Raw genomic sequence first — 57671 nt, 5'->3', positions numbered from 1 at the left:
AGGATGTCCCGGAGCCTAGTATTTGTCGCCTGAGAAGGAGCGGCCGTCTTGGCCGCGGTTCGTGTCGCCTGCATTGCCGGTCGTATCCTTGCGCCGATATTCAAAATAGAGAGCGACGACTTCCGTTCTATTATGCACGCCGAGCTTGGTGATGATGTTGTGGATGTGAATCTTGACCGTATGTTCGGAGAGGCCGAGGGTGGCCGCGATGATCTTGTTCTGGTTGCCCATGGCCATCCGCGCGAGAATTTCATTCTCGCGTTTCGTCAGCTTTTCGATCGCCTGCCTGCCGGCGGCGTACAAGGCAGGCTTCGGGTCGGCCGAATCCTCGCTTGCTTCCGCAGGTTCATTTCTCTGGGCCCGGTAACTCGTTGAAGGGAAATACGTCCCCCCCTTCAATATGATCCGTAGGCCGGACAGGAAGACGTCCAGATTGACGTTGAACGGAAGAATTCCCTGGACGACTTCGAGCTCTTTCGCCCTTCGATGGTCGGAGGCGATTTCGCCGTCATCGGTTCCCATCAGCGCAAGCGCGGCCGCGGAATGATGCCGAGCAAGCTGCGGCCAGTATTCGGCGAGGGCGGACGCAAGGCGGACATCGGCCAGCACGAGCTGGACCGGATTGTCGAATTCCGCCGAGGCGAGCTTCAGGTCGGGAACCGTCTTGACGCAGAGCCACGGAAACTCGCTTTCGATGGCCGCCGTCATTGCGGTGGAGATTGTTCCCGGCGAGCAGATGAAGAGGAGTGTTCGGATCGCATTCATTCTCTTCAAGGCGTTTGTTGCCAGATCAAGGCCGACATGTTGTGAAACACCATGCGGAATCTGCATGGATAGGCCCCCCTCAAGTCGTTGATCGAAAGTACACGCAAAGTCGTGCTCCGAAGATCTTATTCTGGAACGGTAAACCAAGACCCGAATGGTGGGAATAGACCGAACGATTTACAGAATAGATCGAATCGACGACGCAACGCAGTTCCCAAGGTCGTTTTGACGCGAACGAAACATGATCATGCAACGTTTCCTCTCAAGGCGAGCGAGTTGCTGCATACATAAGGGGAAAATCATTATCTAGATGCCTACGTCTTCTTGATTAGACCATTTAACCCATCTGACTATGCTGATGTAGTATTCATCAGGTCGCGCTAGATCGAAATATTACCTTATTTCTTCTGCTCAATGGGGACACAGTGCCTCCATCCCGAAGTACTTGAGAATGAGCGTTAAGAACGTTCGTTGGCGCATGATGTAGCGCATAAGCGATCTACAGCGCCGCCCTTTCAAAGCCTCTCGGGAAACTAGGGGAGAGCTTAAAAATCAGACATCACGAGAGAAAGACCGGCGAACGGTCGCGTTGACGCGCGCCCTGTCGCCAGAGGCCAATGATTCACTTCAACAGCGACGAGCAAAGACCCCAAGAAGATGAATGGCGGTCACGCTGTCGCAGTCATAAGAGGATACTGTGATGGTAGACAAACGCAACGCGTTCAACACTGTTGTCGACGATCCGTCGGACAGCCAGGAACAGCAGCAGCAACAGCAGCAGCAGGAACAACAGCAGCAGCAGCAGTCCAGCGATCAAAGCCAGAACCAGACCAGCGATTCCACGAACGACAACGACAACTGGAATGGCAACGGCAACGGTAATTTGAACCTGAACGGCAACGGCAACCTGAACCTCAACGGTAACGGCAACTTCAACGAAAACGTCAATGAGACCACCGTCGGCGTTACCGTCGATGTCGGTGTCGATCTTGATCACTACATGCCGACGGACGATGATTTTGCCGATGTCGACATGAACCACAGCTCCATCGACGGGATGTTCAACATCCGTATCGATAATGTGCTCAACAACGCCCTGACCGGTGAAGGCAACGATGTCGGCAACGTCTTCAGCCAGGTCGCCAACATTCAGGACAATGACAAGCTTGAAAACGCCAGCGTCAGCAATGACGGCTCGTTCGAGCTGAACGGCACTGCCGAGGGCGGCATTGCGCTTGCCTCCGACGGTATCAATGCCGGCGGCGGCGGCGGCAATGGCGGAAGCCACGCAGATGCCGATGGCGGTGACGGCGGCAACGGCGGTACGGCGCTTGGCGGCTTCGCGGTTGGCGGTGACGGCCTGGGCGGCTTGGCCGCAAGCGTCGCAGCCGGCGGTAAAGGCGAAGGCGGCGATGCCGACGGCGGCGACGGCGACAGCGGCGATGCCGAAAGCGATGCCGATGGCGGCAAGGGTATCGGTGGCCGTGGCGGCAATGGTGGCGACGGTCTCGGTCTCGGCCTGGGTCTTGGCCTCGGCCTTGGCGCCGGGCTCGCCTTTGCCGGCGACGGCGATCAGGGCGGCAGCAATACGGCTGGCAACGGCGCTGCAGGCGGCAATTCCGGCAACTCCACCGGCGGCAATGCTTCCGACGCCGGAGACGGCGGCGATTCGACCGGCGGAGCATCGGCAACCACGATCGGCAGCAGTCTCGGCCTGATCAATCCGATCTTCGCGGACGGCGATGGCGGCGCGGGCGGCCCTGCCGGTGACGGTGGTGGAAACGCTGGTGGTGCCGGCGGCGATCCGACCGGCGGTGACGGCGGCGATGGTGGCGACACCGCGGATGCCGGTGATGGCGGCGCTGGCGGCGGTGCCCTCGGGGCCGGTCTCGGAGCTGGTTTCGGCGCCGGGCTTGGTGCCGGGCTTGGTGGCGACGGCGCAGCAGGTGCCGCTGGTACCGGTGGCGCAGCAACATCCGACGCGGCAACCAGCGGCGATGCTACCGGCGGTGACGCAACATCGGGTGCCGGCGAAGGCGGTGCGGCACTGAGTGGCGCATGGGCCGATGGTACCGGCGGTGGCGCGGTAGGCGGCTGGGCATTCGGCGGTGCCGGTGCTGCCGGCGGCGATGGCGGCCTGGCCTATACCGGCGCCGGCGGAGCTGGCGGCGACGGCGGTGTCTGGGGCTCGCACAACGGTGACGACGGTTTCGTGACCGGCACGAGCTCCGCTTCGGCCGATGCGTCGATCGACACCCACGCCTTCAACCAGGACATCGTGATGGGTGCGAACCTGCAGCAGAACGCAATCGACATGACCATCGTCGGCGGTGACCTCCACAGCACGGTGGCGGGCGACGACACCCACGACGGCGGCAGCGTCTAAGCCGACAGTCGTCCTCCACTCCAGCGGGGACCTTCACATCGTGGACTGCGCAGACCCCTGCGCAGTCCCTCATTCCGAACGACCTGTGATGCAGGCATGCCCATACAAAGGCAGCGGCTATGACGACGATGGACACGATCACCCAGGAAATCGCTCATTTCATCGGCCTCTTCCACACGAATGTCGAGGATGCGCGGTTGCGGGAGGCCTATAGTGACTTCTCGCTCTACGCGCCCGAGCAAGCCGTCCCGCAATCGACCGCGCCGCAGTCCCACTTCGAGGCGCCTTATGACCTGATCGATTTCGATCCGTCCCTGGTCTACAAGGCTCCAGCGAGTTTCACGCCCATCTGGCATCCCCACTTTGTCGGCCGATACGATCATCCGATCATTCCGCAGGTGGAAATCAGGATGCATCACGGCCCGCACGAGATGCCGCACCACGTGCATCCGTTCTATTTCGGCGGCAATTCCCTCACGTGGCAGATCGAGCCTCCGGGCTCGGTCGCGAATTTCATCGTTCAGGCTGCCTCTCTTTCAGACAACGACAGTTTCGGGGTAGGGGGCCATGGCCTCAGGTTCGACCCCACGCCGATCGATAACCGCGAGCTCCTGAATACGGCGGAACAGGTTATCTCGGATTCGCCGATCGGGCATCTCGACATGCCGACGTCCACGGCGGACCTGATCGACATCATCAAGACCGTCGCGGACCAGCTGGAAGCCCTTTCGGCAGACCCCGCACCCGCGGGAGCCTTCGTCCATCAGTCCACGACAATCGACGGCATCTATGTTAACGGCCTTCTGGTCGACGAGGCGCCGAAGCTGGAAGATCACCATTCCTTCAAGGAGGATGATGGCGCGGGATCCGACGACGACGCTGCGGACGGCGGACCAGGCGTCAAGGTATTTGCGGAAGGTCCGGTCCAGGTAGAGGCTTCGGTGGAACTGATTGGCGGCAACAATACCGTCGTCAACGATGCCGTCCTCAAGAATATCTGGACCGCCGCGACCGTGACGGCGGTCGTTGGCGACCATTTCGAGATCAATGCGGTCATCCAGGTCAACGTCCTCCAGGATACGGACGCCGTCACCTCGGCAATCAGCCACTGGACCGGCGGTGACGCGCCGGACGAAATGTTCAACATCGCGAATTTCCACCGGGTCGATCCGCTGCAGGACGGCGGCGCTTCGGAACACGCCGGCAGCGGTTATCCCGGAAGCTGGGCGGTCACGGAAATCCATGGGGATCTGCTGATCGCCAACTGGCTGGAACAGTATATCTTCATGTCCGACAATGACGTCGGCATCCTGTCCTCTTCCGGCGCCACGACCAGGGTGATCGGCGGCGACAATACAAGCGTGAACCAGACCTCGATCTACGAGCTCGGCCACTCCTATGATCTGATCATCATCGGCGGCAGCCTGTACGACGCCAATATCATCCACCAGACGAACATCCTGTTCGACAACGACGTGGTGGGCGCGGTTACGGGTTTCGGAACGACCGGCGAGGGATCGATTTCCACCGCCGGCAACCTGCTCTGGAACCAGGCCCATATCTACAATATCGGCGGCGCCGACCGTTTCAGCGCACTGCCTTCGGCCTATCTGGATGCAGCGAACGATTTTGCCGGCGGCGGAAGGGATCTGCCGCATGGCGTTCTGACAGACTCGGCGTTTGCGGGAATGGCCGGATTGCGCGTTCTCTATATCAGCGGCGACCTGCTGAATATCCAGTATATCAGCCAGACCAACATCGTCGGCGACAGCGACCAGATCGCCCTGGCGATGAATGCCATCAATCCCCACGCGGATGCGACATGGTCGATTTCGACCGGGGGAAATGCGCTCATCAACAATGCGGCGATCGCCGATCTTGATTCTCTCGGCCATACCTATGTGGGCGGCGAGCAATATTCCCAGGAAACGCTCTACCAGTCGGGGCTGATCTCGAGCCATCCGGAACTCGCCGCGCAGGATCCCAACGCGCTGGTCAACGAGGCGGTGGCTTTCCTCGACGATTCAACCTCGCACACCAATCCGGACGAGCCCGGCTACGGCGTACCCGTAGACCACGACGGCCACTATCAGAACGATGGATTGCAACATGTACTCGGATGATGGGGAAAAACATGTCGGACGCCCAAAGAAGGGCCGACCTCGAACAGGCCCAAGATCACGATGAAGCTCAACAACCTGCCGGTGAGGATGTCTATGCAAAATTGGAGCGCGCTGTGGACGAATGCCTGAAACTGTCATCGGATGGCGCAGCCTCTTCAGCAACCGTATCCCGGCTGGAACCGAGAAATTCACCGCCGAGCCAATCCCGGGCGAATGGCAGCTCCTCGGGAGCCGATATCCTGCCCATGCCGGCCAATGACCGCATCATCGAACCGGAAATCGAGCCGAAGCCGACGGTACGCGAAGCGACGGAGGCAAAGGCGCCGGAAGGCATGATCACCATCGATGCCGATACCGGGCCGTTGCGGAGCGAGACGAAAACCTTCGGAAAGCAGCCGTCGACCGGTGGCGGCGGCGACGGAACGTTTCACAAGCGTCTCCCGCCGGTCGACTTTTCGGCCAGCCTGAAGGCCGGCGTCACGGCCGTGCGGCGGAACCTGGCGATCGTCATGATTTTCACGATCGCCAGCAACATCCTCGTGCTGGCGATCCCGACCTACCTGTTCCAGATATCCGACCGGGTGCTGACCAGCCGCTCGCTCGACACTCTGGTGATGCTGACGATCGTGATCATCGGCGCCGTCATCCTGCAGGCGGCCTTCGACGCGCTTCGGCGTTTCATCCTGATGCGGACGGCGGTGGAAATCGCAGCCCAGCTGGGCGCTCCGATCCTAAGCGCGGCCGCCCGTGCCTCGCTCCAGAGCAACGGTCGCGAATATCAGGTGCTCGGCGATCTTCAGCAGGTTCGCTCGTTCCTTGTTTCCAGGACCCTGCTCTCGTTCCTCGATGCGCCGATCGCGCCTCTCTTCGTGGTGGCGGTCTTCCTCATCCACCCGCACCTCGGCTGCATCGTGGTCCTGACGGCGCTGATGCTGCTGGTCTTCACCCAGATCAACCAGCGCATGACCGCCGAGCCGTTTGCCGAAGCCAATACGGCGCAGGTGAAGGCCAACCTTCATCTGGAATCGATGTCCCGCAATTCACAGATCATCAATGCGCTCGCGATGATCCCCGAGACGGTGCAGATCTGGGGCAAGGATACGGCATCCTCGCTGAAATCGCAGGTCATCGCCCAGGACCGGAACATCACCATTGCGGCGATATCGAAGGCCTGCCGGCTTCTGACCCAGATCGCGATGCTCGGCTGGGGCGCCTTCCTGTCGATCGAAGGGCAGCTGACGGGCGGCATGGTGATCGCCGCCTCCATCATCGCCGGTCGCGCGCTGGCGCCGATCGAAGGTGCCATCGAAGGCTGGAACCAATACAGCCAATCCCGCGCGGCCTACGCCCGGATAACCGCACTCCTGAAATCCTCGCCCCTGAATTTCGATAGGCTGAACCTGCCGAAGCCGGAGGGGCGCCTCGACGTCGAGCGCCTCCTCTATGTGCCGCAGGGAACCAAGCGGGTGGTGCTCAACGGCATTTCGTTCGCCCTGCAGCCGGGCGATTCCCTGGCGATCATCGGAAATTCCGGCGCCGGCAAGACGACGCTTGGAAAAATGCTCGTCGGGTCGATCCTGCCGACCTCGGGCAGCGTGCGACTGGATCTGATGGATCTGAGAAACTGGGACCAGCGCCAGTTCGGCGAGAATATCGGCTATCTGCCGCAGGATGTGCAGCTCTTTCCCGGCACGATCAAGGCCAATATCGCCCGCATGCGGCTGGATGCGGATGACGAGCAGATCTACCGGGCCGCGATGCTGGCCGATGTTCATGAGATGATCGCCAGCCTGCCGCACGGATACGAAACCGTGGTCGCGGCCGACGGCGCTCCGCTTTCCGGCGGGCAGAAGCAGCGTATTGCGCTTGCGCGGGCATTCTTCGGTGATCCGAGGATGGTGGTGCTGGATGAGCCGAATTCCAATCTCGACAATGCCGGCGATACGGCGCTGCTCCAGGCACTGCGCCACGCCAAGGAACACAAGATAACCGTCGCCACGATCACGCAGCGCCCGTCTCTCCTCAGCAGCGTCGACAAGGTCCTGCTGTTGGCGAACGGCACCGTCGCGCTGTTCGGGATGCGCGCCGATGTGCTGAAGGCGATCGAAGCCCGCGGCATCGATATCAATACCGGTTCGTTCGGCCATCAGTTGCAATAGAGGTTGTGTCATGTCTGCCGTTGCGAAGGTTCACGATCTCGAATGGTATTCGGAAGTTCCCCGATCGGTCTGGAAACAGACGGTGGCCGGTCTGGCTTTAACGGCCATCGCCTTTGGCGGTTTCGGCACATGGGCCGCGACGGCGCCGCTTGCGGCAGCCGTCATCGCCCAGGGCAGTTTCGTCGCAACCGGGCGCAACAAGATCGTGCAGCATTTCGAGGGCGGGATCATCAAGGAATTGCTGGTCGACGAAGGCGACCAGGTGGTGGAAAACCAGCCATTGGTCAGGCTCGATGAAACGGCGTCGCAGGCCAAGAAGCGGGAGCTCTTCCTTCGGCGCATCCGGCTGGAGGCAACCGCCGCCCGTCTTGCCGCCCAGTCAGAGGGTGCCGAGACGATGACCGTCTCGGCCTATTTGAACCAATTCAAGGACGATCCGGATGTCTCCGCGATCATCCTCACCCAACAGCTGAACTTCAGGGCTCAGCGGATGAAGCTCGCCACCGAACTTTCGCTGCTGAAGCAGAACATGAAAGCCCTGGAGTTCCGCAGCGAAGGTTACCTTCGGCACAGCGAGGCGATGTCGCGGCAGCTCGTGCTGCTCAAGGACGAATACGATACCAAACGGGTTCTGCTGACCAAGGGATTGCTGCGCGCCACCGAAGTCAGGGCGCTTCAGCGGGCCATCGCCGACGCCGAAGGGCAGATCGGCCGTCTGGAATCGGAGGTCGCGGAGACCGGAGCCGAGCTCCTGAAGGGACAGCAGGAGATATCGCACGCCGAGGAGACCTATCGGGAAGAGGCGCTTGACCGCTTGCAGTCGATCCAGGGCGACCGCGATGCGGCACGCGAACAGTCACGTGAAGCCGATGACGTTTTGCGCCGGGCCACGATCCTTGCGCCGGTTTCCGGCACTGTCGTGCGAACCTATTACCATACGACCGGCGGCGTCATCGAAAGCGGCAAGGGGATCATGGAGATCCTGCCCGCCGGCGTTCCCCTGATCATCGAGGCAAAGGTGGCCCGCAACGAGATCGACAGCGTCAAGGTCGGCCAGAAGGCAACGGTCCGCCTCATCGCATTGAACCAGCGCACCACCCCGGTTCTGAGGGGCGAGGTATTTTACGTCTCGGCGGATGCGATGGAGGATAGCAAGGCGGGCCTTACCAACCATGATGTCTATATCACGCGCATCAATATTTCGCCCGACGAGATCGCTCGTATCAAGGGGTTTACCCCGCAGCCGGGCATGCCGGCGGAAATCATGATTCAGACGACGGTCAGGACGTTCTTCAGCTATCTGGCCAAGCCGATCATGGACAGCATGTCGAGGGCGTTCACCGAGCGCTGACACATGCCGTTTTGTCAGGGCGCGGCGCTGTCGAGGGCGGTAGCCGGTCGAAGATACCTCAAAAGGCGTAGGCTCGCTGTCGTCCGCCGCCATGTCGCTCGCCGTCGACGAGCGTCTCGAAGGTGGCTGGCATGCTTTTCCCGCCGTGCCCCATAAAAGAAACCCTCGCCGACGAAACAGCGAGGGCGCCCCCAAAGGGGGAGTAGATCGAGGCCGACAGGACGCCTCGGGATCACATAACACCACGAAGCCTGGCAAATGTCAGGTTCACCAAAAGGAGAAGGCCCGACCGTTTTTCCCGTTCGAGCCTTCAGCAGTCTGTTTGGCAAAAGTATTATTCCCTCATCTGCAAACCACATCAACTCAATCAAAAGGATTAGGTTCTCTCAATCGTTGTATCTATGTTTGAATTTAATAATCACTGGTTGATTTTCAATTTTTACCATCGGCTGCACTCCGAAGTACATCCTTTGGAACAAATATCCGCTCGGGAATCATCCTCTAAATTAGATATTGGAAAGTTACACTTGAGGTGTGGCTCAATTGCAATATCGCCGATCTGTGATTGTGGTATTTTGTAGTGCGGACTTGAGCAGAACGCCTCGGGTATCGGCGTGGTAGATTGACCGGCTGCCCGGGTTGGCAGCCGGTCAATAATTTGGCCGACAGCTTCCTCGTGATCCGCCCAGCCTCAAATGCGAACACCTGAGACCGGAAAATCCTCCGTGGATTCGCGTGCGTTAAGGATAGGCATAGGCCAGCCGTCCGGGCCGAAATTCGATCATCGGCCCGTCAGTGCCAAAGCATGGATGCCGGGAGACCCGCGCTCGGTCGTCACCTGGCGTTTCGCTCACAGCTCGAGGAAATCTAGAGGGCAGGTTTGCGCTTGAGCACCTGCTGGATGGCCTGCCACTTCGGCTGGGTGCCGCTCTCGTCTTCCAGCAGTCCCCAGCTACCCCATTTGCTGGGTTCGCTCATCGATGAAAACGCCGCATAGAGGTCTCCACCCGATGTCCGCCAGTTGCTGAGATGGCGAAGATAGAGTTCGCCCATCCGGCGGTCGCGATTGGCTGCAACAAAGAGATTTGTCAGTCTTTCGTTGTTTTCCGCCCCGCTGTGACCAACAAGATGCTGGCCGCCCTCATAGGCGTAGAGCTTGACGCCGTATTGCCTGGCGAGTGCCGCCTGTTCCTGCATGGTCTTTTTGTTGTCGGTCTCTACTTCCTTCTCCAGCGTCGAGAAGAGGCGGTTGAGCGACCATTTCGATACATCTTCCGCCCGATCCGGCGAGCCGAGACCGCCGCCGAAATAGGGGGCGATCGCCAGCGCATCCGCGTGCTCCTTCACGCCTTTCCACGTCATGATCGTCTCGGTGCTCCATCCGTTGACGGATTGCGCCGAGTAGATGCCGCTGATCCGCTGTTTGGCGGTGCCAAAGACATCTTCCCAGATGGCCAGTATTTCGGTTGTCCTGTGTGCGTAATAGCGAAGCTGCGCCTCGTAGTCATTGGTCGAAAGGCCGAGAGCAAGGCCGCGGCTGCGCGCGTGGTCGGCCTGGTCGAACGAGGTGTTCCAGACCTCGTTCGAATATTCCACATGGACCTTGAGATCCGGATCGAGGTCTTTTCTGACCTGTTCGGCGAACCGGCGAACATAGTCGTCGTCTGCAAGATGCGGCATGTTGAACCACGGATCCGATTTCACGAGGTTGCAGAGCTCGATCATGTATTCGAGCGGCACGCCTAGGTCGGATTTGCCGAACTGGCCCAGTTTCGGCCTATCGTTCCAGCTCGCGACCTTGGAATTGTTGGTTCCCATCCAGTCCATGAAACGCAACGCCGACATGCCGTTCAGGCGCTCCAGAAACGGCGCACGGAATGTCTGCTTTGGTATCGGGCCGCGCTCATAGAGGCGGATATTGCGGATCGGGTCGGAGGCATCGGTCTGCATCACCATCGAGGTGAAGGGCGCATTGTTACGAAGATTGCGGACATCGTCGCGCCCCGGTGCCCGCGCTTCGAGCTCGGCGCCGGAGATATAGCCGAGTTTGCCCTTGCCATCGTAATGGACGGAAAGCTGGACTGGCAGGTTCTTCCGATGCGTCGTGAAGATCAGGCAGGTTTCGACGACCGCTCCCGCCGGGACCTGCGTGGGATATCCGTCCGGCGTCATCGGTGGCAGCGGCTCATCCCATGTGAAGGGCGCGTTCTCGACCTGCACCCGCCAGGGCGAGGCATTGTAGGCGAGGTTGGAAAAGGGCTGCTCTGTGGCCCAATAGCTCATGCCGGTGATGTTGAGCCCTATCTGCTCGGGGAAGAGGTGCTCCGTCGCGCTGACGCGGGAGGTCATGCCGTTCGCGATCGGGAAGAGGGCAACACCTGACAGCATTTGAAGAAACGTTCGGCGGTTCATGGCAGATCCTTTCCTGATGCTGACGCCGGCCCGTCGATTTCGGCAGGCGCGAACTGCACGACGGTCGCCTTGAATCGAAGGCATAGCGGGACCGCAGACAAGCAAGGCAAATGGCGGCCGGGGGTGTACGATCGGCGTAGGCGTTAGCTCTTTTGGATATGTGTGGGCGGGCGGGCCGGGCGTGTAGACTAAATCGACGCGCGGCCCGGCTGCGCACGGGCAAAGGGCAGCCATATGGGGAAAAATCGCAGCGTGAAATGTCTGTGCAGGGCGCGGTTTCCCGGCGCGAGACTTTAATGCCAGAATATCTCCGCGCACTAATCTACGTTCTGATCATCAGCGCTCCCGCGCTTTATATCGCCGGCAAAGTTGCCGTTCCGCTCATCGGTGAAACCGAATTCAGGCTCTGGCGCAATTGTTGGGTTGTTGCGACGTTCGCCACCTTCCTGTCCCGAAGCTTTTTCGAGTTTGCCGTCGCGCTCGCGATCATGAGCATATACATCCATCGTAACGCCAGGCAGCCGTTCCTGCTCTATATAATCCTGATGTTCGTGGCGCCCTGCGTGCCGGTCGGGGTGGGCATTCCGGGCGTATTCAACCGGATCATCGATCTTGATCCGCCGCGGCTGCTGGAGATCACCATCCTGCTGCCGATTGCGCTCAAGCTCTGGAGAGAGCACGAAAACCGAGAGCTCCACGGGCCGGATGTCGTGGTCACGCTCTTCTTCGTCTACATATGCCTCCTTGCCCTGCGTCTCGGGGATATAAATTCCATTCTGCGCGTCGTCCCCGGCTACTTTCTCGATATTTTGCTTCCTTACTTCGTCTTCAGCCGCTCCCTGCGCTCGGCACTGGCGGTAAACCAGGTATTGCTTGCGTTCGTCGTCTCGGTCCTGCCGCTCGCCGCGATCGGGTTTTTCGAGATCTGGAGAAACTGGCGGATCTATTATGTGGTCGTGCTGCAGTGGGACGTGGTGCTGATCACCGTCTATCTTTTCCGCGACGGCCTTCTGCGTGCCGCCACCACATCGGTGGAGTCCATTGCCTTCGGATTCCTGTGCATGACCGCCGGCGGCTGCCTGCTGGCGCTGCGGACACCGAAGCCTTTGGGCATCTGGCGATACGCGGCGCTTGGGGTGCTGATGATCGGGCTTTTGTCCAGCGTCTCGCGGGGACCCTGGCTCGGCTTCGCACTCTGCGCGGTGGTGCTGATGATGACAAATCTGCGGGCCTCGATGAAGCTGCTCGTCGGCACCGTGCCAGGTATCGCCGCACTGATATTCGTGCACCCGCCGTTCATCGACCGCTTCACCAATCTGCTTCCGTTCGTCGGTTCGGCCGACAAGGGCAGCGAGACCTATCGCTCCAGACTTTTCGAAAACTCCATGATCGTCATAGAACGTTATCCGCTCTTCGGCTCGGACACGTTCGTGTCCGAGCCCGAAATGCAGACGATGATCCAGGGGCAAGGCATCGTGGATGTGGTGAACACCTATCTGCAGATATCGCTCCATTATGGATTGATCGGCCTGCTCCTGTTCGTGACGTTCTTCGGTGTGCTCAGCGTCAGGCTCGGAATTCTGTTCTGGAAGAACAAATCGGACATCGTCAGCTATGACGGGATCCTGGCGCTTCTCGCCTCGATGCTTTTCACCATCGCCACCAGCAGCAGCGTGTCCGTCATCCCCTATATCTATTGGCCTTTCTCCGGCCTCTGCGCGGCACTTCTGGCACGCGGCGCCGGCATCGAGTGGGAGTTTTCCGGAAACGCCAGAGCAAGGATGAAAAGCTCCGGCGCCGGTCCGGCTCAGCCGTCCATTCCCTCTCCCGGCGCGGTTCGGAAAATGCGTGTCCTGGGCGCGCGCCGATAGGGCCGACCAACGCGGCCTCGCTTTCCGTTACAGGGTTTATTTGTATTCGATGATCCGTTGCTGGCGGTTGATCAGCCGGTTCAGATGGAACTGGGCGATGCCCTGCATTTCGGGGAACTTGCCGAGCACGTCGAACGCGGCGAAGATCCATCTGTTGCCTGATTTGGGCGTCTTCCTGAGCGCCAGGCGCAGGATCTGAAGCGGATAAACCAGAAGAAGCGCGAAGGCCGCCGGATAAAAAGCCGTGCAGGCAAGTGCCGCGAACGGCAGCAAGCCACCCCAGAACACCGCGCGCCGCAGATTTCTCGTCCAGATCCTGGAGGGGGATGCCCGGTGGAGATGGAACACCTGAGCATAGGCATGCCCGCAGCGGACGCTTCTGCGCCACCATTGGCTCAATCGGCTGATATCCGCATCATGGCGCGTCATTTCGGACGGCAGGCGCCAGATCTTCCAGCCCCTTTCGCGCAGGCGGATGCAGAGTTCCGGCTCCTCTCCGGCGATCAGCCCGCAGGTATAGCCGCCGAAATCCTTGAGGACCGACGCCCGGATGAGGATGTCGCCGCCGCATGCCGGCACCTCGCCGGGCGGGCCGTCCCATTCGCGGTCGCATATCGCGTTGAACACCGTCCGATCCGGATGCCGCTCGCGCCGGCGACCGAAGACCAGCGCGACGTCCTTGCGCATGACCAGGAAGGTTGCGGCCGTTGCTATCCATTTCGCGTCCAGCTCGCAGTCTCCGTCCAGAAACTGTATGAAGGCCGTATCCGGCCAGCGCCGCATCACCGCGTCAAAACCTGCATTGCGCGCTCGTGCCGCCGTGAACGGGATCGTCATGTCCAGCGGCACGACCTGCGCGCACAGCTTGGCTGCCGCCTCAGCACTTCCGTCGGACGAGCCGGAATCCACGTAGATCGTGCGCTCGCGATGGCTCTTCAGCGAGTGCAGGCAGTCGATCAGGCGCTGTCCCTCGTTGCGTCCGATGACCACCACGCAGACATCGGCCCCGAGTCCCCCATAGCCTCGCTGCGACAGGATATCCGTGTCCATTGTGCGTATCCTCGGCCGTTGTTTTTTGGCGGTCGTTATCGGTCGCAATCCCAGCCCCACAACCTGGGTAAACCCGCTTGTTATCTGTAGGATTTCGGTCCGTTGCTGTAAATTTACCTCTTTGGTGGAAGCCGGTGCGGGCGCCTTAAGCTCTTTGTCGCACTGAGCCCGCCAAGCCCTTTTTGCTATACCGGATGCGGGTGGGGTGCCGGCGGCCGGCAAACATGAAGGGACGCTTGTGGAATGCGGATCGCGTATTTCACCAACCAGTATCCGGCGCCGAGCCATACGTTCATTCGGCGTGAAATCGTAGCACTGGAGGCAAGGGGACACCGGGTCGAAAGGTACGCGGTTCGTCCCTTTCGCGGCGTGTTGAAGGATCCCGACGATATCGGGGAAGCGGAGCGAACCCGCCATATCCTGCGGACCCCGATGACCAGGGCCGTGGCGAGCGTCCTGCGCCAATTGTTCGGCCATCCGAGACCATCATTGAAAGCGCTGAGAACCGCGTTCCGTTTCGCAAGGACGTCGGGAGGGCGCTACTTGCGGCACCTCGTGTATTTCTGGGAGGCGATGATCCTGGCGGATTGGTGCCGCAGAGACGGGATCGACCACCTGCATGTCCATTTCGGCACCAACCCGGCAACGGTCGCGACATTGGCGCATCAGATCGGCGGCATGAAATTCAGTTTCACCGTCCACGGTCCCGAAGAGTTCGATCGGCCCGAAACTCTCGGGCTTTGCGACAAGATCAGGGCTTCCTCATTCGTCGTCGCTGTCAGTTCCTACGGCCGCAGCCAGCTGCTGCGCTGGGCGGATCTTGGAGATTGGCGCAAGATCGCGGTCGTCCATTGCGGTATCGACCAGCGTTATCTCAGCGACGACGTGGAGCTGAACGGGACCGGTCCGCGCCTCGTCTGCATCGCGCGGCTGTCGGAGCAGAAGGGCCATCTCCTCCTGCTTCAGGCAGCTGCAAACCTGCGGGCCGAGGGGATGCGTTTCGAACTCGTGCTCGTCGGAGATGGCCCGTTGCGGGCCGAAATCGAGCAGGAGATCGAACGGCTCGAGCTCCGCGACACGGTCGTGCTGACCGGCACGATCTCGCAGGACGATGTGCGCAGCGAAATTCTCCGCGCCAAGGCCCTGGTTCTGCCCAGTTTCGCGGAAGGCCTGCCGGTGGTGCTGATGGAAAGCATGGCGCTGAAGCGCCCGGTGATCTCGACCTATATCGCCGGCATCCCGGAACTCGTTCAGGCCGACAATGGCTGGCTCGTTCCGGCCGGCGACCTGGAGGCGCTGACCGGCGCAATGCGGCAGGCACTGTTCGCAAGCGATCTCGAGCTGTTCCGCAAAGGCGAGGCCGGGCGGCGCCGGACCCTCGAACGTCACGACATCAACAGATCGGCGGCGGCGCTGGAGCTTTTGATGGCCCGGACGGGAATAGCCTGAGCCCGTTTCCCGTCTGGGAAAGCGGGTCAGACCCTGCGGAACGGCCCCGAGTGACGGATGAAATCCAGCAGCAGATGCGGCGGCCCGCTGGACGTCTTGCCTTCTGCAAAAAGGCGGATGCGCCAGGCGAGATGCCCGCAAAGCCAGGAAAGATCGGCGAGGGCCGAATAAAGAGCCCCGTGGTGCTTCAGATGGTAGCGCCGCCGGGACTCGAACCAGTAGGCCGGCCGCCGGGACGGTTTGACATGCCGCGTCACGCCGGTCGACTGGCCCACGAGGTGAATGATGCGGCTTTGCGGCACATGCCAGCAGGACCACCCTGCGCGCGCCGCGCGCATGCAGAAATCCACCTCTTCGTAATAGAGGAAATATCCTTCGTCGAGCATGCCGATCTGTTCGAGAACCTCGGTCCTGAACATCAAGCTCGCCCCGGATACCCAGTCGATCGTGCTCGGCTCCCTCGGCATGTCGGGGGCGACACGCCAGCGTCCGAGCAGCCGCGTGACCGGTCCGAGCTTGGCCTCGCTTTCGAATTCGTTCGCGAGCGAGGGAAACCGGAAGGCGCAGGCCTGGCCTTTGCCGTCAGGATGTTCCAGACGGCTGCCGGCGATGCCGGCGTCCGGCTTGCCGTCCATGAACTCCACCAGGCGCGCGATGCTGCCGGGGCGGGCGATGGTATCGGGATTGAGGAGGAGGACATAATCCGGCCGGCCGAAGTTTGCCATGGCATATTCGATGCCGCGATTGTTGCCGTAGGCAAAACCGCCATTCGTCTCAAGCGGGAGGCAGACGGCATTGGTCCAGCGGTTCTCTCGTATCGCGGCCGAGATGAGTTCGGCCGAACGATCGCCCGACCCGCCCTCGACGGCAATGATCCGCGTACCATCGGGGACCGTCCCGGGAACGCTCAGAGATGCAAGGCAATCGATGGTCAGATCGGCCGTCCGGTAGTTGACGATCACGACCACCAATTTCAGCCGGGAGGCGCCGTCCTGCGGCGTAGTCTCGATATCCATCAAAGGCCATGCCTCTTCGTCTTGTTGAGGACCACCTGCATGTCTTTCTCGGAGCCGAGATAGCTCTGGCAGATCTCCAGTTCCGGGAGCCTGGACTTGCCGATCGCGAGCACGATGACGGCGGTGTCGGACATGTCGACGAAGGGGATCACCTCGTCCGAACTCAACATCGGCGGCAGGTCGAAGAGAACGATCGTCGGTTTCAGCATCTGGCGGGCCAATTCGACCTGTGCCGTCATGCGCGCCAGGTCGGCAGGCAGCGGAATTTTTGCCGCTCCCCAGGCTGCGCGCAGCAGATGGGTGCGAAGGCCTCGGATGTCCACCGTCGTCAGCCATCCCCGGATCGGGTCTTCCACCGGCGGACGAGGCGACAGGCCAAGCACGTCGCCGATTGCAGGATCCCGGGAGTTCGCGTCCACCAGCAAGACATTTGCACCGGGCACACGGGCGAAGCTGAGTGCCAGATTGATGGCGGTTACGGTCGTGCCGCAACCGATCGTGGGCGCGGTCACGGCAATCACCCGCGTCTCGCGTTCCCTGTGCCCGTTCAGCAGCTGGTTTCGCAGGACGTCATAGGAATGGGCCATCGGACTGTCGCTGTCGAAGGCGATGACGCGATTGGAATACAGAAAGGTGGGAGAGACGGGGGAGACATCCAGCGGCGGCGGACACTCCTCATGAGAATGGTATCCGTTGAGGTAGCCTGTGTTCAGATCGGTGAGGCCGGCGCCATCCAACCGATCCGGCATCCTGCTCCGCGATGTAATGTTCTTGATGATTTCCATGAAATTCGTGCCCTGTGTCATCGATACGATTTGGAACTAGAGGCGGCTCGGTCGTACCCGAATGACGTCACCCTCCCGGAAGCGGACTTGGATTCGTGAACGTGGAATTCCGGAAGGCTCTGGCTATGCGCCGCTTCGGCTTCCATCGGGGAATGACGACCAGCGTTTCTCCCTCCAAGGCGTGGCTGAGATCAAACGCGCCGCGAATGGTCCGGTCGAACAGATGTGCGGCGTAAATTCCCGCAGCCGCCGCCATGGTCGCTGCGGCGGCGGCGGCCGCCGCCAGGTTGAGCCGCCTCGTTCCCGACGCCACTTTGGGAACTTCCGGCTCTTCGACTACCTCGATCTGCTGGGCGGCATCGCCTTCCTCCAGCCGCTCGCCAAGACGTGCGGCATCGAGTTTGGTCTGCATCTCGTCCATGTTTCGCTGCAGCGAGACTTTCTCGGCCTCGTTCGCCTCGATCTGCGCGCCAACTTCGGGAGCGTGAGAGATGATGTCCCGCAGCCGTGCGATGCGCTCCACGATGGCCTTCCTTTGCACGACATTCTGTTCCTGTCGCGGCTTTGCCATGGCGATACGTTCCGCGATCAGCATCAGCTCGGGCGGAAGCGCCTTGATCTCCTCGGGCGTCGGCATCTCTGCCGATACGATGCGCGGTGCGACGGCAACCTGAGCCCGCATTTCCTCGAGACGCTGCCTCATGGCCCGGATCTGCGGATGGGTATCCGAATAGATCACGGATTTGACTGCGAAATCGCGCTCAAGCTCGGCCAGCTGTGCGTGAAACCGCGTGCCCTCGGCCGTCTGCCCGGCGCCCATGCGCAGCTGAGCTTCGTAGATTCCGATTTCCTCATTCAGCGCAACGGTCGCCCGATCGAGTGTCGCGAGTTCCACTTCCTTTGCCTGAAGCTCGATCATCAAGGTCGGGATTCGCGTCGGATGGGATTCCTTGTTTTCTTCGAGATATTTCGTCCATACGCCTTCCCTCTCGCGAAAACGTTGAGTGACGTTGTTCGCTTCCTGGGTCAGGAACTTCGTGGCTTCCGAGGCGCGCGCGGTGCGGATGCGCCGGTTTTCCTCGATGATCTGCGACACGAGGTCGGAAACGACATTGGCCGCAACGACCGGATCGCCATACTTGAAGCCAATCCTGACGGAGGCGCTGCTGGCGGTGCGGTCGGCACCTTCGGTCACCGATACCTGAAGATTGATCTGGTTACGGATCAAACCGGCAAAATTGTTCTTGGGCAAAGTCTCCGTGAGATTCTGGAAAAGATGGTATTTCTCGGACAGTGCCAGCAGGTTGTTGCGCGACAGTACACGTTGGTCGATGAACTGCAGGCGGTCGTTCGTCACCGTGGGCGAGACGAGCGTCGTCGGGATCTGCTGGAACTCCATCAGCAGCAGCGCCTCGGAGTAATAGCTCCGGGGCATGGTGTATATGAAGTAGATCCCCATCGTAATGGTAATCAATCCGGGTATGATGGCATATAATGGCTTGGCAAGCGCGATTTCGATAAAATAGAGGATATTGCGTCCTAGCTCGTTGATCATGCTGTCGCCTCATTGCTTCGCGTACGAGATACTTGGGTCATCACGAAGTCTCCATCATCGAGCCGCTGCCGTCGTGGTTACTACAGAGGGTGAGCGGTTTTCGGCTTGAGCCAGCGGCTGAGCCTTTCCCGCATCACCCGTATTGGAAGGATCGCTGTAGACCACCCGCAGCAGGTCGCCCGGCTGGATCGGGGTCATCTCCGTCGCGGTGAATTCGCGCGTTTCGCCGTTGGTGGTCCGCACGATGTGATAGGCGAGCACCCGCCGCTCTTTCTGCTGGGTCGAGGCGGCACTCTCGCCATAGATCGTCATGATGCGGGTGCTGTCGGCAAGGCGCGCCGCGGCCTCTTCCCGCTCGCCGCGGGCTGCATTCAGTTCGACCAGCAATTGGGTCTTCTGCGCCTGGCGCGTGCTCTCATAGCGGGCAAGATCCGCCATCTTCAAGCGGTCCGCGACCGCGATCTCGGAGGTCATCCGGCTGATCTGTCCCTCGAGTTCGGCAATCGAGCCTTCCTGGACCATTTGCTGCGAGCCTTCGGTCACGCCCTTTGCGACGAGCCCGCTGATGCTCTGCAGCCGGCGCCTGGCCAGATCGAGCCGCTTCGTCATGGTCTCGGCCTGTTCCTGCATCGCGAGGCTGTTCCGCTCCGTGAGCTCGTTTGCCTGCGCCTGCGCCTTCTCCTCCATGGCGCGCGCTTCCATCCGGGCATTCAGCAAGGATTGCTCTTCGGCAAGGGCCGGATCGGCGGCAAGGGCCTCAGGCGTGCCGATCGATTTGTCTCCGCGCATTTCCGCCTCCAGACGGATGATGCGCGCCCGCAATTCCTGCAGCCGCTTTTGGGAATGTTCGACTTCGCGTTTTACCACGACGGACCGGTCCTGGTCGGCGGCCAGCAATGCGGTGCGATAGACGCCGCCGGCAACGCTTAGGCCGTGAAGGACGGTCATGTTGGCGCGATACGGGTACGCGCCGGGTGTGGCGACCTCGCCGAGCACATAGATCAGCTGCGGATTCTGGGTGTTGGGACGCAGCATGATCGTCAGATTGGGAGTGTCGTTGAAATAGGTCTTCAGGCGCTCGAGAAGCTGCGCCTCCAGTTCCGAAACGGAAAGTCCGGTACTCTGGATATGGCCGGCAAGCGGGAAGGACAGCCATCCGTCCGGAGGAATGACGACTTCGCGGGTAAGCTCAGGCTCCTGCGCAATCCATACCTGCAGGGTATCGCCGGGCTGCAGGCGATATGTCGTCTGAGCTGCCACGTCACCAAATGTCAGGCAGAGCAAAAGCCCCGCGAGACTCGTTATCCCACGCATCTGTAGACCCCCGAAGATTGGTAACCCCTTCCCATCCAACTGGGATAAGAAGGTTTATAGTACGGCGGCGTTCGGCACCTGCAAACAAGGCACAAAGAGGTAGGAATCCGACCCTTGATCCTAGACCGAACGGATGAGTTCCGGGCGACCCGTCCCCTTTAGGATAAGGCGATACGCCGCCAAGAAAGCTTGTGAAACGGCGACCGCCCCGTGACCATGATCCCTTGACGTTCACCCGATGAGCATCTGCGCTGCCGGCCCGCTCGCGGGCACCAACACGAGTTGTGCAGCGAGCGGACGGCACATCGGGGCAGTGTCGGAACAAGGGGGTGCGATGGGGCGTCGTATAGGTTTCTTCATACCGGAATTTCCGGGCCAGACCCACATATTCCTGTGGCGTGAGCACGAGGCCCTGTCCGAGCTCGGCATCGAGGCTCAATTCGTTTCGACGGCGCATCCCCCCAGGGCGATCGCGTCGCATGCCTGGGCCGAGGAGGCGCGCCGGCGGACCGAATACCTTCTGCCGCTCGGTTTCGGTGGAGCGCTGGCCGCGATTGTGGAGGTTGTTCGCGCCGGCCCGCGCCGGATCGGGCGCAGCCTTGCCGCCGTCTTCGCCGCTGAGACCAGATCGCCAGCCGGCCGGTTGCGGATGCTCGCCATCCTGCTTGTCGCCGGCAAGCTCGTCCGGCTCGCCCGCCGGGGAGAATGGTCCCATATCCATGTCCATTCCTGCGCCGATGCGGCCAATGTCGCTTCGCTTGCCTCGCTTCTGTCGGGCATACCCTACAGTCTGACGCTTCACGGCCCGACGCTTGAGGGTTACGGCCCCAACCAGCGGCAGAAATGGAAGAATGCCGCCTTTGCGACGGTGATATCGAAGCGCCTGTTCAACGACATCGATGTGAAACTCAACGGCACGAAGCCGTCCCGGATCGCGATTGCGCCGATGGGCGTCGATCTGGAGCAGATCCGCAGAAGCCGCCCCTATGCTCCGTGGAAACCGGGCGAGCCCTGCCGGATCTTCACCTGCGGCAGGCTCAATCCGGTGAAGGGACATGACCTTCTGCTGCAGACCGTCGAAATCCTGCGAAGACGGGATATCGACGTGCGCCTGCAGATTGCCGGCGAAGACGAGCAGGGTGGCAGCGGATATCGCAGGACGTTGGAAGCCCTGATCGCGGAGAAGAAGCTGACCGGCTGCGTCGAGCTTCTGGGAGCGGTCTCAGAAACCCGGGTGAGGCAGGGGCTGGAGGACGCGCATATCTTCGTGCTCGCCAGCCTCAATGAAGGGATTTCCGTTGCCATCATGGAGGCGATGGCGATGGAAATGCCGGTGATCGTCACCGATGTCGGGGGAAACAGCGAGCTCGTCGACCATGGCGTGGACGCCATGCTGGTGGAAGCCCGGCAGCCGCGGGAGATGGCCGTCGCCATCGAGAGCGTATTGCTGAACGACGATCTCTCGCGCCGGTTGAGGCAGGCGTCACGTGCCAAGATCGCCGCGAAGTTCCACCACCGCATCAGCGCACAGGCGATCGCCTCCCTTCTGGAGCACGAGGAAAACGAGGGTCGTCCGATACTCCGAAATGAGTAGGCCGATAGCCCAAAGACTACGGCGAAACCCTTGGCCGCTATGCGATTATCCTGTTCGGGGGCGATGGTTTAACGACAAGGGGCCTCCCCGTTTGAAGCGCCGATTGCAGGCCCCGCGAGGATGGTTGATTGATATCTTTCCTGCCGATCATGCATTCGTTGAGAAGAGCCGCCCGGATGCCCGTTCCGGATATCGAGGCGGTTGCATGCGAACGCTGGACGATCGCGCCGCAGGCCAGACGCTTCATCCGCCCGGCCAAGTTTCTTCCGCATCATCTCGATCGCATCAACGGCGCCGAATTCGGCTCCGTCGCCGAGATCCTGAAGGGCTTCAGGGGAAACTACGAGACCACACAGGAGGCAACGGTCGGTTACCGGGTCAAGAATATCGACCTGATCGACGGCGTTCTCTACGGGCAGAAATCGTCGAGGAGCCTCAGGCCGCGCAGCCGCCGGCTGCCGGTTTATGTGCCCCCTAAACAGTCGGCCAGCGGGGCGCTGTTCGAGAGCTGGGTCGGCAACCGCTGGTTCGGCAACTGGCTTTCGGATGACTGCCTGACATATTCGCTGGCGGACGAATATCAGACGCCGGTCTCGACGCGGCCGGTCAAGTGGGACCACGAGCCGCAATACGCCCAGAAACTGGGCTTCAGGCCGATCCAGGTCGGCGACGTCCATTTCGACGAGGTGGTGCTTTTCAGGGACAAGGGCCAGAACGCGAGCAAGAGGAAACGGGCCGATCAGGTGCGCGAAAAGCTGCTGGCGTCGGTGCCGCCTTTTCCCGTTCACCCCGGCGTCTTCATCCTGCGGGGAAACGGGGGAAGCAGCCGGCACCTCACAAACGAGACCGAGATTGCCGAACAGTTCGCGTCGAAACTCGGATTCCGGATCCTCGATCCGATGGCGTCGTCGGTTGACGACATTATTCTTGTCTGTGCCGGCGCCCGCATCGTCGCCGGTGTCGAGGGCAGCCATCTGGTGCACGGCCTCACCGTCATGCCGCCCGACGCGACCCTCTTAGTCATCCAGCCCCCGGACCGGGTGGTCTCGGCTCTCAAGATCATCACCGATCGCCAGGGACAGGGCTACGCTCTCGTCGTCGGCGAGGGAACCTGCGACAACTTCAGGGTGGATTGGGCTGATATCGAGCGCACGTTGGAGATGGTGTTCGCATGACCTCACGGCTTCGTTTTCTCCATCCGCAATCCAATGCGATGCAGGACCACGATGGCGCGACCTCGGCGCGAGCGCCTTCGGCCTCGTTTCGGGAACTGGTACGGAAGGATTACGAGCGCCACGGCCGGACGGTCCTCAACGCCGGCTTCATCTCGCTGCTGGTCTATCGCTTCGGCCGGTGGGCGGGCAGCCGGCGGACCCGGCCGGCCAGGCGGCTCGCGCAGAAGGTCTACGGGGCGATCAACATGGTCGTTGCGACGCTGACGCGCGTCTGGATCCCTGCGGAGGTGACGCTTGGCGAGGGCTTTCACATCATCCACGTGGAGGGATCGATCTCCATTCACCCGGCCACCGTGATCGGGAAACGATGCGGCATCATGCACAATGTCACGATCGGTACGAACATGAGCGCCGGAGCGCCCAAGATCGGCGACGACGTCTTTATCGGCGTCAATTCCACCATTCTCGGCGAGATCCGGATCGGCGACCGGGTGCGGATCGGCGCCAACACCGCCGTTTCCACCGACGTGCCGTCGGATTCCATCGTCTTCGGCTCGCCAGCCAAGATCTATCCCCGCCTCGGCCCGTTTTCGAGCGAGCACGCCAAGACCGATACCAGTCCCTGACCCGCTCACCTGTTGGAGGAGTTTGCCATGAACGCGTTGACCACCAACTTTTACCAGCTTCTGGCCGACAATCTCGGCGTCAGGCCAGGTAAGCCGGCGATCATCGACGGTCATCGCGCCGTGAGCTATGCCGCCGTGGCGGCCGACGTGGATCGACTGGCGGGTTATCTTCAGAGCCGGAACATCCGGCCTGGCGACCGGGTGATCGTGCATCTGCGCAAGAGCCTTGCGGAGGTTGTCGCGATGTTCGCGATCGCCAAGGTCGGCGGAGTGATCGTCAACGTCAACACGCAATGGACGGTCGAGCAGCTCGAATATGTGGCGAACGACTGCGGCGCGCGCCTGATGATCGTCGAGCCGCGGGTCGCCGAGGTTCTTGCCGCGCGCAAGCTTCCGGACACGGTCGACAATGTTCTGGTCAAAGGCAAGTTGCCGGCCGAGACCATATTCGATGTCTGGGATCATCTTCCGGAGGATCTTTCGGGCGACGAGATCGCGCGCCTCGATACGGAACTGGCGATGATCATCTATACGTCCGGTTCGACCGGCATGCCGAAGGGCGTGATGCTGACCCATCGCAACATCGTTGCCGGTGCTCGTTCGGTATCGCGCTATCTGGGCCTGAGGGAAGACGACAGGCTGCTCAGCGTCCTGCCCTACAGTTTCGATTACGGACTGAACCAGCTGACGACGATGATGCTGATGGGCGGCACCGTCGTGCATCAGGCGGTGCCGATGGCGACCGAAATCGTCCTGGCGATGCAGCGTCACCGGGTGACCGGTATCGCCGCCGTGCCGCCGCTCTGGAGCCAGATCGTGCGGCTGCTGAAGGAAAACCCCGTGGAATTTCCGGCGCTCAGGCGGATCACCAATTCCGGCGGCAAGATTTCGCTCAACATCCTGGAGCAGATACCGAGGGTCTTCCCGGATGCGGACGTCTACCTGATGTATGGGCTGACGGAGGCCTTCCGCTCGACCTATCTCTCGCCGCACAAGTTTACCCGCAAGATGGGCGCGATCGGCCAGGCGATCCCCGGCGCGGAAGTCTATGTCATCAAGCATGGCGAAGGCATCGCCCATCCCGGCGAGCAGGGCGAACTCGTTCATCGCGGCCCGCTCGTGAGCCTCGGATATTGGGGCAAGCCGGAGGTGACGGAGCAGAAGATCAGGCCGTGTCCGGAACTCTGGCACGTGATCGGCGACGAACCCGTCGTCTATAGCGGCGATATCGTCCGGATCGACGCGGATGGGGACCTCTGGTTCATCGGACGCAACGACGCGATGATCAAGACCAGCGGCTTCCGCGTCAGCCCGGACGAAATCGAGGATCTCGTCTGCCGCAGCGGCGCGGTGGCGGAGGCGGTCGCCTTCGGGGTCGACGACGAGGAACTGGGGCAGACCGTGCATGTGGCGATCACGCCGATCGGGGAGTTCGACGAAGAAGCCCTGTTGCGCTACTGCCGGCGCGCGATGCCCTCCTACATGGTGCCGCGCCAGTTCCATGTCTGGCCGGAAAACATGCCTCGAACATCGAGCGGTAAGCTGGCGCGGCCGGACGTGGTGCGCATCTGCCGCGAGTTGATGCAAGGCGGAGACCCTCCCTTGAGCGCGCCTCCGCCGCCGGCCCAGATCAAAGTGACCGAAACGAGGGAGAACTTGCAATGAGCCTTACCCATGGAAAGTTGATTGGTTACCTGCGGGACTCCCTGAACATCGTCCATGCCGACAGCGAGAGCGAACTCTTCTCCTCGGGCCTCCTCGATTCCGTGTCGATGGTGAACCTGCTGGCATTTGTGGAGCAGTCCACCGGACTTGCCATTCGCGCCGAGGATGTCACGCTGGAAAATTTCGATACCCCGGCCCGGATCATCCGTTTTGCCGAAGCCAGCGCGTGATGAACCATTGTTCGGCGCTCGATGTCTGGCTGCAGAGCGCGGCGGCATCCTTCGGAACCCCCTCCTATATCTATCTCGCACCGGCAATCGAGAGCCGCGCAGCGCTCCTGAGACAAACCTTCGGGAACCGTTTTGCGCTGAGCTATGCCGCGAAGAGCAATCCCAATCCGGCCCTGCTCTCGCTGATGACGGGGCAGGCGGACTATCTCGACGTTTCCTCCATCGGGGAATTCAGGACCGCGATTGCGGCGGGGTGGGAAGCTGAGCGCATCAGCTTCACAGGTCCGGGAAAGCGGCAGTTCGAAATTCGGGAGGCGATCGAAGGCGGCATCGGCGAACTGATCCTGGAATCGGTCCGCGAGGCGGTGTTTGCGAATGCGGTCGCCGTCGAGCTCGGGCGCGTACAGCATGTGCTGGTGCGGATAGCGCCGACCACGGTTCCCAAAGGCTTCGGCGATCAGATGGCCGGCCGGCCGTCGGCTTTCGGCATCGACTGGGAGGATGCCGGGAGAGACATGCCCGACATCGCTGCGCTGCCCAACCTCAAGATCGTCGGGCTGCACATCTATTCCGGCACGCAATGCCTGAAGCCCGAGGCGATCTGCGAGAATTATCGCAACTTCATCGGTATTTTCCGGGAGATTTGCGAGGCCTACATTCCGCAGCCGGAGAAGCTGGTGTTCGGATCCGGGCTCGGAATTCCCTATCACGACGGCGACCTGCCGCTCGACCTGTTCGCCGTCGCCGCGGGCATCGCGCCGGATCTCGACGGCCTCAAAGGGCTGCCGCAATTTGCCAAAACCCGGCTGGTGCTCGAGCTCGGGCGTTATCTCGTCGGCGAGGCCGGCTATTTTCTGACACGCGTCATTTCGGTCAAGCAATCGCGCGGCGTGCGGATCGGCATATGCGACGGCGGCATGAACGACCATCTGCCGGCTTCCGGACATTTCGGAATGGTGATGCATCGGAACTATACGATGCACAAGGTCGGCGGCCAGGGCGAGCCGGAGAAAGTCAACCTCGTCGGCCCGCTCTGCACCTCGATCGACCGGCTCGCCGTCGGGGTGATGCTCCCGCGGATCGAAGAGGGCGATCTCGTCGCCGTGCATAACAGCGGCGCTTATGGGCTGACGGCAAGCCCGATCCACTTCATCAGCCACGCGCCGCCCCGCGAAATCCTCATCGATGCAGCCGGAATGCGGGACGTCACCCACATTCCGCCGCTGCCATCGGCATAAAGCCGTCTCATCTGCCGTGAAATCAATAGGCCTTGCCGAAATCCAAGATCTCGATCGCAGTGCGGACGACGATCTTCATGTCGAGCCAGAACGACCAGTTGTTGATGTACCAGAGGTCGTGGAATATCCGCTCTTCCATCTTTTCGATGTTCGGCGTCTCGCCGCGGCAATTGTTGACCTGGGCCCAACCGGTGAGACCGGGTTTGACGTGCCGCCTGAAGGCGTATTTGGCGATCTGGGCATCATAGAGTTCGTCATGGGCGAGCGCATGCGGGCGGGGCCCGACGATCGACATCTCTCCCCGAAGGACGTTCCAGAATTGCGGCAGTTCGTCGATGCTCGCAGCGCGGATGATCGCACCGACTTTCGTGACGCGAGGATCGTTCCTGGTTGCCTGGCGCACATCGCCCGAATCTTCCATGACGGTCATGCTGCGGAATTTCAGGATGCGGAACGAGCGGCCGCCATACCCTTTGCGGACCTGCCTGAACAGAACGGGCCCTTTGGAATCCAGCTTGATGGCGATGGCAACGACGAGCAGCAACGGAAACAGCGAGAGGACGGCCGTCAGCGAGAAGATGATGTCGAAGGCGCGCTTGGTCCCGCGTTCATAGAGGCTCAAGGGCGGCCGCTGGGTCTGGAATGCCGTCATGCTGCCGATCTTGTGGGCGGGGGCGCTGGTAAGGCGGCCGACGACGCCGTCGAAGATGACGTTGACGGGCAGGGCGGAGCGCCGGAGCTCACCGAGGTAGAATTCGAGATTGGCGACGTTCGGATCCCGCCAGATGATGAAGACTTCATCTATGTTGCCGGTCTCGCTCTGCCTCAATCTCTGCATGGCATTTGCTGGCAGCAGATTTTCGTCCGTCAGACGGATGATCTGGGCGAGGGCCATGCCGCTCGCAGCGGCTTCGTGCTGCCAATGTTCGGTCGAGAATTCCTCGTGGCAGATCAATAGTATCCGCCTCATCTTGAAGGAAGCGGCGGCCGCCGCCGACGGCAGATACCAGTGCCAGAACAGGCGGATGCAGATCAGGCCGGACAGGGAGACGATAGCGGTCATCAAGATCGCGCCACGCGAGAAGGTCGTGCCGATCTTCAGGAAGAAGATCACCGTCAGCAGGAAGGCAAGGGCGCTGGGGATCAGAATGCAGATCAGCCGGATCTGCGGCCTCAGGAGCTGGACGCTCTCCGGGCTATAGGCCTGGGCGCTGTGCATGGCGAGCACGAAGATCGTCGACAGGACCAGGCCTATGCCGATAAACAGCGAGGGATCGGGTGCCGAGCCGAAAACGACGTATTGATATCCGGTGAAGCAGACGCCGGTTGTTCCGAGCAGAAAGACGAAATCCGTCGCGGCAGCCACATAGGCTATGACGTGATATTCCAGACCTCCGCGTTGAGGCTTCTGCTCATACGATATGGAGTCATTTTCTATTCTCGGCTCGAACGGTGTGAACATCGTTAAAATACCCCTACCAGCGCTACGAGTATAGCCGAGGAGAGGGTAGGCACAATGTATCCGGCCTACCTCCTAAGAGTGATCTCCCTATTACCTACTTTTGTTGCTGGGGTGATTGAATACAATCGTTTTGCCATAAGGTCGAACTTGCCTTCGCAATTTTGGAGGCGATACTATTTTTTCTTAAAATATAGTCTATACATCGATTTATATTTCGCATGGCGAGGTGGAACTACCTTGTTCTGCTGATAGAATGGACGTCAGCAACCGTTAAAATGCTGGGCTCGGCCGCCGAAGGGGTCTCGACGGCTGAAGGCTTGATCGCAACAGCCCTTGTTCGAGTTGGGGGTGTGGATGGAGTTTGAATGGGACGTTGCCATCGTCGGCGCCGGAATGGGCGGGGCGGCGATGGGATATGCGCTGGCGACGGCCGGGCATCGCGTAGTTTTCATCGAAAAGGGCCTGGCTCAGTTTTCGCAGGATGAAAAGGACGATCCCGATAGTTCGGACGAGGCGAAACGCCTGAGAAACGGCCGGTGGCCTCAGCAGATTTCCGGCACGGTGGATGCCCATCCGGTTCGCTTCTTTCCTGCACTCGGCTGCGGCGTCGGCGGCTCGACGCTCATCTACGCAGCCGCTCTCGAACGGTTTTCCCCAAGCGATTTCAAAATCGTCGACAAATCCGGCAAGCCGGCCTGGCCGATCGGCTATGAAAATCTGGAACCCTTTTATCGCAAGGCGGAACGCCTTCTGCACGTGCGTGGCAGCCAGGATCCCCTGCAGCCGCAATCGGATGTCATCGAGCCCCCTGCCATGACGCGATGCGACCAGCACTTTTTCGATTCGGCCCAGGCGAACGGCATGCATCCCTATCGGGTTCACACGGCTTGCCGGTATATCGACGGCTGCGATCAATGCGGCGGCTTCATCTGTCACAAATCCTGCAAGCAGGATGCGCGCAGAGCCTTCATCGAACCGGCGATCGCGACCGGCAACGCAATGATCATCGATCAATGCAACGTGGAAAAAGTCTCGGCCGACAAACAGGCCGTCACCCAGCTGTCCTGCCGGAAGAACGGAGCCGAGCTGGCGATCGTGGCAAAGCTCTATGTGCTTGCTGCCGGTGCGCTTTCAACGCCCCTGCTGCTGCTCAATTCCACCAACGAGTTCTGGCCGAATGGCCTTGCCAACACTTCGGATCTCGTCGGGCGCAACCTGATGTTCCACGCCTCCGACTTCTTTGCGGTCTGGCCGCGGGGTAGAACCCGTGTTTCGGAGCCGGGAAAGTCGATAGGTCTTCGTGATTTCTATGAATATCAGGGCCTCAAGCTCGGCGTCATCCAGTCCACGGGATTGACCGCGACCGCCAACAACGTCCTTCATTTCCTGAAATCCCTGATCGATCGGAATGGCTGGATCTGGCTGAAACCGCTAAAGCCGTTCATGCGCATCCCGGCGATGATCGGGGCTCTCATCTCAGGCAATGCAACGATATTCACCTCGATCCTCGAGGACCTGCCCTATCCTGAAAACCGGGTGAAGCCGGATCCGAAAGAACCCGGCGGCATCTATTTCGAGTACACGGTTCACAACGAGTTGCGGAATCGGATGCAGGCGTTCCGCGAACTGTATCGCAAGGCATTCAAGCGGCATCGGATGATGATGCTCGGCTCCGAGGTCAACCTCAACTACGGTCATGCCTGCGGGACGTGCCGTTTCGGTCCGGATCCCTCCACCGCCGTACTGGACGTCAACAACCGCGCGCACGATCTGGGTAATCTCTATGTGGTCGATGCGTCGTTCTTTCCGACCAGCGGAGGGGCCAATCCCAGCCTGACGGTTGCGGCAAACGCTCTGCGGGTCGCAGAACATCTCGCCCAGACGCTTTCCTCGAAAGAAGACGACGGGCCGGAGGCGGACATGGCTTCGGACCGCGCGTCCTGACCCATCTTTCCGGGGGCGCATGCGCCCATGCCGTCTGGTCGGTCAGCGGGTTCTGTTGCGGTCGGTTCTGATCCAGGCCGCTTCGCCGGCTTCGAGAATATGGCGCGGATAAAGCCTCAGCTTCCTGATCACGTATGCCGGGACGTTTGCCAGCGTGTGCAGGGGAAGCGTGTGTCTGCCGTGGCGCCACCACGCCATCGAAAGCGCGATATCGAACACGAGGATGCTGATGGCCGAGATTACCAGCGGCGAGATCGCAATTCCGGCGGTTGCCAGGAGGACTGCCGGACACAATGCGAGAAGTAGAAACGCCACCAGCAATGTCAGCGGCGGTATGAGCGCGTCGGCCACCAGGGCCAGATAGGCCCGATTCCGGAAGGTTCTGCTGTCGAGCAAAGCGGAGAGAAGAATGGCCGTCAGCGAGAAGCGGCCCGCCTCCCACCTGGAAGACTGGGTTTCGAGGCCTTTCTTCGAATAGGGAAACCTGCTGCTGACGGCTGCATCGTCGCAGAAAAGCGGGGCGTGGCCGGCCTGCGCAAGGTCCAGCCCCAGTTTCATGTCTTCGACCAGATTGCCGTTCGCAAGCGCGGCGTCCCGCAGGACGGTCCATGGAAATGCCATTCCCGATCCGGTCAGCTGTGCCGGAAGCCCGAGTTTCGCCAGTCCAAGAAGCCGGATCCGGTTCTTGAGAAGGAAGGCGAATTCCGACACCGCAAGGTTGATGCTTGCATCCGGCGGAGCGACCATCAGATAGCGGGATTGTACGGGTCTGCCGGTCGCCATGGCCATATCGGCGAGATTGTCGAGAGCCCCCGGCTCCAGCCAGCAATCGGCATCGACGATGACCACGACATCCGGCGGCAGCAGACCGAGATACCGGACGCCGGCATCGAGTGCGTATCCCTTGCCGCGACGGTCCGGATCGACCCGGACGATGACATCCGCGCCCGCGTCGCGCGCCAGCGAGGCGGTGAGGTCGTTGCAATTGTCCGCGACGACGACCAGCCTGTCGCCATCACGCATCTGGCCCTGGATGCTCCGCAGCGTATCGAGGATCTGCAGTTCTTCGTTATGTGCCGGGACCAGAACCGCGATTTGCGGCCGTCGTCTGTTTTGACGCGACGGTGCGCCCCGCCGGCTGGTGCTTCCGACAAGACATTCGATGGCGAAAAAGACGGTCGGAACAAAAACAACGACGGACAACAGCAATGCTGCGAAGCTCAGTATGTCGTGTTGCATGATTTCCCCCTTCGACATCATGTCTCAAGCGGTTCATCATACCGGCAGGGCCGAGCGTTCTAAGCTGACCCCGCTACACCGTTCGAGTGAGCGCGGGTTCATCCTATTTTGGGGCAGGTGGAACCGCCTCGAACGGGTCTACCCCCATTTGATGGCAGATGGGGCAATTGAAGCCGCTTTGGGCAGCCAATGCGACCATTTCCAATGCATTTATCGAGGGAATGCAGTTGCTTACGCGGAAGAATGCGGCGCCGATCGCTACTCGCTTGCCTCATGACGGGGCAGCCTGGAGGAGCTGGTTCACGGCTGTTCTGGGCCGCGCCGCGAGAGAGGTGTGGGCGGCAACCTGCGCTCATTTAGCGGTGAGGCCGCCGGACGGAGCTGCGACTTAGGTCCGGGCATATGCTTCAGCGGATGATCATGCCGGCGACGACATAACCATCGCGCAGCCTGATCTGGCCCAGCAGCCGGTCGCCCGTCCTGAAGGGCGGAACGTCGATCTCGAAATAGGCGGCGAAATGCCCGTCCGCCAGGTCCAGTTCGACGCGGATGGCCTCGAAACCGAACATCGTCCGGGTCAGGCCGTATTGGCATTTGTAGGTGCATTCCTTGGCGCTGAAGATCGCTTTCACCAGCCGGCCGCGACTACCCCATTGCTGCCGGTTGAGCCATTGCCGCTCGCGCGGCGTGCAAATCTCCTGCGCGTAGGTGTCGTCGAGCGGCGTCGCTTCCTCCAGATCGAGGCCCAGGGCCTTGATGCCGTCCGAATGGCGGCCGATGGCTGCGACGCAGCGGGTGGTGGAATGGCTGATGCTTCCGGTGATGCCGGCCGGCCAGATCGGCGCCCGGTCGGATCCCACGGGTATGGCCATTTCAGGCAGGCCCAGATGCCCCATGGCCCGCCTGGCGCAGGTGCGGCCGGCAGTGAATTCCTGCTGTCGGCTCCTCACCGCACTGGCGATCGCGGTCCGCTCCTCGGGATAGAGTTTGGAAACGTCGCCGAGGAGATCGGACTCGGCGACCGATACGGAAGGATCGAACATGCCTTCCAGCAGCATCGGCTAGACCTTCGTCTCCACCCGGACCAGTGTCGGCCGCCGCTCCATCGCGTTGCGGCGCAGTGCGGCACGCTCGGACGCCCGGCTGAGCTGGATATCGGCCTTGCCCTTGCCCGAGATATGGTCGGCCAGAAGGGCGACCGTCGGGAAGCGGAAGAGGTCGGTGATGGTCAGATCCGGCGCCAGTTTCGCCTTCATCTCGCGATGGACCTGGACCGCCAGAAGCGAGTGTCCGCCGAGCGCGAAGAAGTTGTCGAATATGCCGACCTTGTCGAGGCCGAGTGCACGGGCGAAGACCTCGCTGATGTCCCGCTGGAGATTGTTGGACGGCTCGATGAAGGTTGCGGGCGGGGCCTGGACCTTTTCCGTCGGGGCCGGCAGCCTGTTGCGATCCACCTTGGCGTTCGGCGTCAGCGGAAACGTCTCCATCGTCACGACATGCGAGGGTATCATCGCATCCGGCAGGGCTTCGGCGATATGGGCCCGCAGATCCTGTTCACAGACAGGCGTACCGTCGGTTCGGATATAGGCTACCAGCCGCACGTCGCCGGGGCTGTCCTTTCGGGCGACCACGACCGCCTCGCGGATACCGGCGAATGTGCCGATCCGCGCTTCGATCTCGCCGAGCTCGATGCGATGGCCGCGGATCTTCACCTGATGATCGGTGCGGCCGAGGAAATGCAGGACGCCATTGCGATCGAAGCGCGCCAAGTCGCCGGTCCGATAGATCCGGCCCTCCATGAACGGGTTGGGCAGGAAGCGTTCGTTGGTGAGCTGTTCGCGGTTGTGATATCCGCGGGCGACGCCGTCGCCGCCGATATAGAGCTCGCCGACATCGCCGGGGGGCACCGGATTATAATTGTTGTCGAGTACATAGAGCTGCGTATTGGCGATCGGATGGCCGATCGGCACGACACCCGTCGACGGACCGGCCGTGAATGTCGAGGACCAGATTGTCGTTTCGGTCGGTCCGTACATGTTCTCGATGGTCGCGTCGGTGACGGTTCGCAAGGCTGCGAGAAGAGAGCCCTGCAGTGCCTCGCCGCCGAGGAAGAGGTGCCGGACATCGCTCAGCGCCGCGCGATCCTCGTCGATCATCATGAACATGCGCGCCATCGAGGGCGTGCATTGCAGGTGGGTGATCCGATGCTTGCGGATCTCTTCCGCGAAACCGTCTCCGGCTTCCTCGCTGGCGGGGTTCTTGCTGGTCTTCACCACCTCGGCCAGCAGCGGCAGCCTTTCGAGGACGATATCGTCGGCGAGGCCGAAATCGATCAGGCAGGCAATGTCGTCGACGCCGGCCGCCTTGACCTGGTCCAGCCTTTCCAGCGCATCCTCGACCGTGCCGAACAGGCCGCTGTCCTCGAAATAGCGCAGGAAGGCGAATTCAAGGATGGCGTCCATTTCCTCCGGCGCGAGCGACTGGAGGTCGATATCCATCGGCTGGGCGATGCCCTGCGGTTTCTTGAAGGCCGGAAACGCCCAGGCATATTGCTTGATGAGGGCGGCGGCACTGCGCAGGTATTCCTTCATCGGTCCGCGCGCCAGATCCCGCACTTCATTGTGGTCCTCGCCGATCAGGGTATGCAGCATCAGCGTGACTTTGTAATCGGCCGGATTGCGGCCGGTTTCTGCAAGCGTCTGACGGTAGATGCGGATCTTTTCCGCAAGTTCGTCGACCGACTGGCCGAGCAGGTGGGTCAGCACGTTGGCGCCGAGGCGGGCTGCTTCGCGATAACTTTCCGGATTGCCGGCCGTGGTCAGCCAGACGGGAAGTTCCTTCTGGACCGGTCGCGGCTGGGTCACGACCGCGACCGTGCCGGCACCGAAGTCGAAATCGACGCTGTCGCCGCGCCACAGTTTGCGGACGACCTCGATATCGCGGGTCAGGGCCGCCTTGTTCTTCGGCGGTGCGTTTTCCGGCCGCAGCACGAAATCTTCCGGCATCCAGCCGGAGGCGAAGGCGAGTGCGACGCGCCCATTGCTGAGATTGTCGATGATCGCCCATTCCTCGGCGACGCGGGCGGGATGATGGAGCGGCAGAACGCAGCTGCCGGCGCGGATCGAAAGGTTCTTGGTGACGGCCGCGACGGCGGCACCGGTGACCGCCGGGTTCGGATAGGGACCGCCGAACGCGTGGAAGTGACGCTCCGGCGTCCAGACGGAATCGAAGCCGTTCGCATCGGCGAATTTCGCGCCCTCGATCAGCAGGCGATATTTGTCCGGTCCGGCACCGCCGTCATTGCCCCAGTAGAAGAGGCCGAAATCCAGATTGGTGCCTCTGCCGGCGGAAGACATTCCCTTCGCCTTGGCTTCGATGACTTCCGAGGAATGGATGACCACCTTGAAGCCGCGGGCAAGCGTCCAGAAGAGCTCCAGAACGGAGATATCGAAGGAGAGACTGGTCACCGCCAGCCAGACATTGCGGCGATCGGTGTTGCGCGGCACCCGCTCGTCCATGCCGGCGAAGAAGTTCACGACGTTGCGATGCTCGAGCATCACACCCTTCGGAAGGCCGGTCGAGCCTGACGTATAGATGACATAGGCGAGATTGCCGGAGGTGACGTCACTTGCCGGGCGATCCGCTGCCGCCTGGTTTCTCAAGATATCCTCGATGCAGAGGAAGTCGGTTCCCGCCAGCGTCTCGGATTTCGCCAGCCGCCGCTCGGTCAGAACCAGTTTGGCGCCGCTGTCCCTGATCATGAACGCGAGGCGATCAGCGGGGAAATGCGGGTCGAGCGGAATATAGGCGCCGCCCGCCTTCATGATGGCGAGCGCGCCGACGACCAGATCGAGCGAGCGCGGCAGGTAGAGGCCGACGGTCACGTCCGGACCCACGCCCTCAGCCACCAGCGCCTGCGCGATCCGGTTCGCCCGTTCGTCCATTTCGCGATAGGAAAGGGAGCGGCCATGGAATGCCAGAGCTTCCGCATCCGGCGTCCGGTCGACCTGACGCTCGATAAGCTGATGGACGCAGGCGGCTGTCTCGTATTCCCGCTCCGTGCGGTTCCAGTCGAAGAGGACCATGTTCCTGTCGGCATTCGACATCAGGGGCAGGTCCTGCAGCAAGGTCGCGCGATCTTCGAACGCGGAGGCAAGGATGGCGAATGCCGACGCGAGATCCTGCGCCTGCCGCTCTTCGATGCGCGTCCGGTCATAAAGAAGGTCCGCTCCGGTCTCGCCGAGCCGGAAGGTCAGGGCGCAGCCTTCGATCTCGTCGGCAAGCGCGGGATTGGAAATGTCCGCGACGCCGGCCGTCAGCTGGGGCGCCGCAAGGCCGGGATACCTGTCCGTAAGATCGCGGCAATATCCCTGGCGTTCGTCCAGCGCCTTCAGCGACTGATCGACCTGTCCAAGCAGGTCGTCGACCGAGGCTTGTCCCACGGTGGCGATCCGCAGCGGGAGCGATTTCGCGAAATATCCGGGGTGGCGGGCACAGAGGTCAATCAGCCTGTCGCTCGTATAGGCGAGGTCGAATGTCGACTGGCCGGAAAGGCGGATCAAGAAAGCCGCCGCCAGCGCAACGCGCTCCTGCCGCGAAAGCTGTCCGGACAAGAGCAGCGGAACGCTGCGAATATCCGGCGTCTGGCCGGCTTCGGATGTCTTTATATAAGGTAGCGCGATATCGGTGCTGGTTTCGAGTGCGCGGCGAAAGAAGCCTTCGTGCCGCGCAAGAGCGGAAACCGCTTGCGACAGCGTGTCCTTCTCCCGGTCGCTCATAAGCGGCAGCCGGTCGCCGGGACGCAGCACCGAGGAAAGGGTGACCTGTCTGGCGCCCTCGTGGTGGACGGCGTCGAGCAGAACCGGCATGTCGCCGGTGCCGACCGTCACGCCATGGGCGCCGACGGAGAGGACCAGGCCGGGTTCGCCATTCAGCTCGCCATCAAGGACGCGGAGGTTCCTGACGGTAAAGACGTCGCTGCCGAACCGGACCTTAGGCGTTGCCAGCGGATTGAGGTATGTCGGGCCGAAATCGAGGCCGCGCACCAGGCGGGAAAGCTCGCCTGCCGAGGCGGTGAAATCGAGCGTGCCGGCGGCTGGGGGACGCTTGAGCTGTTCGTAGTAGCTGCGGGTCGCGAAATCCTGTCGGCGGGGGTAAAGCGTGCCCTGCCCGATATGGCCGAGCATGTCGGAGAAGGTCGCCATCCCCGCTTCGAAGCATTTGGTGTTGAGCGTCAGGGCGGTTTCGTCCGCGCTGATTTCGAAACCCTGCTGTACGTAGATGTCGCCCTCGTCGATCCCTTGGGTGATCGCATGCCAGGTGATGCCGTGCCGGTCACGGCCTTCGAGGATGGCCCAGGCGGGTGTGTTGAGACCGGCCATGTCCGGCAGCAGGCCGTCGTGGAAATTGGCGGCGCCGATGCGCGCATGCTGCCAGGCCGGATCGGGGATCATTTTCAGATTGGCGATGCTGAACAGCCAGTCGTAGTCGTATCGGGTCAGCCTGGTGGCGTAATCGCCTTCGGATGTGATGACCGGGATGTCCTGGGCCTCTGCCCAGTTTCGGACCGAGCCGTTCGATGTCGCTATGGCCTGGATCTTGTGTCCCCGCCCTCGCAGAATTTCAGCGCATTGAACCAGCAATAATCCGCCACCGATCAAAACACACTTCAATTCGCCCATAAAGCTTGTCCCCACTCGTTGCTGTTCCAGGCACTTCGATAGAAACGGGGGGCGGTGCAAAACTCAACATGCGCCGGACCACCCATGCGGATGATCGCGCCTAAGCCTGAATTGCAGGCCGTACCCGCCTCTCCCCCATACGGATGATCATGGCTTCCAAAGGAGTAATTGCGATTGCCTCCGGGCTGGCAGCACATTGAGGTTGCGGGTTTGCGCTCGCGGATTTCAATGGGAAGCGGAACGAGGATCATGGCTCATTGGGGTGATGTCATGAGCTGACCTCCGCGGGCTAGGGCGGTGTCGATGCTTGAGGGGTCCAACCAGGTCTGTGCCAGCGATATTGCGATCGTCGGCATGGCTTTGAGAGTGCCGGGTGCGCGCAATGTTGCGGAATTCTGGCAGAACCTGCGAAACGGCGTGGAATCCATCCGTACGTTTTCGCCGGAAGACCTGATCGCCGAAGGCGAAGATCCCGAGCAGCTCCACCATCCCAACTACGTGCCACGCGGCGCCGATCTTCCCGATATGGAAATGTTCGACGCGGAATTCTTCGGCCTGAACCCGAAGGAGGCGGCGATCATGGATCCCCAGCACCGGCATTTCCTCGAATGCGCCTGGGAAGCCATGGAGGATGCCGGCCGGACGCCGAACAATCAGCCCGGCCCGGTCGGCATCTTTGCCGGCTGCGGCATGGGCAGCTATTTCTATTTCAACGTCTGCAGCAACCGCAACCTGATCGATCAGGTGGGCATGTTCCTGCTGCGCCACACGGGAAACGACAAGGATTTCCTGGCGACGCGCGCCTCCTTCACGTTCGACCTGCGGGGTCCGAGCGTCAACGTGCAGACGGCCTGTTCCACGTCGCTGGTCGCTGTGCACTATGCCTGCCAGAGCCTGATCTCCGGCGAGTGCGACATGGCGCTTGCCGGCGGCGTGACGATCGAATTTCCGCACCGGCGCGGATATACGTTCCAGGAAGGCGAGATCCTTTCGCCGGACGGCCACTGCCGGCCTTTCGATCATCGCGCGGCCGGTACCATTTTCGGCAGCGGCGTCGGCGTGGTCGTGCTTCGCCGGCTTTCGGACGCATTGCGCGACGGCGATGTGATCCATGCGGTGATCAAGGGCACCGCCGTCAACAACGACGGCAGCAGCAAGGCCGGTTATCTCGCGCCGAGCGTCAGCGGGCAGGCGGAGGCGGTTCTCGAGGCTCAGGGGCTCGCGGGCGTCGAAGCCGACACCATTCAATATGTCGAGTGCCACGGCACAGGCACGTATCTCGGCGATCCGATCGAGATCGAGGCGCTGACGACGGCCTTCAGGCAAAGCACCGACCGGACCGGTTTCTGCCATGTCGGATCGGTCAAATCGAATATCGGCCATCTCGATACGGCAGCCGGCGTCGTCGGCCTTATCAAGGCGACGCTCGCCGTCAACGAGGGGGAGATCCCGCCGACACTCGGCTTCGAACGCCCCAATCCTTCGATCGATTTCGAAAAGAGCCCCTTCCGGGTCAACAACAAGCTGGTGAAATGGCCGCATGCGCCCGGTCCCCGCCGGGCCGCTGTCAATTCGCTCGGCGTTGGCGGCACCAATGTCCATGCCATCATCGAACAGGCGCCGACCCGCTACGTGCCGGAGGCTGCGGCGGGCGGTGCGCAGGCCGGGGCCGATTCCGATCCGATGCTGCTGTTCCTTTCGGCCCGCCAGCGCAAGACGGTCGACCAGGCCGCCGAGCGGCTCGGATCGGCGATGGCAGCCCAGCCCGGCCTTTCGGTGGATGACGTCAGTTATACCCTGCAACATGGCCGAAAGCATTTCGACCATCGCATGGTACTGGCGGTCCGTGGCCGGGAAGATGCCATTGTGGCCCTCTCCAACCCCGGCAGCCGCGGTTTCGTTCATCAGCCCGTGCCGAACAATGCCGGCGCCATTTTCCTGTTTCCGGGCGGCGGCGCTCAATATGTCGGCATGGCAAAGCGGCTCCATGAGGAGGACCGGACATTCCGGGGGATCGTCGAGGAAGGGCTTTCCTATCTGCCGGACGATGCGGCGAAGGAGATCCGCACGATCTGGCTGGGCGAGAATTCCGCGGCCTCCGCGAAAGCGTTCCTTCGTCCGTCGCTCCAGCTGCCCGCGATCCTGATTACCGAGATCGGCCTTGCCCGCCTCTGGATGGATTGGGGCGTGAAGCCGAAGGCGCTGATCGGCCATTCCATGGGCGAGAACGCCGCAGCCTGCCTGGCCGGCGTGATGTCCTTCAAGGACGCCGTCAATCTCGTGCATCTGCGCGGAAAGCTGTTCGAAACGATCCGGCCGAGCGGCATGATGAGCGTGCCGCTCCATCACGACCGGCTATCGGAGCTGCTGCCGTCGTCGCTCGACATCGCTTCGGTCAATGCGCCGTCGCTTTGCGTCGTGTCGGGCCTCAACGAGGATCTCGATATGTTTCGCGAGTTCCTGGCGACGCAGGGCATCGATGCGACCCGTGTGCCGATCGACATCGCGGCACACTCGCGACTGGTCACGCCCATCCTCAAAGCATTCGAGGCTTTTCTGCGCGACATTACTCTTCGCGCCCCGGCAATTCCGATCCTATCCAACCGTACGGGCTTGCCGCTGAGCGCCGAAGAGGCGACCGATCCGATGTATTGGGTCGGTCACCTTCGTTCGACCGTTCATTTCGCGAACGGCATGGCGGCGCTCTCGGCGGAACCCGGACGCATCTATATCGAGGTGGGTCCAGGGCGGGTTCTGTCGTCGCTGGCGAAGGCACAAGGATCGATCCCCGCAAACCAGGTGATCAACAGCCTGCCGCATCCGGACGAGGCGGGCGACGACCGGCTTTATTTCCTTGCCGCAGTTGGCCGGGCCTGGGCCACCGGCCTCGATGTCGATATCGATCGCCTCTGGCAGGGCCGTTCGCCGCGCCGGGTCCGGCTGCCGGCCTATCCGTTCCAGCACAAGCGTTTCTTCATCGATCGCGCTGGAGCGAACGAGAAAGGCAAAAGTGCCGAACCAATCCTTTCGAAAGAGCCCGACATCACCCGCTGGGGCTATCGCCCGTCCTGGAAGCAGACGCTTGCCGACTATGAGCTCGGCGCGGAAAAACAGGCGCAATCCTGGCTCTTCTTCCTCGACGAGGCCGGGATCGGGCAGAAGCTGGTCGGTGCGCTGAGGAACACGGGGCATCGTGTCGTCACGGTATCCCTGGGCGACGCCTTCATTCGCCGCAGCGCCGAGGATTATATGCTCTGCCCGGAACTGGGCCGCGCCGGATATGATGCTCTCGTCGCCGGGCTTGCCGGCGATGGCGGCCTGCCGTCGCGCATCGTCCATATGTGGCTGCTGACCCAGGCCGAGACCTTCCGGCCGGGCTCGAACTTCTTCCATCGAAACCAGGAATGCGGTTTCGACAGCCTGCTGCATCTCGCCCAGGCGCTGGGGGACGCAGCCAGCGTTCCGGACATGCAGTTCACCGTCATCACCAACGGCATGCAGCAGGTCTCGGGCGAAGCCTTGCCCTATCCCGAGAAGGCGACCGTTCTGGGGCCGGGTCTCGTGCTGCCGAAGGAAATGGCAGGTGCGACGGTCAGGGTGATCGACATCGATCTGTCGACCAGGGTGGAGCAGCGTGGCAAACGTTTTGCCTTCACCCGTGTTGCGGAGGGGCAAGAGAAACAGGACGGCGCGGATCCGGCGGCGTTGATCGGGCAGCTCTGGGAGGATCTGCATGCGAGGCCTGGGTCGGAAGTGGTCGCATACCGCAAGGGGCGGCGCTGGACACAGGTGCATCAGCGGATGCCGTTGAATGATGTGTCGCCCGAGCAGGCGAAACTGCGCGACGCCGGCGTCTACTTCTTCTCCGGCGGGTTGAGCGATGTTGCTCTGGCGCTTGCGGATGAGCTTGCGGGCCAGTTCCGTGCGCGGATCGTGCTTGTCGGCCGCCTGGTCTTGCCGGCGCGGGAAAACTGGGAATTCTACGACCGTACCCACGACCATGACGGTATTCGCCGGGCGATCTCGGCGATCCGGCGGTTGGAAGAGAAGGGTGCGGAAGTCCTCTATCTCGTCGGCGACGTCGGCAATCCGGAGCAGATGAGCCGGGCGGTGGAAATGTCGCTTTCCCGCTTCGGCGAGATCAACGGCGTCTTTCATGCGGCCGGCACGGTCGAAGACGGGCTGATCCAGACCAAGACTCGGGACAGCATCGACAGGGTTCTGACGCCGAAAGTGCTCGGCACGACCGTGCTGGACGCGGCGTTCGAAAACGTGGCGCTCGACTTCTTCCTGATGTTCTCCTCCACCAGCACCGACGTGGTGCGGGCAGGGCAGGTCGATTACGTCGCTGCGAACGCCTATCTCAACGCGTTTGCCCAGAGCCGTTCGCATCGCGCCGACCGGGCCACCATTGCGCTGCATTGGGGCGTCTGGAGCGGGGTCGGTCTTGCGGCACGGGCGCTCGGCGGGTCGGTGAGCGACGGCCTGATCGCACCGGTGTGCGCACCCGCGGCCGGCCCGTTCTTCCAGCACTGGACGGAGGATGGGACGGGACTGCCCTGGCTCGAGGCACTGATCAGTCCCGAGACGGAATGGATGCTCGACGAGCACCGGCTTCTGTCCGGTCAGGCGGTCATGCCGGGTACCGGCTATCTGGAATTGGTTACACAGGCGGCTCGGGAATACGGACTTCCGTTCGAGGCGGAAGTGGCGGACCTCGTATTCCTGAGACCGCTTGTCTTTAACGACGGCGAGACGAAAGCCGTTCGCGTCCGGCTGGAGCCGGTGGCGGAACATTTCCGCGTCGTGGTTCTGGCAGGCCCGGCGGACGGCGAGGATGGGCCGTTCGTCAAACACGCCGAGGCGATCCTCAAACCGCAGCCGCAACAGGGGGGCGGGACGGTCGATATCGCAGCGGTCGCCTCTTCATGCAACGAGACACGGGTTGCCGGAGGCGGCAGCACGCTTCGCGCAGTTCAAGAGAAGCACATCCGCTTCGGCCCCCGCTGGGCTGTCCTGCGCTCCATGGCGATCGGGCAAGGCCGGGCGATCGCGGACCTGAAACTGGACCCGTCGTTTGCCGGGGATCTCGAAAACGGCGTTCTGCTGCATCCGGGCCTGCTCGACATAGCCACCGGCTTTGCCATGGAACTTGCCAGGGATTACGACGCCGAGACCTCGCTTTGGGCGCCGGCAACCTATGGCCGGGTGGTCCTTCACAAGCCATTGCCGGCCGAGATCATCAGTATCGTCAGGCTCGCCGACAGCAGCGATTTCGGCGAGGGTTATGCGGCCTTCGACGTTACGATCACCGACGCTCACGGCAATGTCGTCTTCGAAGCCGCGAAATTCGTCATGCGCCGGCTGGAAAACGATCTCGCTCTCGGTGCCGCGCCCTCCGCTGACGCGCTGGCTGTTGGTAAAGCGAAGCCGGCGGCCCTTTCTCCGGCGATGCTGAAGCTCGGCACCCAGGTGCGTAACGGCATTCTGCCGGCGGAAGGTTTTTCGGTGCTGCAACGTGTGCTCGGCATTTCCGAACCCCAGCCGATCATCAGTTCGATCGATCTGGATGTGTTGCGCGAATGGATCGATGCCTCTGCCGAAACCGCGATGCCGTCAGGTGACAGTTTCGAGAGGCCGGATCTCGAGAACGAGTTCGTCGAGCCGCGCAACGCCGTCGAGGAAACGCTGGCAGGCTACTGGCGGGAACTTCTCGGTATCGCCAAGGTCGGCATCCACGACAGTTTCTTCGACATGGGCGGGCATTCGCTGATCGCAGTTCGCCTGTTCCGGATGATCAAGAAGCAATACGGCCTCGACCTGCCGATATCGACACTGTTCGAGGCGCCGACGATTGCCCAATGTGCCGAGCGCATCGCCGCCGAGCTGCCGGATGGAGGCGAGGCCGCAGGATCGGAAGCAACGGCTCATACGACGACAGCCGCCAAGCCGGTTCATCTCGTGCTGATGAATCCGGGCAGGGACGCCAAGGCCGTGCCGCTGTTCATCTGCGCCGGCATGTTCGGCAATGTCCTCAACCTTCGCCATCTGGCAATGACCATGGGGGCCGACAGGCCGGTCTATGGGCTTCAGGCCCGCGGACTCTACGGCGACCACGAGCCGCATGCGACCTTCGAGGACATGGCGGCGGACTACATCGCAGAAATCCGCACCGTGCAGCCCAACGGGCCCTATCTTCTTGCCGGATATTCCGGCGGCGGCATCACTGCCTATGAAATGGCCCGGCAACTTCAGGAGGCCGGGGAAGAGGTTTCCCACGTGGTGATGCTGGATACGCCCCTGCCGCGGCAGCCGGGACTGGATCTGCGCGACCGTATCAGCATGAAGCTGCAGGATATCCGCCGCCACAAGGCCAACTACCTCGCCAAATACCTGCAGGACCGGCTGCGGGACAAGATGGACGGCCGCGCAAAGCGAGAGGCCGAGCATCAGGCCGGGCCGACGGAGCATTTCAACAACGAGAAGATCGAAGTGGCCTTCAGGCGCGCGGCTCATCAATACCAGGTGAAACCCTATGCCGGAGCGGTCACCCTGTTCCGCCCCAAGCCTGCCGTCTTCTACCGGCTCGGCGGCGGGCGCTGCCTCAAGGAGAACCGCGATATCCTGCTTCCCGACAATGGCTGGAGCGGGCACGTCACCCATCTCAGTGTGTCCGAGGTGCCGGGAGATCACGACAGTATGGTTCTGGACCCCTATGTCCGCGTGCTGGCCGAGCGCATGCGCGCCGTCGTTGCCGAGGCCGCCGGCCGGCACAAGCTTCATGAGACCGGGTCGGGGCAATCGGTTCAGACGGCCTCACCCGCCTTGGAACCGGTGATCGAGCTTGCGTAATGGTCAAAGGCGATCCGTTTCCATGGCGAGCGCCGGCGTCGATACTTTCCCCGCGACCGGCGGCACTGCTGCCGGTCGCCTTCCCACATAGAAAATCAGACCAGTAGAGTACTGAAGTAAGGAGTCTGCCGTGGCCGAAGCAACTATTTCTCCTGATTGGGATGGGAAACCTTCCGGCCCTGCAGACGTGCTCGTGTCGACTGCTCCCCCCGTCGAGGCGCAGCCGCGTTTCCGCAACGTCATCATGCGGGCCGCCGGCTGGTCGATGATGGGGTACGCCCTGCTGCAGGTGCTGCGCATCGCCAGCAGCCTCATCCTGACGCGCCTGCTGATACCGGAAATGTTCGGCATCATGGCGGTTGCCACCATGGTTCAGGTGTCGATCTCCATGCTCTCCGACCTCGGCCTCAGGCCCGCGGCGATCCAGAGCCGGATGGGAGACGAGCAATCCTATCTCGATACCGCCTGGACGCTGCAGATCCTGCACGGATGCCTGATCTGGTTCGCCTGCGTGCTGGTGGCGATCGGCATAGGACGTGCGGCCCATTACGGCCTGTTCCCGGCCGGATCCGTCTATACCGTCCCCGAGCTTCCGGCGATCATCATGGCGCTGTCGTTCTGTACCGTCATCATGGGGCTGCAATCGACGAAAATCATCTCGGCCTTCCGGCATCTCAATCTCAGGCGGCTGACGATCATGGAGATCACGGCGCAGGTGATCAGCCTCATGGTCGCGGTCGTGCTCGCCTGGACGACGGGTTCGATCTGGTCGTTCGTCGCCTCCACATTCGTATCCTGCATCGTGACCACCGTTCTGAGCCACGTATGGCTCCCCGGCACCAACAACAGCCTCTCGTGGGAGAAGGCGGCGGTCGGGGATCTCATCCGCTTCGGCCGGTGGATCATGCTGTCTTCGATCCTGACTGTGATCGCGGCGAATGGGGATCGCGTTTTTCTCGCCGGTTGGACGAGTCCGATGATGCTCGGCCTTTACAGCCTGGCCTTCAATCTCATCGCGATGCTGGAGGGCGCCGGCGGGCGGCTGTTTTCAACCGTTGCGATGCCGGCGCTGAGCAAGGTGGCGCGGGAGCGGCCCGATCAACTCCGGAGCATGTTTCTGAAAATTCGGCTTCCTTTCGATCTGGTGTTCATCGGAAGCGCCGGGGCGATCTTCTCGGGTGGCAGAGCGATCATCGAATTTCTCTATGACGACCGTTACCTGGACGCCGCGCCGATCATTCAAATATTGTCGTTCAGTCTTTTGACCACGCGTTTCGGTCCGCTGTCGGCGATCTACCTCGCCGTCAACGAACCCCGAAACCAGACGGTCCTCAACTTTGTCCGGGCGGTCTCGATTTTCGTCTCGATCCCGCTTGCTTATTATACATTCGGATTTTACGGCGCGTTGTGGGCGATCGCCCTTTATGGCCTGCCGGTTTTCGCCGTCATCTTCTATTTCAACCGGCGCCACGGCCTGCACAGCCTGCCCTATGAAGCCGGCGTTCTTTTGGCTTGGCCGGCCGGGTTCCTGGCCGGAACCCTCGCGACGATGGTTTTCGAGCGCGTCGGCGGCATGTTCTGATTCCAATCAAATCAAAAGCTGCCGGTAATTCAGCCGAGCGACGGCGATGGAAGATTCCATCTTACCCCTAAAGCGGTAACATTCTCCCACTTCCGATAGATTGATGAAGAGGAGAGCTCGAAATACCATATTCGTCAGAAGATACTTGTGGCGTCTCGGGGGTAACGATTACTCAACCGCCATATTCATGTAATTTCAGCAAGTGCAATGTGGAAATACTCCATGCGCAAAACCATAAATTCACCGGATGCTGTGGGCATGGCGCGGTTCGTCCCCCGTAGAGGCTACTCCCATCGCAGAGGGTTTTGCAGATGAGCGTAACAGTCCCGGATTCCGACAGCCTTCTCCCGGCCTCCCGTGCATGGCCGTCCGCAGATCATATTTCCCCACAGCGCCGGACCGAAAACGGTGCGCATTCCAGCATCACGAAATCGCCAGGCAAGGCGCTCCGGCCCTTGCTGATCGCGGAGGCGGCGAACCCGGAATGGACCAGCGTGCCGCTGGTCGGCTGGAACCTTGCCCACGCCATCATGCAGAGAACCGACGCCCTGCTCGTCACGCAGATCCGCAACCGGGATGCCCTGTTGCGCGCCGGTCTGGTCGAGGAGCGCGATTTCATCGCCATCGACAACGAAAGAGTGGCGCGGGCCTTTTATCGCCTCAGCGAGCGTCTGCGGGGCGGCGCGAACAAGGGCTGGACGGTGGTGACGGCCCTTTCCTCGTTTTCCTACTATAGTTTCGAGCGCGAAGTCTGGAGGCTGCTTGGCAAGCGGCTGATGGCCGGCGAATTCGATCTGGTGCACCGGATCACTCCGCTCAGCCCCACGAGCCAAAGTCCGATCGTGGGCAAGCTTAAAAAGTACGGCATTCCGTTTGTGCTCGGCCCTCTCAATGGCGGCGTTCCCTGGCCGAAGGGCTTTTCCGACGTGCGAAGCCGTGAGCGGGAATGGCTGTCGGCAATCCGGAAGCTTCACTTCCTGATGCCGTCCTACCGGGCGACGCGCTCGGAGGCGGCAGCCCTTATCGCCGGATCCCGCCACACACTCGGGGAACTTCCGGCAAGCTGTGCGGAACGGGCTTTTCTCATTCCGGAAAACGCGGCCGATCCGGAGCGTTTTCCGTTTCAACTACGGGAACTCTCCGGCGACAGGCTGGCGATCGCCTTTATCGGCAGGCTGGTGCCCTATAAGGGCGCCGACGTCCTCATCGAGGCCGTGGCTGCCTATCGCGGACGCTTGAATATCGAGGTTCTCATTGTCGGCGACGGTCCGCAGCGAAAAGAGCTGGAAGAGACGGTGCGCCGGAAGGGGCTTTGGAAATCCGTCAAGTTTGCCGGGTGGGTGGAGCAAAGGGACATGGCGTCGACGCTCGCCGGATATCACGTGCTGGCGCTCCCGAGCGTCCGGGAGTTTGGAGGGGGCGTCGTTTTGGAGGCGATGTCGATGGGTCTTGTCCCGATCGTTGCGAATTACGGCGGCCCGCCGGAGCTCATCGACGATCAGTCCGGCATAGCCGTCGATTTTCAGGACCGTGAAAGCTTGATTGCCGGTTTCACCAAGGCATTCGAATACCTGGAAATCAATCCAGGACTTGTGTCTTCGCTCAGTAATGCAACTTCGAGGCGTGTCCGGAAAAGGTACAGCTGGCAGGCCAAGGCTGCCCAGATGACGGAGATTTACAACTGGATCCTGTATCGCGGGCCGAAACCTATCTTTTGACGTGCACGTTAACTATAAACAGATATGCAATTCCGTATCAGAACTTAGCCCTGCGTTTTGATAAATATTTTTATCTATTTGCTTACTTGCTGATAGACTAAATTACGTATCGGTTGTATATTGATGTTAATAAAAGGTTGATAGGTGATAAGACAGTCTGTTGGCGTACTTCTGGTTGCGGTTCCTGAGGGGGACAATCATCCTAGACTTCAGGTAAGGGGGTAAAATGAGTTCCACACCAAGCGGCTACAGCCGTTCTCCTGCTGTGGCAGAATCCTTTCGCATTATGAATGACATCCCAAAGCTCGCCGAAAGAGACGATCGGGGCGCCCAGGGAATAAACCATGACGGATGCCTGGTGATCATCGACGCGAGAGCGCTTGATCGTGAATGCCTTGCCAAAGCCCTTATCGGGCGCGGCCTCGAGATGGATGTCTGTGCTGTTGGCTCCATCGAGGAATGGAAAGTAGAAAAAGACCTCTATCCGCCGGTTCAAGCCGTTCTGTTCAATATAGGTGGCCGCAAGGCTGAAGATACTGCGCTTGCAACCGACATCTCGAAATTGACCTCCGAGTTCAAGTCGCCGCCGATCATCGTGCTTTCCGACTCTGACGATCTCGCACAGGTCGTGAAAATGCTGGAATACGGGGCTCGCGGTTTCATTCCATCCTGCGTCGGTATCGGCGTCTGCGTGGAGGCGATCGGGCTGGCCGTTGCCGGCGGGATTTTCGTCCCGGCAAGCAGCGTCCTCTCCATGCGCCATCTGGTCAGCGCCGCGACACCGTCGGCGGAACACCGGCCGCTCTCGGGGATGTTCACGCTGCGCCAGGAAGCGGTGGTCGAAGCCCTTCGCAAAGGCAAGGCAAACAAGATCATCGCCTACGAACTCAATCTTCGTGAAAGCACGGTCAAGGTTCACATCCGCAACATCATGAAGAAGCTGAAAGCGACCAATCGAACCGAGGTCGCCTATAAACTCAATGACCTCTTTCCGTACGGAGCGACCAACTAGCCGTTCGGCGGTTCGAACAGGGCGGACCACATCTGAAATCACGGCTGCGAAATCAGAGGCTTCGCAGTTGCAGTAAGCAAGTATGACGAAACCACGTCAGCGCTGACAGGGGCGTTGCCGCGGGACAGCCCCCGGCTCTGAAGACCTCCCGGCAGGAGGGTTGGCCGAAGCTGACGGTTGTCCACATGCCAATAACTTGGCGAAAGATCAGAAGAACGGCGCAGCGCGCACGTTCTGCCAACGCTCGATCAATCCATGCGCCTTCATCTGGCGGTCAGGCAATGCCGAAAGGGGTTCGGTACGCCGGCCGTGAGATCGATCCCGTGCGTCCTGGCGACCAGATAATCCTGGTGATCGGATAATCATCGGTTCGCCTGGACGTTGCGGGCATCACCGCGAAGCACACGCTGCTAAGGCGACGGTCTCGGCAGAGCCTTCCAGTTCGGATCCGGCCAGACGAAAGGGTTGTCTCCGGCTTTGGGATGGGTTTCGGCGAAATAGCCCTGGCAGCGTCCGACCTCATTCGGTTCGGCGGCAAGCGTCCAGTAGCTTCGGCAGACCTTTTCGACGATGACGCGCCGGCATTCTGCCATGTCCGGCGGGTGCGAGCTTTCCCGCTTCAGAAAATCCCGGGTTACGGCCCAGGCAATGCTTTGCAGCTCCTTCGCAATATCGCGGGGCACGGTCGGCGGTGCGGCAGCACCCTCGGGCGACTGGCGATAGATTGCCGCATAGTGGACCGCAGCCACGAAATAGATGCCGATGTCGGTCAGGTGGACATTGTCGCGGAATATCCGGTCGAGCTTTTTGCGGGTGTTCCCGCTCAGTCCGGCGACCTCGCCGTCCAGGGTTTTTCTTACCAGTTGCACGAGAGCGAATCCGGCCGGCACGACGGAGAGATTGGCCGGGCGATTTTCTGCCTGCAGCGTCAGCCTCACCTTTTCTGCGACGCATTGCCATACGGTCGAGGCGTTTGTCTCGTGTTCCAGCCACAGCGTGGGATTATCCTTGTCCACATCCAGCCAGGTGTGGACATAGAGGGTTCGCCCTTGCGGGTTCCCGTCGAGAAGGCGGTCGTGAAAATGGCGTAGATAGCCTATCGCATTTTCCCATATGATCGAGCCGAGCGATCCGTGGTTTTCCGCGACGACAAGAGTGTCGTAGGGCCTGCCGGTGCGAACATGGGTCGGGTGGCGCAGCTCCGCGATAACATCCATCCCGTCGCCATTGCGGTTCTTTCCGTTCTTGTATCCGGCCCAGCCGCTGCTTTCCGCGTCGTCGCCGCGGGTGCGGGCCCGCAACGGTGACCCGATGACGATCTGCTCCTCCCAGGCGACGGACTTGCCCAGGCTCCTGGCGATCAGCTCGACCCAGTCGGGCAGGGGATTGTCGATCAGGCTGTGACCGGTGAAGAAAATCTGCGCGGAATTCCGGGGCGAGGCCGGCGGGATTTCCTGCGGCAGGGCCGCACCGGACAACAGACAGGCGAGAGAGGCGGCAACGAGGCGTCTGGCCGCTCTAGATCCGTTCGGGAGCATCGGGCCTCTCCATCGTCCCGTCCGCATTCTCGGGCACAGCCGCAGGGCTCCCGCGCCCATCCTTTTCCGGTTGCCCGCTGCGAACCTTCCGGGTCGCGCCCGAGGCGCCGCCGAATACCCAATACTTGTTGAGGATAAAAAGCGCCGCCGGCACGAGGGTCGCCATGAAAGGCAGGGCATAGATGCTCTGGTAGCCGAGCGACGTGACGATCACGAAGACGATCAGAGTATTGAAGAAGAAACCCGCTATACTTGCGGCCAGGAAGCGGATCAGGCGCGCGGATGTAAGCCAGCGGCCCTCCCGGTCGTCTCGAAAGGTCCAGCCTGCCTGCCCGGTGAAGGAAATTCCGAATGCCAGGACAAAGGCGATGGTATTGGCCGTCAGCGGCTCGACGCCCAGAAGTTCCGCGAGCGCGGAATAGATGCTCAGATGGGCGGCCGTCGCAAGCACGCCGACGGTCCCGAAGCGCCCGATCTGCCCCATGAGCGCAGCCGCCTCGGATCTGCGGCCGGTCCCGACGTTCGATCTAACCAGTTCAGTCATCACCCAGCCCCAGTCAGGAGTGCGAATGATCTGGCAGGCAGCAAGACCCGCCAAATCCTCCTGTGGCGACCATACACGCCGGATCGCCGAGCCATCATCCTGCCCAAAAGGCGTAAGGCTGGCCGCATCGCGGACGTAACGTTTCCATCAAAAGCATAAGTGGGCAAGGGCGGAGGTGTCGGCCTAGGATTGTCGCATCGAACCCGCGAGGACCGCGATGCCGAAGCGCCCAATTGACAGCAGGCCCATATCGACGATCAGTCTGATCATACCGGTCCACAACGAGGAGGAGGCCATAGCCCCATTTCTCGAAGCGGTTCAGGAAACTCTCGACCCCCTGCGCGAAGACGGCCTCCTGTTCGAATTCATCTTCATCAACGACGGCAGCCGGGACCGGACGCTCGATCGTCTGACGGAAGCGCAGCGCGGTGAACCGCGCATCCGGATCATCGACCTGTCGCGCAATTTCGGCAAGGAAGCGGCGATGACGGCCGGGCTCGATGCCTGCCAGAGCGATGCCGCCATTCCGATTGACGTCGATCTGCAGGATCCTCCGAGCGTCATCCCCTTGCTTGTCGCGAAATGGCGCGAAGGCTTCGACGTGGTGTTGGCCAAGCGGGCGGATCGGTCGAGCGACGGCTTTCTGAAGCGTTACACCGCATCCATGTTCTACCGGCTGCACAATCTGATCGCCTCGCAGGAGATACCGCCCAATGTGGGTGATTTCCGGCTGGTTGATCGCCAGGTGATCGATGCGCTCAGGCAGCTTCCGGAACGACGCCGTTTCATGAAGGGCCTGTTTGCCTGGGTGGGCTTCAAGACGACGGTCGTCGAATACGTGCGGGAAGCCCGCGTCGCCGGGCATTCGAAATTTTCCGGATGGCGGCTGTGGAATTTCGCGCTGGAGGGCATCACGTCCTTCTCCAGCGTGCCGCTCGAAATCTGGACCTATGTCGGGGCCTCGATCTCGCTTGCGTCCTTCGGTTATGGCCTGCTGACCATATTCAAGACGCTGTATTTCGGCGTGGAAGTGCCCGGTTATGCGTCCCTGCTGGTCAGCATGCTGTTCCTCGGCGGAATCCAGCTGATCGGCATCGGCATACTCGGCCAGTATCTCGGGCGCGTTTATGCCGAGATCAAGCAGCGGCCGATCTATATCGTGCGGCGGGACCTCGCCGCACAGGCTCCCCAGAACAATCTGGTTTCGATCGGCCCGAGAGTCCGCCGCCGGCGTGCCACGACATGAGTGTGAACATGGACACCGCGCAAAGCGCCTATCCCGGGACAAGCAGGCGCGACGAGGCGCCCGGCCAATACGAAACATCGCCGCCGGGGACCAAGAAGCCGCAAAGCCTGCAGGGCGCGGCGCGGAGATGGCCTTCCGTCGCGATCTTTCTCGTGCTGCTGATCGTTGCCGGAATAGCGCTGCGGATTTTCAATCTCTTTCTCGATGCCTCGCTATGGGAAGACGAGATTTTTTCCGTTGCGCTGGCCGAGAGCCCGCTCACCGATCTGCTTTTCGCGGCCTTGCGTTTCGATACGCATCCGCCGCTCTACTATGTCCAGCTGCATCTGTGGGCGGCGCTCGGCGACAGCGATCGCTGGTACATCCTCAACTCGACGCTTCTCGGCATCGCGTCGATCGCGGCGATTTATGAGGCCTGCAGGCGCATCTTCGATCGCAGCGTCGCGCTCTGGGCAGGCGCGATCTTCGCCGTGATGCCGCTGCAGCTGTTTTTCGCGGAAAATGTCCGCATGTACCCGATGCTCGCCATACTGGAGATCGGTCTCTGGTACGTGCTGCAGGCGATGGTGACAGATCGTCATGCATCGAGGGGAAGGTTGGTTGCAGCGCTGTGCCTGGGGCTGGCCGTCACCCTGACACACGGGCTCGGGTTCTTCGTGGCCTTCTTCCTCTTTCTGCAGGCGGCGATCCGCCTCAGGCAGCGTGCGACGGGCCGGGATGTCCTGTTTCTGGTCGCCACCTATCTCGTGGTGGCCCTTGCCGCCGTCTATCCGCTGGTGATCGGGGCGATCCGCCAGACGGAGGGGATCGCAGGCTTCGACCTGCCGACCATCGGCATCCATCTGACGCTGACGCTTCTCGGCCTCGAATTTCCGTGGCCGACCGTTGCGGGTTTCCTGATCCTGCCGCTGGTAACGCTCCTGCCGCTTTCGGATCCCCGGGCCCGCTGGATCGGCGGCATGCTGGTACTTTTGCCGTTCGTCGTGCTCTTTGCCATCTCGCTGCTTGCCAAACCCGTCTTCATCTACCGAACACTTGGGCTTTTCCTGCCGTTCCTCGCCATTTCGCTGGCGCTTTATGCGGATGCGGTCTTCAGGGCTCCGGCCATTGCCCAGCGCATGATCGTTTCCGCGATCGCCATCGTCATGGTGGCGGGCGGTATCAACTACACGGTGCGCTTCGAAAAGCGGGGATATCGGGAGATCGTCGCGGCATGGGAGGCACGCTCTCCAACGGATGCCGTGATGATGACCAACGGGCCTTCGGAATTCTGGGCGGTGCTGCGCTACCTGAACAACGGAGAGGGCAGGCGGAGCGCACTCGATGTCCAGCCTCCGGTCAGGGACGGGATGTTGCGGATCAAGCAGAAACTGGAGGGCGTCGGTGCCGCGAGCCTGGGGCTGTTCGGGCGAGCGAACTACGCACAGGTCGGAGGGCGTAGGATCTATCCGTATTTTGCCGAGGACGTCGCATCCGGCCTGCCGGGGTTCTGGATGCTCAACCCGCCGAAAGCCGACTGCGTCGCGGTGGAAACGGGACATGACAACGGCGTTTCCGCCTACCAAAACGACGCCGATATTGCGCTTGGCGGCAACCGGCTCATGCAATGCCGTAACGTGGGGTTCGTGCCGAAAGTATAGTTTCCTGCCGATGTCGGTGGATTTCACCGGCGATCGGCATGGATCTCACCCATCTCGGGTGGCCGGTATGGCGCGAAATGACGTATCGCCGAACGGGATGAGAAGAAATTTAATAAAATTCTATACAGTATAGTTGGTGTCTTGTTTTCTGATCCACGGGCGATTTGCTTCAGGGTGTGGGGATATTCAACGACGCCTGTCGCCGGCCGACAGATTTTCCGAAAGCAAATGGCGCTTACTGGGTCGGGTAAAACCTGGCGCTATGGCCTGTTTGCTTGTTTTAATCATACGCAGAGTGTGCCTCTCCCGCCGCCTTGCCTCACAAGACCGGCCTTCGAATCAGCCGCCATCCGTCTGCGAATCGACCGCCCGAGTGGCGCGGTATCCGGATCAGGCTGGGCGCAAGGCCGTAACAACCACCCCGGTTACCATTTGAAAACCATGTTTTCCGTCCGGAAGGGGCAAGATGTGTGGCTTTAATACGTCTTCTGCCGCCGCAGTTAACCTTCCGTGAATAATTCCTTTTCCAGCACATAACCGGCTATATCCCGAAGGTTAAGGAACTCTTGCTTTATATTTGGGGGCGGAGTTGATTGCGGCACAGTTTTTATTGGGGGTTAGAGTCATGTCCGTTGAAGATCCGCGCCTGTCGAGCATTTCGGAAGAAAATCTGGCTGAGAATTTCTCGTCGGAAATCCAGGAGGAGATCGCTTCTTCTTCGACGCCTTCGCCGATCGAGCATGAGATCCAGGTGGCGCAGGCCGGTGACGGCCGCACCCCGACGACAGGCCGCCTTCCGACAGATCCGAACGCGCCGGCCGCTCCTCCTGCCGCTCCGGCCGCGCAGGTGACCCCGGACGCCAACAACGTCATTCATCTTGCGGCAAACGTCTCGATCGACGATGTCCGCGTCGATGGCGCGAACCTGATCCTGGTCCAGGCGGACGGCACCGAGGTCGTCATCGTCAACGGCGCGGCGAAGATCCCGACCATGCTGATCGGCGAAGTGGAGGTTCCCCAGCAGGTTCTCTTCGCGGCACTGGAAGACAGCGGCATCAACGTCGCAGCCGGTCCGGATGGGTCCTTCAGCGCGACCGGCCGTCCTGACAGCTCCGGCGCCGAATTCGAAGACTCGATCCAGCAGAGCCAGAATGGCCCCATTCAGCTGGCCTCGCTGCTCGGCGACACGGAATTCGGCGACGGCGGCCCCGGCGGCCCCCAGACGACGGGAGACGATCAGCCGATCGCGGTCGACATGTCTACGCCGTTCGGCCTGACGGAATCGGTGCTGGTCGACGGCATCACGGGCAACGAGACGATCACCGGCGTGCTGCAGTTTGACGGCGGCGACGACTTCGGAATTGTGACTTCGGTCAATTTCAACAATGCCAACGACCTGAACGAGGGGCCGACCCCGACCGCCGGCGACACGGAAGCACTCTCCTCGGGCGGACATCCTGTCACCGTGACGACGTCCGTGGACGGCTTGACGGTAACCGGAACGATCACGGTTGGCGGCGTCACCACCACGGTGTTCACGCTCCAGGTCACGAATGCCGTAACCGGCGAGTTCACTTTCACGCAGTCCCAGCCGCTCGATCATCCGGACGGCAACCAGACCAGCGCCGACGATATTCTGCGGTTGAACTTTTCGTTTACGGTGACCGACAAGGACGGCGATGCGTCTACCGGTTCGTTCATGATCGATATCGCCGATGACGGTCCGTCGATCACGGGTCCGGTGACGCTCGCTTCGGTGAACGAGGACGATCTTGCAGGCGGCAATGACGAAGGCGAATCGCATGAGAGCCTCGTCACGTCGGCGGCCCTCGGTATCTCCTGGGGTGCCGACGCCAATATGAAGGGCGAGTCGGAAGGCGATACCTTCGGCCGTTCAATTGCGTTCAATGGCGACGGCCTGCCGCAGGGGCTGACTTCGGGCGGCGTTGCGGTCGTCTATGGTGCGCCGACGGTCTCGGCCAATGGCATCGTCACCATCACCGCATTCAAGGGCAGCGTCGAAGGTCCGGCGGTTTTCACCGTCACCCTTGATCCGACCTCGGAACACGGCACGGCGACATTCGAGCTGAAGGGTGCGCTTGACCATGCTTCCGAAAGCGACGCTCTCCCGCTGACTTTCAACTATACGGCAACGGACGCCGACGGCGATTCGCAGACCGGCAGCTTCTCCGTCACGGTCGATGACGACATTCCGGTCATCGGCGAGAATTCGCTGGTTCAGCTGGACGACGACGCGCTGACCGGCGGTATTGCTGGCGGCAACGGCGACGATGCCGACTCCGTCAACGCCACGGGTGTGCTTGCACATGCCTACGGTGCCGATGGCGCCGGTTCTGTTCTGTGGATCGGCAGCGGCCTGACGCTGCCTGCAGGCTTCACCGCGACTCCGTCCGAAGACGGCAAGGTGATGACCATTTTCCAGGGCGAACGCGCGGTCGTCTCGATCACCATCACCGACACGGTGACGGGTGCCTATGAGGTCACCCAGCTTGCGCCGATCAACCATCCGCAGGGCACGATCCCGGGCACGGAAGACAACGTCCAGTTCACGGTTTCCTATCAGGTCACCGACAAGGACGGCGACGCGGCCGCAACGCCGGGCACGCTGACCATCAATGTCGATGACGATATCCCGACGATCGGCGAGAACGCGCTGGTTCAGCTCGACGACGATGCGCTGAAGGGCGGCATCGAAGGCGGCAACGGCGACGATGCCGACTCCGTCAACGCCACGGGTGTGCTTGCACATGCCTATGGTGCCGACGGCGCCGGTTCGGTCCTGTGGATCGGCAGCGGCCTGACGCTGCCTGCAGGCTTCACCGCCACCCCGTCCGAAGACGGCAAGGTAATGACGATCTTCCAGGGCGAGCGCGCGGTCGTCTCGATCACGATCACCGACACGGCGACGGGTGCCTATGAGGTCACCCAGCTCGCACCGATCAACCATCCGCAGGGCACGATCCCGGGCACGGAAGACAACGTCCAGTTCACGGTTTCCTACCAGGTCACCGACAAGGACGGCGACGCGGCCGCAACGCCGGGCACGCTGACGATCAATGTCGATGACGATATCCCGACGATCGGCGAGAACGCGCTGGTTCAGCTCGACGACGACGCGCTGGCCGGCGGTAATCCGAACGGCAACGGCGATGATGCCGACCCCGTCAACGCCACGGGTGTGCTTGCACATGCCTACGGTGCCGATGGTGCCGGTTCGGTGCTGTGGCTTTCCAACGGACTGACGCTGCCTGAAGGCTTCACCGCGACGCCGTCCGAAGACGGCAAGGTGATGACCATTTTCCAGGGCGAACGCGCGGTCGTCTCGATCACCATCACCGACACGGTGACGGGTGCCTATGAGGTCACCCAGCTCGCACCGATCAACCATCCGCAGGGCACGATCCCGGGCACGGAGGACAACGTCCAGTTCACGGTTTCCTACCAGGTCACCGACAAGGACGGCGACGCGGCGGCAACGCCCGGCACGCTGACGATCAATGTCGATGACGACACGCCTGTATCGAAGGGTGTCGTGACGTCGGCGACAGTGCTCGACGACGAGGCGCAGGGTAATGGCAATTCGGGCACGAGCTGGCTTGGCGATGTGAGCCCGAATACAAACACTGCAACGGGTGCGGCGGGTGCGCTGTTCACGGCCGGCGCAGACGGCATGAAGTTGGTTACGATCAACGGCCCGGCTTTCAGCGTGATCTATGAAGAGGGTGGTTTTGCCAAGACGGAAGCCGTCGAATGGAGCGAGGGCGTCAAGGGCGGGAACGGCTCGACGACCTTCACGGCAACGGGTGCCGTGTCCGGCCAGACTGCCGCGGTGCTGGTCATCAATGCCGACGGTTCCTATAACTTCACCGTCGAAGCCCCCGTCGTGCATGATAAGACGCTGCCGGCATTCGAGGAAAATAACACTCTGTCGATCGGCTTCACGGTGACGGACGGCGACGGCGACCAGGCCACGGGCACGTTGAATATCGACGTCAACGACGATACGCCGAGACCGGTTCTCTCCTATGTATCGGGTTCCGCGACGCTTGACGACGAGGCGCAGAGCGAGTTCACGCCGGTCAACCTCGGCGGCACGAATGACACGTCCCCGGACGTCAAGATCGTCACGGGCGGTGCGGGCACGCTGTTCAGGATGGGCGCCGACGGTCTCGGCACGCTTGCGGTCGATCTTCCCGGCTTCAGCGTCGTCTACAAGGACGGCAACGGTTTTGCGCAGACGGAATCGGTGTCGTGGAGCGCCGGCGTGCGCGGCGCCGACGGCGTCACGACCTATACGGCGACGAGCCTCAACTATCCGGCCGGCACGCCGGCTGCGATCCTGGTGATCAAGGCGGACGGTTCCTACTCGTTCGAACTGGGCGCACCGGTTGCGCATTCGACTGCGGGAACGTCCGAAGAGAACAAGTC

General features: G+C 61.5%; 34 protein-coding genes (1 of these 34 running past the window's edge). 20 read left to right on the top strand and 14 right to left on the bottom strand.

The window, feature by feature from the left end; genetic code table 11:
- Together J2X76_RS28950 and J2X76_RS28945 are read right to left on the bottom strand one after the other, a co-directional pair.
- Nucleotides 1-74, bottom strand: partial view of a hypothetical protein gene (locus tag J2X76_RS28950; protein WP_113130505.1) — the 5' portion only. 460 nt of this gene lie to the left of the window's left edge; the window shows 74 of its 534 coding nt (coding positions 1-74); its start codon is at nucleotides 72-74; its stop codon lies off the left edge, out of view.
- Nucleotides 16-765, bottom strand: a complete 750-nt coding sequence (locus J2X76_RS28945; protein WP_310221018.1) for a response regulator transcription factor — start codon at nucleotides 763-765, stop codon at nucleotides 16-18. The genes J2X76_RS28950 and J2X76_RS28945 overlap by 59 nt, the downstream gene beginning before the upstream one ends.
- 700 nt (nucleotides 766-1465) lie before the next feature.
- On the opposite strand from J2X76_RS28945, the gene J2X76_RS28940 reads away from it, so the two are divergent.
- From J2X76_RS28940 to J2X76_RS28925, 4 genes are all read left to right on the top strand, one after another.
- The gene (locus tag J2X76_RS28940) at nucleotides 1466-3151 is read left to right on the top strand and encodes a hypothetical protein (RefSeq protein WP_310221015.1); all 1686 of its coding nucleotides are present in this window, start codon (nucleotides 1466-1468) and stop codon (nucleotides 3149-3151) included.
- 119 nt (nucleotides 3152-3270) lie between these two features.
- Nucleotides 3271-5274, top strand: coding sequence for a hypothetical protein (locus tag J2X76_RS28935; protein ID WP_310221013.1), 2004 nt, complete (start codon nucleotides 3271-3273; stop codon nucleotides 5272-5274).
- Nucleotides 5275-5285: 11 nt separating this feature from the next.
- Complete coding sequence (locus J2X76_RS28930) at nucleotides 5286-7433, top strand: type I secretion system permease/ATPase (protein WP_405030116.1); 2148 nt, start codon at nucleotides 5286-5288, stop codon at nucleotides 7431-7433.
- A 10-nt stretch (nucleotides 7434-7443) separates the two neighbouring features.
- On the top strand, nucleotides 7444-8784 hold the full coding sequence (locus tag J2X76_RS28925) for an HlyD family type I secretion periplasmic adaptor subunit (RefSeq protein WP_113130500.1): 1341 nt from the start codon (nucleotides 7444-7446) through the stop codon (nucleotides 8782-8784).
- 867 nt (nucleotides 8785-9651) lie between these two features.
- Here the strand turns inward: J2X76_RS28925 and J2X76_RS28920 are convergent.
- On the bottom strand, nucleotides 9652-11196 hold the full coding sequence (locus tag J2X76_RS28920; protein ID WP_310221009.1) for a hypothetical protein: 1545 nt from the start codon (nucleotides 11194-11196) through the stop codon (nucleotides 9652-9654).
- 296 nt (nucleotides 11197-11492) lie between these two features.
- Between J2X76_RS28920 and J2X76_RS28915 the strand changes: the two genes are divergently transcribed.
- Nucleotides 11493-13067, top strand: coding sequence for an O-antigen ligase family protein (locus tag J2X76_RS28915; protein WP_310221007.1), 1575 nt, complete (start codon nucleotides 11493-11495; stop codon nucleotides 13065-13067).
- Between the two features lie 36 nt (nucleotides 13068-13103).
- On the opposite strand, the gene J2X76_RS28910 is transcribed toward J2X76_RS28915, so the two are convergent.
- On the bottom strand, nucleotides 13104-14594 hold the full coding sequence (locus J2X76_RS28910; RefSeq protein ID WP_405030115.1) for a glycosyltransferase: 1491 nt from the start codon (nucleotides 14592-14594) through the stop codon (nucleotides 13104-13106).
- Here J2X76_RS28910 and J2X76_RS28905 point away from each other — a divergent pair.
- The gene (locus tag J2X76_RS28905; protein ID WP_405030114.1) at nucleotides 14550-15566 is read left to right on the top strand and encodes a glycosyltransferase; all 1017 of its coding nucleotides are present in this window, start codon (nucleotides 14550-14552) and stop codon (nucleotides 15564-15566) included. The genes J2X76_RS28910 and J2X76_RS28905 overlap by 45 nt on opposite strands.
- A 26-nt stretch (nucleotides 15567-15592) precedes the next feature.
- On the opposite strand, the gene J2X76_RS28900 is transcribed toward J2X76_RS28905, so the two are convergent.
- From J2X76_RS28900 to J2X76_RS28885, 4 genes are all read right to left on the bottom strand, one after another.
- Complete coding sequence (locus tag J2X76_RS28900) at nucleotides 15593-16582, bottom strand: glycosyltransferase family 2 protein (protein WP_113129042.1); 990 nt, start codon at nucleotides 16580-16582, stop codon at nucleotides 15593-15595.
- Complete coding sequence (locus J2X76_RS28895) at nucleotides 16582-17367, bottom strand: hypothetical protein (protein ID WP_310221001.1); 786 nt, start codon at nucleotides 17365-17367, stop codon at nucleotides 16582-16584. The genes J2X76_RS28900 and J2X76_RS28895 overlap by 1 nt, the downstream gene beginning before the upstream one ends.
- A gap of 67 nt (nucleotides 17368-17434) precedes the next feature.
- A complete protein-coding gene (locus tag J2X76_RS28890; protein ID WP_310220999.1) occupies nucleotides 17435-18922 on the bottom strand; it encodes a hypothetical protein in 1488 nt (495 codons plus the stop codon).
- A 54-nt stretch (nucleotides 18923-18976) separates the two neighbouring features.
- Complete coding sequence (locus J2X76_RS28885) at nucleotides 18977-20236, bottom strand: polysaccharide biosynthesis/export family protein (RefSeq protein WP_310220997.1); 1260 nt, start codon at nucleotides 20234-20236, stop codon at nucleotides 18977-18979.
- A 334-nt stretch (nucleotides 20237-20570) separates the two neighbouring features.
- Here J2X76_RS28885 and epsE point away from each other — a divergent pair, with 334 nt between their 5' ends.
- The 6 genes from epsE to J2X76_RS28855 all read left to right on the top strand — a co-directional run bounded on the left by epsE (nucleotide 20571) and on the right by J2X76_RS28855 (nucleotide 26764).
- Nucleotides 20571-21830, top strand: a complete 1260-nt coding sequence (gene epsE, locus J2X76_RS28880) for an exopolysaccharide biosynthesis GT4 family glycosyltransferase EpsE (protein ID WP_113129038.1) — start codon at nucleotides 20571-20573, stop codon at nucleotides 21828-21830.
- 176 nt (nucleotides 21831-22006) lie between these two features.
- Nucleotides 22007-23005, top strand: a complete 999-nt coding sequence (locus tag J2X76_RS28875) for a glycosyltransferase family 61 protein (protein ID WP_113129037.1) — start codon at nucleotides 22007-22009, stop codon at nucleotides 23003-23005.
- Nucleotides 23002-23631, top strand: coding sequence for a serine acetyltransferase (locus J2X76_RS28870; protein WP_113129036.1), 630 nt, complete (start codon nucleotides 23002-23004; stop codon nucleotides 23629-23631). The genes J2X76_RS28875 and J2X76_RS28870 overlap by 4 nt, the downstream gene beginning before the upstream one ends.
- Before the next feature lie 27 nt (nucleotides 23632-23658).
- A complete protein-coding gene (locus J2X76_RS28865; protein ID WP_310220996.1) occupies nucleotides 23659-25296 on the top strand; it encodes an AMP-binding protein in 1638 nt (545 codons plus the stop codon).
- Nucleotides 25293-25526: a phosphopantetheine-binding protein gene (locus J2X76_RS28860; RefSeq protein ID WP_113129034.1), complete on the top strand. Its 234-nt coding sequence runs from the start codon at nucleotides 25293-25295 to the stop codon at nucleotides 25524-25526. The genes J2X76_RS28865 and J2X76_RS28860 overlap by 4 nt, the downstream gene beginning before the upstream one ends.
- Nucleotides 25526-26764 carry a type III PLP-dependent enzyme gene (locus J2X76_RS28855; protein ID WP_310220993.1) on the top strand — a complete coding sequence of 413 codons (1239 nt, stop codon included), beginning with the start codon at nucleotides 25526-25528 and terminating at the stop codon, nucleotides 26762-26764. Before J2X76_RS28860 ends, J2X76_RS28855 begins: the two co-directional genes overlap by 1 nt.
- Nucleotides 26765-26786: 22 nt before the next feature.
- On the opposite strand, the gene J2X76_RS28850 is transcribed toward J2X76_RS28855, so the two are convergent.
- A complete protein-coding gene (locus tag J2X76_RS28850) occupies nucleotides 26787-28226 on the bottom strand; it encodes an exopolysaccharide biosynthesis polyprenyl glycosylphosphotransferase (RefSeq protein ID WP_113129032.1) in 1440 nt (479 codons plus the stop codon).
- A 354-nt stretch (nucleotides 28227-28580) separates the two neighbouring features.
- Here J2X76_RS28850 and J2X76_RS28845 point away from each other — a divergent pair, with 354 nt between their 5' ends.
- On the top strand, nucleotides 28581-30170 hold the full coding sequence (locus J2X76_RS28845) for a GMC family oxidoreductase (protein WP_310220990.1): 1590 nt from the start codon (nucleotides 28581-28583) through the stop codon (nucleotides 30168-30170).
- 42 nt (nucleotides 30171-30212) lie between these two features.
- Here J2X76_RS28845 and J2X76_RS28840 read toward each other — a convergent pair whose 3' ends face one another.
- The 3 genes from J2X76_RS28840 to J2X76_RS28830 form a co-directional block, all read right to left on the bottom strand.
- Nucleotides 30213-31409, bottom strand: coding sequence for a glycosyltransferase family 2 protein (locus tag J2X76_RS28840; protein WP_310220988.1), 1197 nt, complete (start codon nucleotides 31407-31409; stop codon nucleotides 30213-30215).
- A gap of 407 nt (nucleotides 31410-31816) precedes the next feature.
- Nucleotides 31817-32467 carry a 4'-phosphopantetheinyl transferase superfamily protein gene (locus tag J2X76_RS28835; protein WP_310220986.1) on the bottom strand — a complete coding sequence of 217 codons (651 nt, stop codon included), beginning with the start codon at nucleotides 32465-32467 and terminating at the stop codon, nucleotides 31817-31819.
- A 3-nt stretch (nucleotides 32468-32470) separates the two neighbouring features.
- A complete protein-coding gene (locus J2X76_RS28830; protein WP_310220984.1) occupies nucleotides 32471-37090 on the bottom strand; it encodes a MupA/Atu3671 family FMN-dependent luciferase-like monooxygenase in 4620 nt (1539 codons plus the stop codon).
- Between the two features lie 303 nt (nucleotides 37091-37393).
- Between J2X76_RS28830 and J2X76_RS28825 the strand changes: the two genes are divergently transcribed.
- The 4 genes from J2X76_RS28825 (at nucleotide 37394) to J2X76_RS28810 (ending at nucleotide 48254) form a co-directional block, all read left to right on the top strand.
- A complete protein-coding gene (locus J2X76_RS28825; protein ID WP_310220982.1) occupies nucleotides 37394-43942 on the top strand; it encodes a polyketide synthase in 6549 nt (2182 codons plus the stop codon).
- Between the two features lie 130 nt (nucleotides 43943-44072).
- The gene (locus J2X76_RS28820; protein WP_310220979.1) at nucleotides 44073-45524 is read left to right on the top strand and encodes an oligosaccharide flippase family protein; all 1452 of its coding nucleotides are present in this window, start codon (nucleotides 44073-44075) and stop codon (nucleotides 45522-45524) included.
- Between the two features lie 311 nt (nucleotides 45525-45835).
- Entirely contained in the window at nucleotides 45836-47242 is a 1407-nt protein-coding gene (locus J2X76_RS28815) for a glycosyltransferase family 4 protein (RefSeq protein ID WP_310220977.1), read from the top strand.
- Between the two features lie 226 nt (nucleotides 47243-47468).
- Nucleotides 47469-48254, top strand: a complete 786-nt coding sequence (locus J2X76_RS28810; RefSeq protein ID WP_113129026.1) for a response regulator transcription factor — start codon at nucleotides 47469-47471, stop codon at nucleotides 48252-48254.
- A gap of 410 nt (nucleotides 48255-48664) precedes the next feature.
- Here the strand turns inward: J2X76_RS28810 and J2X76_RS28805 are convergent, their stop codons facing one another.
- On the bottom strand, nucleotides 48665-49792 hold the full coding sequence (locus J2X76_RS28805) for a hypothetical protein (RefSeq protein ID WP_310220975.1): 1128 nt from the start codon (nucleotides 49790-49792) through the stop codon (nucleotides 48665-48667).
- On the bottom strand, nucleotides 49773-50336 hold the full coding sequence (locus J2X76_RS28800) for a GtrA family protein (RefSeq protein WP_113129024.1): 564 nt from the start codon (nucleotides 50334-50336) through the stop codon (nucleotides 49773-49775). The genes J2X76_RS28805 and J2X76_RS28800 overlap by 20 nt, the downstream gene beginning before the upstream one ends.
- Before the next feature lie 217 nt (nucleotides 50337-50553).
- Here J2X76_RS28800 and J2X76_RS28795 point away from each other — a divergent pair, with 217 nt between their 5' ends.
- The 3 genes from J2X76_RS28795 to J2X76_RS28785 all read left to right on the top strand — a co-directional run.
- Complete coding sequence (locus J2X76_RS28795; protein WP_113285229.1) at nucleotides 50554-51582, top strand: glycosyltransferase family 2 protein; 1029 nt, start codon at nucleotides 50554-50556, stop codon at nucleotides 51580-51582.
- Between the two features lie 8 nt (nucleotides 51583-51590).
- A complete protein-coding gene (locus J2X76_RS28790; RefSeq protein ID WP_310220971.1) occupies nucleotides 51591-53222 on the top strand; it encodes a glycosyltransferase family 39 protein in 1632 nt (543 codons plus the stop codon).
- Nucleotides 53223-53847: 625 nt separating this feature from the next.
- Nucleotides 53848-57671, top strand: a 3824-nt coding sequence (locus tag J2X76_RS28785; RefSeq protein WP_310220968.1) for a DUF5801 repeats-in-toxin domain-containing protein, incomplete at its 3' end; no start/stop codon positions are given.

Origin of the sequence: Neorhizobium sp. 2083 (genome assembly GCF_031455615.1) — a bacterium.
Taxonomy (GTDB): Bacteria; Pseudomonadota; Alphaproteobacteria; order Rhizobiales; family Rhizobiaceae; genus Neorhizobium.
Note: the sequence above shows the minus strand (reverse complement) of the source record. Positions and strands in the feature narration are given on the sequence as shown.

What these genes read in the sequence shown, in the direction of transcription:
- J2X76_RS28805 (WP_310220975.1), bottom strand. Translation starts at nt 49,792, where the DNA reads ATGCTCCCGAACGGATCTAGAGCGGCCAGACGCCTCGTTGCCGCCTCT.
- J2X76_RS28855 (WP_310220993.1), top strand. Translation starts at nt 25,526, where the DNA reads ATGAACCATTGTTCGGCGCTCGATGTCTGGCTGCAGAGCGCGGCGGCA.
- epsE (WP_113129038.1), top strand. Translation starts at nt 20,571, where the DNA reads ATGGGGCGTCGTATAGGTTTCTTCATACCGGAATTTCCGGGCCAGACC.
- J2X76_RS28850 (WP_113129032.1), bottom strand. Translation starts at nt 28,226, where the DNA reads ATGTTCACACCGTTCGAGCCGAGAATAGAAAATGACTCCATATCGTAT.
- J2X76_RS28900 (WP_113129042.1), bottom strand. Translation starts at nt 16,582, where the DNA reads ATGGATATCGAGACTACGCCGCAGGACGGCGCCTCCCGGCTGAAATTG.
- J2X76_RS28895 (WP_310221001.1), bottom strand. Translation starts at nt 17,367, where the DNA reads ATGGAAATCATCAAGAACATTACATCGCGGAGCAGGATGCCGGATCGG.
- J2X76_RS28925 (WP_113130500.1), top strand. Translation starts at nt 7,444, where the DNA reads ATGTCTGCCGTTGCGAAGGTTCACGATCTCGAATGGTATTCGGAAGTT.
- J2X76_RS28865 (WP_310220996.1), top strand. Translation starts at nt 23,659, where the DNA reads ATGAACGCGTTGACCACCAACTTTTACCAGCTTCTGGCCGACAATCTC.
- J2X76_RS28845 (WP_310220990.1), top strand. Translation starts at nt 28,581, where the DNA reads ATGGAGTTTGAATGGGACGTTGCCATCGTCGGCGCCGGAATGGGCGGG.
- J2X76_RS28920 (WP_310221009.1), bottom strand. Translation starts at nt 11,196, where the DNA reads ATGAACCGCCGAACGTTTCTTCAAATGCTGTCAGGTGTTGCCCTCTTC.
- J2X76_RS28790 (WP_310220971.1), top strand. Translation starts at nt 51,591, where the DNA reads ATGGACACCGCGCAAAGCGCCTATCCCGGGACAAGCAGGCGCGACGAG.
- J2X76_RS28840 (WP_310220988.1), bottom strand. Translation starts at nt 31,409, where the DNA reads ATGCAACACGACATACTGAGCTTCGCAGCATTGCTGTTGTCCGTCGTT.
- J2X76_RS28800 (WP_113129024.1), bottom strand. Translation starts at nt 50,336, where the DNA reads ATGACTGAACTGGTTAGATCGAACGTCGGGACCGGCCGCAGATCCGAG.
- J2X76_RS28810 (WP_113129026.1), top strand. Translation starts at nt 47,469, where the DNA reads ATGAGTTCCACACCAAGCGGCTACAGCCGTTCTCCTGCTGTGGCAGAA.
- J2X76_RS28935 (WP_310221013.1), top strand. Translation starts at nt 3,271, where the DNA reads ATGACGACGATGGACACGATCACCCAGGAAATCGCTCATTTCATCGGC.
- J2X76_RS28910 (WP_405030115.1), bottom strand. Translation starts at nt 14,594, where the DNA reads ATGGCCGAACAATTGGCGCAGGACGCTCGCCACGGCCCTGGTCATCGG.
- J2X76_RS28930 (WP_405030116.1), top strand. Translation starts at nt 5,286, where the DNA reads ATGTCGGACGCCCAAAGAAGGGCCGACCTCGAACAGGCCCAAGATCAC.
- J2X76_RS28905 (WP_405030114.1), top strand. Translation starts at nt 14,550, where the DNA reads ATGACCAGGGCCGTGGCGAGCGTCCTGCGCCAATTGTTCGGCCATCCG.
- J2X76_RS28825 (WP_310220982.1), top strand. Translation starts at nt 37,394, where the DNA reads ATGCTTGAGGGGTCCAACCAGGTCTGTGCCAGCGATATTGCGATCGTC.
- J2X76_RS28830 (WP_310220984.1), bottom strand. Translation starts at nt 37,090, where the DNA reads ATGGGCGAATTGAAGTGTGTTTTGATCGGTGGCGGATTATTGCTGGTT.
- J2X76_RS28815 (WP_310220977.1), top strand. Translation starts at nt 45,836, where the DNA reads ATGAGCGTAACAGTCCCGGATTCCGACAGCCTTCTCCCGGCCTCCCGT.
- J2X76_RS28915 (WP_310221007.1), top strand. Translation starts at nt 11,493, where the DNA reads ATGCCAGAATATCTCCGCGCACTAATCTACGTTCTGATCATCAGCGCT.
- J2X76_RS28885 (WP_310220997.1), bottom strand. Translation starts at nt 20,236, where the DNA reads ATGCGTGGGATAACGAGTCTCGCGGGGCTTTTGCTCTGCCTGACATTT.
- J2X76_RS28945 (WP_310221018.1), bottom strand. Translation starts at nt 765, where the DNA reads ATGAATGCGATCCGAACACTCCTCTTCATCTGCTCGCCGGGAACAATC.
- J2X76_RS28835 (WP_310220986.1), bottom strand. Translation starts at nt 32,467, where the DNA reads ATGCTGCTGGAAGGCATGTTCGATCCTTCCGTATCGGTCGCCGAGTCC.
- J2X76_RS28875 (WP_113129037.1), top strand. Translation starts at nt 22,007, where the DNA reads ATGCCCGTTCCGGATATCGAGGCGGTTGCATGCGAACGCTGGACGATC.
- J2X76_RS28890 (WP_310220999.1), bottom strand. Translation starts at nt 18,922, where the DNA reads ATGATCAACGAGCTAGGACGCAATATCCTCTATTTTATCGAAATCGCG.
- J2X76_RS28860 (WP_113129034.1), top strand. Translation starts at nt 25,293, where the DNA reads ATGAGCCTTACCCATGGAAAGTTGATTGGTTACCTGCGGGACTCCCTG.
- J2X76_RS28870 (WP_113129036.1), top strand. Translation starts at nt 23,002, where the DNA reads ATGACCTCACGGCTTCGTTTTCTCCATCCGCAATCCAATGCGATGCAG.
- J2X76_RS28940 (WP_310221015.1), top strand. Translation starts at nt 1,466, where the DNA reads ATGGTAGACAAACGCAACGCGTTCAACACTGTTGTCGACGATCCGTCG.
- J2X76_RS28795 (WP_113285229.1), top strand. Translation starts at nt 50,554, where the DNA reads ATGCCGAAGCGCCCAATTGACAGCAGGCCCATATCGACGATCAGTCTG.